Below are 57,671 nucleotides of genomic sequence, written 5' to 3'. Positions count from 1 at the left end.
GTTCATCCGGATTTTGGTCTTGAAGTTCCCATAGAGGATGGCGAAGTCGTCGTTGCATTCCGACCAGACGCACTGAGCATCAAAAGTCCCGGGCGGGATGGAGGTCCGACGGTTCATCGGTCGATCGACTTTGGTACGCACCGCATGATCGACATAGAGCTCGCCGATGCTTCGCGCATCAAAGCCATGGTTCCTCCCACCCAAAAGTGGGATAAGAACGCATTGGTTTCTTTGACGGTACAGGACTATTTTGTGTTTCGTGACAACCGGCTCGCCTATCAGAGCAATGGCACTGTGACTGCGCATTGCAATGAAAAATTGGCTCATGCCTGATGTGATAGAAAGGTCCGGCAATGTCTGAAGCCGTTACTGCTGCAGGTCTTTACATCGACCATAAGGGGCATCGGACCTGGCTGAAATGGCATAGAGGTCGTCGTACTATCACCGATATCCCATTTACCGCCGCGCGGATCGCCGAGGGAATGAGGCTTGGCGCGAGCGTAGAAATCGATCTTTTGCGTTTTGCCGGCGAAGGCTTTGTTGTTCTTCACGACGAAGATCTTAACCCTGCCACAACTGGGCGTGGTTCGGTCGCCGAAGCATCCCGCGACATTCTACAAAGCCTCTTTTTTAGGAGGAGTGACGGCACTGCCAGCAGCGATCCAGTCTTTTTGCTTGATGATCTTATCGATCTCATCAAGCAGGAGGGCGCTCACCCGGATGCCTGCCTCCAGCTCGATATGAAGTCGGACAGCTCCGAAATTCGGGAGCAGGATATCTTAGCCTTCGTCAGAGCGGTAAAACCCATGGCATCGTCTATGATCCTTTCGGCTGGCGATGCCGAAGCGGTAACAAGACTATCTGATGCCCTGCCTGATCTTCCGATCGGCTATGATCCCTGTCACTTCGGAGCGATTCCCCGTCTGATGGAAAGCCGCGACTTCGAGGGGTTTGTCGAGGGAGCCTGTCTTGCTTCGCCGAATGCCCAAATGATGTATCTGGAGCATCAGCTCGTCTTGTTTGCCGATGCGCAAGGCTTTGATCTGACCGGCGCTCTTCATGAACGCGGCTGCCGTGTCGACGCTTACACCATCAATCGCGCCGTACCCGAAGTTTTGCCGATCGTGGGTCGCCTTCTTGAGCTTGGGGTCGATCAAATAACGACCGACGACCCGATCGGATTGGAAGCCTTGATCAAACGAAGCCGTTGACGTTCCGACTTGAAGCATGGAAGTGCGGGCCGCTCTATCCGGCCCGCATCAAATTAGGCGGCTGCGGTTTTGCGGCTTGCGCGCGCCCATTCCGGCAGCCACTTGTCATGTGCCGATAGCAGATCGTCGGTCAATGACCAGATTTGATCGAGGTCGAGCTCTGCTGCCGTATGTGGATCCATCATGGCGGCATGATAGATGTGCTCGCGATTTTCTGTCATGAGCGCTCTGACCGTCAGTTCCTGAACGTTAATGTTCGTGCGGATCAACGCGGTCAGCTGCGGTGGAAGCTCGCCGATATAGGTCGGCTGAATACCCGATGCATCGACAAGGCACGGAACTTCCGTGGCGCAATCATCAGGCAGTGACGTGATGCACCCATTGTTGCGCTGGTTTCCGTAGATCACCGAAGGCTCGCCGGTCCACACCGAGTTGATGATCGAAGAGGCATATTCCTTCGATTGTTTGACTTCGATCCGATCAGCCGTGCGGTAGCTTTCAGCCTGTCCTTTCCAGCGCTCGATCTGTTCGATGCAGCGCTTCGGATATTCGTCGAGCGGAATCCCATATTTTTCGATTAGATCTTCGCGACCGCGCTTGATGAAGTAAGGCGTATATTCTGCAAAATGCTCGGAACTTTCGGTGACGAAATAGCCGAGGCGCGTCAGCATTTCGTAACGCACCTTGTTCGGGCAGCGCGGATTCCAGCCCGGCTTGGGTGCGCGTCCTTCGCGATAGCCGCGAAGAAGATCCGGATAGAGGTTCTTGTAGGAACCATCCTTTTGCCGGTGTTCGAATGTCAGATAAAATGCCATGTGGTTGATGCCGGCGGAGCGATACCGGATCTCTTCGTAAGGGATATCGAGATCATGGGCGAGTTCCATCGCCGTGCCCTGAACCGAGTGGCAAAGCCCGACCTGCCGGATCGTCGGATATTTGGCGCTGATTGCCCAGGTGTTGATGGCCATTGGGTTGACGTATTGCAGCATGATCGCTTGCGGGCAAACCTCCAGCACATCCTCACAAATCGACCAGAGATGCGGAACCGTGCGCAGGCCGCGCATGATGCCGCCGACCCCCAGGGTGTCAGCAATTGTCTGGCGTAAGCCGTATTTCTTCGGGACCTCGAAATCCGTGACGGTGCATGGCTCATAACCGCCGATCTGAAACGCAACGATGACGAAGTCGGCTTTTTCCAACGCCTTCTTCTGATTGGAAAAGGTCTCCGCTGTCGCCGATACGCCGAGCGTCGAAATCAGCTTGTTCACGACAACGGCGCTTTCTTCCAACCGTTGTGCATCGATGTCCATCAAGGCAATTCTTGCCCCTGAGAGAGCCGGACGCTGAAGAACGTCTCCAATGATATTTTTCATGAAGACGGTAGACCCGGCTCCGATAAAGGTGATCTTAGGATGGGATGCCATTCAAACCTCCGGTGTCGGCATTAAGCAATATCGAAGGCGGCCTTAACGAGCCGCGCGGTGTAATCTGTCTTGGGGTTGGTGAGAACCTCTTCGACCGGTCCGGTCTCCATGATGCGCCCGTGTTGCATGACGATCACGCGGTGACACAGCGCTCGCACGACCTTGAGATCATGCGATATGAAGAGATAGCTCAGGCCCCGCTCGTCTTGCAGCTTGCGCAAAAGATCGATGATCTGTGCCTGAACTGAAAGATCGAGCGCCGAAGTCGGCTCGTCGAGAAGAATGAATTCCGGCTCGAGCGCAATCGCTCTCGCGATCGCGATGCGCTGCCGCTGACCACCGGAAAATTCGTGCGGGAAGCGAGAAAGAATATCTCCCGGCATGCCGGCAGCAACCAGCGCGTCACGAACACGCTCGCGCCGTTCCGCCTTGCTTTCACCGATCCCGTTTACGATCAGACCTTCCTCCAGAATCTGGCCGATCGTCATGCGCGGATTGAGCGAGGAGAAAGGGTCCTGAAACACAATCTGCATTCGAGCGCGGTAGGGTCTCATCTCGCGGCGGCTGAGGCCCTGGATGGGGCTGCCATCAAAAGCGACATCGCCGCTTTCCATTGCCGCAAGCCTTAAAAGCGCCTGACCGAAGGTCGTCTTGCCTGAACCGGATTCGCCGACAAGGCCAAGGGTCTCGTGACGTCTGAGGGTCAGCCCCAGGCTGTCGACCGCCACAAGCTCACGCATCTCGGGTTTGAAAAAGCTGCCATGGCGCAGCATAAAGGAGACGCGAACGCCGCTTGCGTCGAGGAGGACGGGGGCGGTCTCCTCAAGCGGTTTCGGCCTTCCATGTGGCTCGGATCCGAGAAGACGGCGTGTATAGGGATGTTGGGGTGCAGCGAACAGCTTGGCGGTCGTATTGTGCTCGCACATCTCCCCATGCTGCATGACATAGACATAGTCGGAAAATTGCCGAACGATCGTCAGGTCATGGGTGATGAGGATCACCGCCATTTGAAGCTTTTTCTGTAGCTCCCGCAATAGGTTGAGGATTTGTGCCTGGACCGTCACATCAAGCGCTGTTGTCGGTTCATCGGCGATCAGGATGTCGGGATTATTTGCGAGCGCCATGGCTATCATCACACGCTGACGCTGCCCGCCGGAAAGCTGGTGCGGATATTGTTTGAGGCGCGCCTCGGGATCGGGAATGTGGACCTGTTGAAGAAGCTCAAGCGCGCGAGCCTGTGCTTCCTGGCGTCCAATTCGGCGATGGACCCTGATCGCTTCGACGATTTGACTGCCGATCGTGTAAATCGGATTGAGCGAACTCATCGGCTCCTGAAAGATCATCGAGATCCGATCCCCGCGCAATCGGCGCCGCATCTTTTCAGGAAAGGCGAGGATATTCTTGCCTTCATAGGTCACGCTCGATTGCGGCGAGACTTCTGCCCGCTTTGACAGAAGCCCCATGACGGTGCGGGCGGTCACGGACTTGCCCGAACCCGATTCTCCGACGATTGCAATTGTTTCACCTCGGTAAAGCTGAAACGAGATATCCTTGACGGCCTCGACGATGCCATCCTCGACCTTGAACTTCACTGCGATGCTGCGCGCGTCTAGAACGGGCTCCTCAGAATGCTGGTCGAGATCGAGGCGAAGCTTTGGTGCAAAGGATTGGCCTGAAGAAGGTGCCATGAATGGATCTCCTCAATATGGATCGACGGCATCGCGCAAGCCGTCGCCCAGCGCGTTGAAGGCAAAGACCGTCGCAAGGACGAAACCGACGGGGCTAAGGATCCACGGATAGGTACCGATGACCGAATAATTGGCGGTGTCCTGCAACATCAGCCCCCAGGAGATCAGCGGCGGTTTCACCGCGAACCCGAGGAAACCGAGGAACGATTCCAAGAGAACGACTGATGGAATGGCCAGGGTGACCGCAACGATTACGTGACTCATCACATTGGGAAAGATATGCTGGAAAATGATCCGGCGATCGCTTGCACCAATTGCCATCGCCGCGCGAACATAATCGATCCTGGCAAGGGCGAGCGTCTTGCCACGGACCTCGCGGGACATCTGTGCCCAACCCAGCGCCGCCATGACACCGATCACGAAAGTCAGGAAGACATTGGTGGGTGCCGTGACGGGAATGAGCGAGGTGAGGGCGAGATAAAGCGGTAGCTGCGGGAAGGCGAGAACCAGTTCAACAAACCGCTGCACCCACGCGTCGAGGGCTCCGCCGAAATAACCGGAGACCATTCCGACAGTCGTACCGACGAGCGTCGTGATGAACACGACTGACAGCGCTATCATCAGGGAGATACGCGATCCGTAAATCGCTCTCGACAACACGTCGCGGCCGAACTTATCCGTGCCAAGAAGATGAACGGGTGAGCCGTCAATGGTCCCGAAGAAATGGCGATCGAGAGGCACCATTCCCCATAGCTGATAGGGCGCACCTTTGACGAAAAAGCCAAGGTAACGGGGGTTGTCGTAGTCAGGTCCCGTGATCGGCTGGAAGGTGACCGGATCGAGTTCGGCACTATCGGTCAATGCGTAAACGCGCGGCCTAAAGCTGAAGCTGCCGTCTTTCTCATAAAAGCTGATCATCTGCGGAGGGGAAAAGCCGCTATCGGTCGCCTTGGGATCCATAGGCGCCCAGAAATCTGCGAAAAGCGCCATGAGGATCAGGAGGGTGACCAGTACAAGACCGATCATTCCCGTGAGGGAGCGCCTCAGCCGACGCCACACAAGCGCGCCGTAGCTTTCGTTGCCGCGTGCAGCCTTGACGCGCTCTGCCTCTTTTGCGGCCTTTGTCTGTGCGGAGTCGATGACAACCATATCAGGCTCCTGCATATTGGCGTACCCGTGGATCCAGCAATGCAAGCAGCATATCGGCGATAATGTTGCCGATAATCAGCGTAACAGACAGCACCATCATGAAGGTGGCGGTTACATAGACATCTCCGATTGCCATGGAACCGACGATTGCTGGGCCAACGGTGGGAAGTGCAAAAATAATGGCCGTTTCGATCTCGCCTGTGAGCATGTACGGCAAGACCACGCCTTGATACATGACGAGCGGATGCAGGGCGTTCGGAACCGCGTGCTTCATCACCACGGCGCCGCCGCTCAAACCCTTGGCGCGTGCCGTCTCGATATATTGCGCATTCAAAGTGTCGAGCAGGTTACCGCGCATGACACGCATATTGTAGGCAAGGCCGCCAAAGGTCGCGATCGCAACGACAGGCCAAACATGCTGCACAAGATCGACGAATTTTGCCCAGGACCAGGGAGCCCCGCCATATTGCGGCGAGAAGAAGCTGCCGATCTCGGTGACATGTAGCTGGAACACCAGAAGATAGACGATAATCAGAGCCATCAGAAAGCGCGGGATGGTGGTGCCGAGGAAAGCAATCGTCGAAAGAAGGCCGTCGACCCACGAATATTGGCGCGTTGCGGCCCAGATGCCGAAACCGATGCCAAGCATGGATGCCAGCAGGTGGCAGACCAAGGCCAGCAGCAAGGTGCGGGGCAGGCGCTCGCCGACCACTTCGCCAACAGGCTTATTATAAAACATCGAATAGCCGAAGTCGCCGCGGGTAACGATGCCGCCGATCCAGTTGAAATATTGAACGACAAGCGGCTTATCGAGCCCATGCTCGACGCGATAGGCCTGTGCCTGAGCATCGGCCTGCGCAAAGGAAGCGCCGCCCTGATTGATCATCTGGCTCCTGATGTAATCGGCGTAGTCGCCGGGAGGGGCCTGGATGATGGCAAAGGTCACGACACTCATGATGAGGATCACTGGTATCGAGGCGCCTATGCGCATCAGTAGAAATCGCAACATTGGACACTCGCTCTTCTTGCGGCCATGGGGCCCGAGGAAAGATCACATGCCGATGAACATGATGTTGGACGGACTGATCGTTTCAGACCACCCGGCCGCATCCACAGATGCGACCGGCTTTCTTGTAAGGGAGGAGGAATGGGCAAAGGCGCGCGACGATCGGCTCCCCTGCTGTTTGGCTAAAACGAGATGCGTTCGGCCAAGAGATCTAAAGCAATGCCTTTCCTTTAGTTCGGAGGCCCTTTCTCGCCAGGCTTACCGGGCAACGTGTTGGCAAACAGCTCGTATTTCTGCTGTTTGTCCGCCGCAACGAAGACCCTTTCGCGAATGATCGAGTCTTCAGCCCAGTTGAACATGAAGATCGGCGTTCCCTCGGGAATGTTGGAGAAGCGCTTGTTGATGATCAGTGCGCCCGGATACTCGGTGAGGCCCACCATGTTGATGTTTTCCGTGCTGACCTTCTGGAACTTCTTCATAAGTTCAACGCGCTCATTCTGGTCTTGCGAGGTGATGAACTTTGAAACAATGTCCGCGAGGTCTTTTTCGAAAGGCATCAGGTCAAGCTGACCGTCCTTGCCGGCGCGATGGTTCCAGCTAGTCCGTGGCCCGACAGCGGCAAGCTGTTCCGTGTTTTGCACGACCGATGCCATTTCGGTTGTGTTACGCCGTACGAGCCAGTCAAAACGGCCGGAGTAATGCGCGTCATCACGTTTTGGACCGTCAAGAGCGTTGATAATTACGCGTAGGCCGAGCTTTTCCATTTGCCCGACGACACCTTCAGCTAAGCTTTTGTCCGTGACGTAGTCGTTGTTGACCAGCAGGACAATTTCCACATCCTTGCCGCCGGCGGTCCCTGCCGGGAAATTGACGAAGCCGTCGCCATCTGTGTCCTTCAGCCCAGCCTTTTCAAGCTCAGCCTTCGCCCCCTTGAGGTCATAAGGGTAATAGACAGTTGACTTCCGATCGTAAAAGCTCGTTCCCGATGAGAGGCCGCCTGGATAAATCGCCGTGAAAGGTCCCTTCACAAGAGAATCGCCAATGGCCTTGCGGTCCAGAGCCATGGTCACTGCCTTGCGGAAATGCTCATCTCGGTTGAGATTACGAATGGCCTGGCCACGCTCGTCGGGATCCCCCCAGCCATTGGCCGAAAAGTTCATCATCAGGTTATAGCCAATCAGGCGCGGCCCGAAGGCAAGCCTTGCCGGGGCAGATGGTTCTGCCGCGCGCTTCAGCGAAGCCACGAAATTTTCAGGTTGCTCGAGGTTGGACATATCGGCTGAGCCGGCAACAGCCTGGACGTCGCGATCTGCCCAGGTCGAGAGCTTGTATTGCATCTCGTTGAGGTAAGGCAGTTGATTGCCCTTTTCGTCGACCTTCCAGTAGTACGGGTTGCGTCTCATCACGATGATGTCGTCGGGTCGATATGAAACCGGAACCCAAGCGCCCATCACCGGCATGTTCATGAATTCCGGCGGGAATGCGTTCTTGAACTGATCGTAGGTATTTTTTGAATATTTCGGATGCTGTGGCTTCAAAATGTGAGATGGGCCTGGACAAAAAGTGCCGTAGGCCATCGCGAACAGATATTGCCGTGGAAACGCTTCTTTGAAGGTCCACTCGACTGTGTAGTCGTCGATCTTCTTGAGAGTTGTTCCTGCTCCAAAGGTTTCCTGGGTTGCACCGTTAAGCGGCGAAACATTGTGGTCGAGAACCTCGTCCTCCCAATAGAACATGACATCGTCTGAATTGAAGGGCGCGCCATCCGACCACTTTGAGCCCTCGATGAGATGCATGGTCAGCTTATGACCATCCGGCGACCACTCCCAGCTTTTTGCAAGGTTCGGCAGAGGCTCGGTGTCTTTTGCCTCGACCTGAAAGAGAGGCGCAGTGCGCGTCAGGCATTCGGAAAGCGCTATATCGATACCGCCCCAGCCTTGCGTTTGGCCCGCGCCATAGTTCCAGCCTTCGGGTCGCCCGCCGATCACATGTCGCAGAACGTCTCCGTAGACACCAACGCCGTTCGGCATGTTCTCCGTCTTGTAGACCATGGGCTCCTTTGGAAGCCGGTCTTTAACGGGCGGCAGTTTGCCCGCCTTGACATATTTTTCAGTGACCCAATCCGGCTCGTGATATTCGGGAAGGGCTTTGAACTCCAGGATGGAGTCTCGGCTGACATATTTGATTTTGCCCTGGGCCGGCAGCGGTGCGGGCTCTGGCGGAGTGGTTGGTTCTGACGCGTAAGCCGCGACAGCAAAAACGGATATGCCCATGGCAAGTCCAGCAACAAGACTTGCTTTACTTGGAAACCTCATGCTCTCCTCCCTTATAATGACTTAAACAATCCCCATGTGTTTCGTCGTAGCCGAGTTGCCTCCCGACAATCTCGGCTCTCATTTTTACGCGCTTTTCTTCTCCGCTCTCAGTTCCTCAATTGATCTGACCTGCCGTCTGGCAGCGCCCGTCCAATCGCGGGTTTTTACGGTCCCCTTCGACAGCCGCTCCCTGGCTGCCGGAATGGCATGCGCATATTGTGGGAGCCAACGCGCCTGAGCGACCAGCATCTCGTCCACCATCTGCCAAACCTCTTCAGGGGTCGCGACGGCGCCCACCAGTGGATCATGCAGAACGGCAAGCTTCAGAAGATCGACGTCGCCGGATACTGCCGCATGGACTGACATGCGCTGAACATTGATCGAGGAGATGCAGGTTGCCGCGCAAGCTTCCGGCAATGCGATCCCGGCGACCATATTGATCCCGAATCGATCAATGAAGCCGGGCGATTCAATAATGGCATCCGACGGTAGATTGGTGATGATACCATTGTTCTTCACGTTGAAATGGCCGCGATAAATCCGATTGGTTTCAAGCGCTTCGAGAATATGGCTCGCATGTTCGTTTGAGCGGCGCGCCGGATCGATGGGCCGACCAGCCTGCTCAAGGAAGGTTGGAAACTCCGTCTCGAACCAATTGCGTGTTTCCGTCGAATGGCGAAGATATCCGCCGGTTTCGCCGTGTATCCAATCCGACATATCGATCCAGCGGGTGATCTCATCCGGGCGCTTGCGATACCATGGCAGGTATTCGGACAAGTGACCGTTGCTCTCCGTCGAGTAAACTCCGAAGCGCTTCAGAACGTCGATCCGCAGCTTTTCCTGCTGCGAGTACACCGGGTGGGCTTCGAAGGCGGCAATAAGCTCATCCTTGCCAATGTTCCGCCCATTGAGCTTGAGATTGATGAACCAGGTTTGATGGTTGATGCCGGAGCAAATGTAGTCAAGCTCGGAAGGTGATTTCGCACCAAGGACTTCGGCGATCTGCTCCGCGCCGTGCTGGACGCCGTGACAAAGTCCAACCGTATCGACTTTTCCATATTCGATCGCCGCCCAGGTGTTCATCGCCATGGGGTTGGCATAGTTCAAGAACTTGGCTCCCGGTGCGGCGACCTCGCGAATATCTTTGCAGAAATCGAGAATGACCGGGATGTTGCGCTGACCGTAAAGAATGCCGCCTGCGCAAATCGTATCGCCTACGCATTGGTCGATTCCGTATTTGAGCGGAATACGGATATCATCGGCATAGGCTTCCAATCCGCCGACCCTTACGCAGCTGATGATATAACGGGCACCTTCCAAGGCCCGGCGACGGTCGGTGGTTGCGGTTACTTTCGTGGGCAGGCCATTTGCCTCGACAACCTTGTCCAGCAGCGATTTGATCATCGAGAGATTGCTCTCGTTGATGTCGGTCAGCGCAACTTCGATCTCTCTGAATTCAGGAACGCAAAGGATGTCGGTGAACAGCTTCTTGGTGAAGCCTACACTGCCTGCGCCGATGATAGCAATTTTGAAACTCACGACCAATCCTTTCTGCAGACGATGGGAAGGATCAGGGCTTGCCTTCAATTCCCGTCGTGATAACACCACGGCATCTGGTGAAGATGCCGAAATGGAGCGATAATTCAGCCGACATCCGGAACTTGGCTTAGTTTGTCGCGGGGGATTATGCGCGGTTTCTTTGGCGGGCATAGAGAAGGATTATGCTTTCGAGGGTAATTTTGTGCTCAAGGATTTGATCGAGAATGGGGAGGCGATGAGAACCGTTTCGCTGCCACGTGGGCGGCAGCGGTTGCATGCTATGCCGACCTCAACAGGCTATGAGATACGTCATAACACCGATTACAACTGGGACGGACGCCATCGCGGCTTAACACCTTTCACGGTCTTACAGCACACCATTAGCGGCACGGGGCGCCTCCGCTATCAAAACCGCAACTATCATCTGCATGCCGGCGAAACCCTTCTTGTGCTGGTTCCGCACAACCACCGCTATTGGCTGGAGAAGGGAGAGCGCTGGGAATATTTTTGGATATCGATGAATGGCGAGGAAGCGCTGCGTATCCATAAGCTTGCCCTTGCCGCCACGGGACCGGTACTGCGGCTCAATCAAACGACAATCGATCATCTTGCCGATTGTAGCCTACGCTTGCTGAAGGGTGCCCGTTCACCAGGGGCCGCCTCCGCAATCGCCTATGAAGCAGCGATGGCGCTTTATGATGATGTCTTCGGCTCTGCCGAGCATGACGATGAAAAGCGCCTGATGCAGCCGGTGATCGACCACGTCATGGCCAATCTTCAGAAGCCGCTTCCCGTGGAAGAACTTGCCGCCATCATGGGCCTCAGCCGTGCACACTTCTCGCGTGTATTTGCGCAGAACGAGGGCGTCTCGCCTGCGGAATTTGTGATGCAGCAACGCTTGCAGCGAGCCGCAAAATTACTGACGCGCAACGACTTTCTCCCCGTCAAGGAAGTCGCGATCTTATGCGGATTCGACGATGCCAATTACTTCTCAAAGGTTTTCAGGCGCGTCTATGGAACAAATCCCACGGAATTTCGCACCACCGGCATGTATGCCAGTATCCTGAAAGGAAGCTGATCCAACCGATTTTTAACGTCTTCGCTTTTAGTTAGCGCGTTGGCTCCTAACGGCTATGCCAATAGGCATGAACAGGCCCGGTTGCGCCCAGCACCGGATCCGTTTCGGGTAGCGGAACAGCTTTGATGTTTTGCCTTTCCTGATCGGAGGGCGCTTGCCGGCGAAGGTCCGGGCTTTGACCGGGAGGATAGGCTCCGACCACGAGAAAGTCGTCCGTGCAGCTCAATCGATAATGACCGGTGCCAGCCGGCAAAAGAGCGATATCGCCTGCTTCGACCCTCACGGCTGTTCCGCCTTCCCCTCCGAGAATTAAATCTGCCGATCCCTTTGCGAATCCCAAAACTTCGTGTGCGTTGGAATGGTAATGATGGAACTGATAAACACCGTTTCGCCAGGCCGGCGGCCAGCCTGTCTGCGAAAACAAGCCTTCAAGCGATGCCGCGACATCGCTTTCATTTCGGTCGAAAACGCCGCGATACAAGATGACCGGTAAATCAGGGTTGTTGGGGATCATACCGTTCTCGCGAAACAGCAGTCTCTCAATTTGATGATCCTCATTCAAGCGCAGGGATTTCTCTTGGCGGCTGCTCATTTTAGTCCGGCATCCTTTGCAGGCAGCGCGCCGATAGCTGACCAGTCAAGATTTTCACCGCCCTGAGCGATCAGCCTGAGGAAGCGGTCGCGCAGAAGACTTGCAATCGGAAGCGGCACACCGAGAAGTTCACCCGCTTCCAACGTCAGCCTCACATCTTTCTGCCCGAGCGGCGCGGCAAATCCGGCCGGATCAAACTTTTGATCCGCGATGAGTCCACCGTAGGTTTTGTAGACCGGGGCATTGAACAAGGTCGACGTCAGGATCTCGAGATAGGCTTTCTTGTCGATGCCGCCTTTTTCGACAAGCGCCATTGCTTCGCCCAAACTCTCGATAACTGAAGCGATGAGGAAATTGCCGCTGAGTTTCACGAGATTGGCAGCTCTCGGCTCCTCGGAGACAATGAAGCTTTTCTGCCCAATTGCCGAAAAGACAGTCTGCGCCTTTTCAAGCGCGGCTCTAGCTCCTGCTGCAACGATGAAGAGATTGCCGGCGGCGGCGGCTTCAGGACGGCCGAAGACCGGCGCAGACACAAAATCATGCCCGGCGTCAGCATGCGCTGCCGAAAGTCTATCTGCCATTGTGACGCTGATCGTGCTGCAGGAAACGTGTAGAGTTCCTTTCGGAAGGCGCGTAATAATGCCTTCAGGTCCAAAGCAGATGCCATCGAGCGCCTTGTCGTCAGCAAGCATAGTGACCACAATCTCCGCGTGATCGACGGCCGCAGCGGGCGTAGGAGCAACGACCGCACCTTGGGCAGCGAGCGTCTCAGCCTTTTTAGGCGAGCGGTTATAGACTGTGACGCGGTGGCCGGCTTTCAGCAGGTTTTCCGCCATTGCCAGTCCCATTCTGCCAAGACCGATGAAGGTAATATCCAAAGCAGTTCCTTTCCAAAGTCCAATCGGCGGGCGCTAGCGCGCGCGGTAAGGGTTAAAGTGCAGGCATAGATGTCGGCAAAGAGGCCCGCGGCAAGAGGCAATATCTGGTCGACAACGTTTTTCCTGCGCCGTGATGTCTCTCCTATGGACCTCAAAGATGCACCTATCAATTGCGGAACGATCACGCTGCTCATCGGTTACACCCCCAGCATGCGGCGCTGGCGCGCCGTCTGGAATCGAACCCAGACATGCTCAAGACACGAGATTGGAAGTGGTCCAAGCTGCTTTTTAGCGGCCGTAGATAGCTTCGATTGAATTAAACTCTGAAACAGAGAAAGGGACGACATGCCTTCCATCAATTCAGCAAAGATCCTCATCCTTGCAACAGATGGCTACGAACGCTCCGAGCTGCGTGTACCGCTTGAGCAGCTTCGCGGTCGCGGTGCAACTGTAAAGATCGCCTCTGTCAAAGACGGCGAGATCAAGAGCTGGGACAAGACCGATTGGGGCGATACCGTTTCCGTTGATCTGCTTGCAAAGGACGTGAAGGTCGAAGACTTCGACGCGATCGTTCTGCCGGGCGGTCAGATCAATCCGGACAAGCTGCGTCTGGAGAAGGACGCGCTTCGTGTCGTCAAGGAATTCGTAAATTCAGGCAAGGTCGTTGCGGCCATCTGCCATGCGCCCTGGCTTCTGGTTGAAGTCGATGCCTTGCGCGGCCGTCAGGCAACCTCCTACTGGTCCATCAAAACCGACGTCCAGAACGCTGGAGCCGACTGGAAAGACGAAAAGGTGGTAACTGACAAGGGTATCATCACGTCGCGTTCTCCAGACGATCTTGACGCCTTTGTCGCCAAGATCGTCGAGGAAGTCGAGGAAGGCCGCCACGAGCGCCGTGCAGCCTAACCTGATTGACGATGCCTAGTCTATTTTAGACGGATGCCGTCTTGCTTGCGCACGTAAGCAGGGCGGCATTTTTTAGATCTCACATGCCATGAAATAATCGTCTAAGACACGCTGTATGGAAGCAAGCACCAATTCCTTGGGCGAGTTGCCGGATTTGCGGGACCGAACTTGCGGATAAAGCCCGTTAAGATATTGGCTGATGAGCGTTTCCGGGATTTCCTGACCTTCGAAAAATGCGAACAGTTCCTCTACCGAGTGTGTCATCTCGGGCTGAGGCCAGTAGTATCTGATGCGGTCGCTGTAGGAAAAATGACGTTGAATCAGAAGCTCTTCCCTGGAGCCCTTGTAGTATTTATTCCAGTTCTCCGGTTTCTGAATCATCACCTGCTCAGCGGTTTCCATCAATGTCTGAGCGCGTGCAGACGGGTTCAGGAAAGATGCGATTGCATCAAGGCCATATAGTGCCTCTCGCAACGCGAAGGTCAGACCAGGGCCTACCTTCAGGATTGCAAATCCATCGTCGACAAGCTGACGCAGCGCTTCCGGCGTTTGATAGTCTGTCGAGTGGGCCTCAAAAACCATGCCGGGCAATCTCGCAAGGCTCGCGCTCAATGCCTTTGCGGTCTCCGGAGCATAGGCGATGACATTGTGATTACCAAACTCGACGCCGGGCTGCACGACTGCCGCAATGACGCGCGAGAAAGCATTTTCTACGCCCGCATCTCGGAAGGCCTTTCGGTGGATCTCAACCGTCTCGACTGCCGCTTCTGGTGATGTCACTTCCAGTATGTCCAGCTCTTCCATGGCTCCGCCCGGGATCGGAACTTCAGTTCCGATGACATAAACGGGCAAGACGGCCTGCGAGCCTTCAATTGCTCTTTCAGCAACGCTGGCAAGTCTGGCTGCCCGCTGGGCAGTCATCTCATCCGAGAGTGCGACAGGCTCTCCAGCGCATCCCATGCTCGTATCCAGGTGAAGTTTCGCAAAGCCCGCTTTCGCATAGGCCTCGATCATCGCCGCAGCCCTGCCCATCGCGTCATCGGCGGGTAAGTGTTTCCATGGATTAGGACCCAAGTGGTCCCCGCCAAGTATGAGCTTTTCGAGCGGAAAGAATACCTTCTTCGCGATCTTCTCCACGAATAAACGAAAATCAGACGGCTTCATGCCGGTATAGCCACCCTCCTGGTTGACCTGGTTGCAGGTCGCTTCCACCAAAAGGAGGCTGTCCGCTTCCATCGCGCGTAACATCGAAGCTTCGATGACAAGCGGGTGCGCGGAGCAGACGGAAGGAATTCCCCGAATCCCGGATTTGCGGGTGCGCCACTGCGCAATATCGTGAAGAGGATTGATCGCCATATCACCGGCTCCGGCTGGCAAGGAAGGTTTCTATTTCGGCACGTGTAGCAGCACCTTCCATAGGTCCTGTCTTCGTGACGGCAAGTGCGCCCGCCGCATTGGCGTATCGCAGCGCGTGGCTCGGTGTCGCACCTTCAAGGAAAAGCGTCACAAATGCCGCACCGAAACAATCGCCCGCGCCGGTCGGATCGACTTCCTCAACGCTCATGCCTTCCTCTGTGACCCTGCCGTTACCGTGGAAGTACGACGCGCCTTTTTCTCCCTGTTTGAGGACAACAGCTTTAATGCCACGCTGCAGGAGTTCCTCGACGGCGTCTTCTATCGTGTCAGCTTCCGCAAACAGGAATAATTCTTCGCCACTCGGCAAAAAGATATCTGTTTCTGCCAAAACGGCACTCAAGGCATCGCGCATCCCAGGGCTATCGAGAATTTCAGCGCGTAAATTCGGATCAAACGATACGCTTCCACCTCGAGCCTTGATGGATCGCATTGCCGTCAGTGTGATATCGACCACTGAAGGAGCGATCAAAGACGAACCCATCACATGAAGATGCGCAGCTGTGTCGATGAGATGTTGGCCCTGCGGCGAGACCGCGATGGTGCCGCAAGCACTATGGCGAATGTTGAAAACGAAGGCACGGCTACCGTCAGGCCGATATCGGACAAAGGCGCTGCCGGTCGGTCGATCCATGTCGATGTGAATGCCTGTTACATCGACCCGATCGGCCCGCAAACGTGTGAGATTGACCTGCCCAAAATCGTCATTCCCGACTGCCGAGATGATGGCACATTCATGCCCCAAGCGGCCCACCTGATCGATGAAAATTGCTGGTGCGCCGGAGGGAAATGGACCGATTAAAGGAACGGGCTGTCTGAAGCCGTCACCCTTTTCGGTCGCGACGATTTCAACCAAGATTTCGCCTATTGTCAGTATCTTTGTCATCGACCCACCTCCATCTGCCTTTATCGGCGAATGGCGCCTCCGCACTTTGCCGATGATGCCGGCTCGCTCATCAAACAGGAGGATCTAGACCATAAAAATTTACGCACGTCAATTTTGCCAAGGCGCCGTGTTGGCGGCCAAGGTCCATGGCCGTTGACGAACCCTTTTTTTGCTACTTTCTGGCGCGTGAAAGAACCAGTTGTGCCTGTGAAGACGTCGTTGCTCTGTTGCCGGCTTCCTGCATCAGCCGCCCCATATCCTTGAGTTTTTGAAGCAGTTCGCTTCCATCGGTGGATGCTCTCGTGTGTTCAAGCATTGCATATTCTTCTGCTGCTTGACGCCAGTGAACGTCTCCGCGCCCTTCGGGGCGACCTTGCTCTTCCCAAATGGCGTAAGCGCGTCGGCAGATCCAGTCATTCTTGGTATTTGCCATTATCCACCCGTTCCCCTTGTCCGACTTCGGAAATCTTCCAGAATTGCATTACGGAGTCGTTACGAGAATGAATAAGTTCATCTGAAATACGCGAGCGACCTTGCGAGCGAGTCCAAAACATGGTCAGCCACTTCATGCTGCCTTCTATGGTGGCAAAAGTGAAGGAGGAAAAATGTCACATCTGGTTATTGATGAGGCTGCGAGGAGAGGCGTTCTGGTCGGTCGCGTCTGGGATCGCGAGCTGAACGGTCCTTGCGTGGTTACCGTTCGCGACGGAACGGTCTTCGATGTTACGGCGAGCGCAGCTGCAACCGTCAGCCAGCTTCTGGAAAAGGATGATCCAGCCAGCTACGTTCGTCATGCAGATGGGCGCCCGCTTGCTTCCCTCGATGAGATCGCCGAGGCGAGCTTAAGCGCGGAAAATCAGAGGTTCGGTTTGCTTGCGCCCTGCGATCTTCAAGTCATTAAAGCATGTGGCGTCACCTTCGCGCAGTCGATGATCGAGCGTGTAATCGAAGAGAAGGCCGCAGGCGATCCGCAGCGCGCGGCGGGCATTCGCGAGCGTGTCAGCGACCTGATCGGCGGCAGCTTGGCGGCTCTCAAAGCCGGTTCTCCACAGGCTCAGAAAGTTAAGGAAGCGCTCATTCAGGAGGGAATGTGGTCGCAGTATCTTGAGGTTGGCATCGGTCCGGATGCCGAGGTGTTTACCAAGGCCCCCGTCTTGTCAGCCGTCGGCTGGGGGGCGGGCGTAGGCTTGCATCCGGTATCGACCTGGAACAATCCCGAGCCCGAGATTGTGCTCGCGGTTGATAGCCGAGGAAACGTAAAGGGAGCGAGCCTCGGCAACGACGTGAATCTGCGGGATGTGGAAGGTAGATCCGCTCTTCTACTCGGCAAGGCAAAAGACAATAATGCGTCCGCTGCCATCGGTCCGTTCATACGGCTTTTCGATGAGAGTTATACGATCGAAGACGTTCGTCGCGCGGAACTGGATCTTACGGTCACGGGACCGGAAGGGTTCGTCCTTAAAGGACGAAGCTCTATGTCTGCCATCAGTCGGGATCCGCTTGATCTCGTGGCGCAGACCTGTGGCAAACACCATCAATATCCTGATGGTTTCATGCTCTTCCTCGGCACCCTGTTTGCTCCAACCCAAGATCGTGAAAATCCGGGGCAAGGTTTTACCCATAAACAAGGCGACGTGGTGGAAATCGCCTCGCCAGGATTGGGGACCCTGCGCAACACCGTCGGTCTTTCCACCGAATGCCCGCCATGGACGTTCGGGCTGTCGGCGCTGATGACAAATCTGGCGCGCCGAAACCTTCTTTAAAACATGATTGGTTGTCGTATCGCGTTCTTGCGATACGACAACATTCTATTGGCGGTTACTTGAGTGCATTTGCCCGCGGGATAGACGGCAGGAGCACGGTCAACAGGCCAAGAAGAGGCAGATAAGAGCAGATCCGGTAGACGAATTCGATACCGTAGCTGTCAGCAAACGTGCCGAGAACAGCCGCGCCGAGACCACCAGCGCCGAAAGCAAAGCCAAAGAATATCCCGGCAATCATACCGACGCGTCCGGGCACCAGTTCCTGAGCGAAGACGACGATCGCCGAAAAAGCCGATGCGAAAATCAGGCCGATCACCACGCTCAATATGCATGTCCAAAAGAAGTTTGCGTAGGGCAGGAGCAAAGCGAACGGGATGACGCCGAGAATGGAGAACCAAATCACGAAACGTGCGCCCATTTTGTCGCCGATTGGTCCCCCGAGGAAAGTGCCGACGGCAACACTGCCCAAGAACAGGAACAGCATGATCTGGGCACCTTGCACGCTGACGCCGAACTTGTGGATCGCGTAAAAGGTAAAATAGCTGGAAATACTAGCCATATAGACATTCTTCGTTGCTGTCAGAAGCACAAGAATGAGAAAGGCGATCATCACCTTTTGACGAGCAAGAGGCAGCGTTTTCGAGGGAGCTGCGCGATTGCCGCTTCTGCGATGGTGACCGCTATACCAGTTCCCCACCCAACCCAGAACTAGTATCCCCAGCATTGCGATGGCGGAAAGCCACGCCACGCTGTGCTGGCCGAGCGGCAGAACGATAAAGGCGGCGATCAATGGACCTATGGCCTGTCCTGCGTTGCCACCCACCTGAAAAAAGGACTGTGCAAAGCCATGTCTGCCGCCCGAGGCGACGCGAGCCACGCGCGAGGACTCTGGGTGAAAGATCGAGGACCCGATACCAATGAGGCTTGCCGCAAGAAGCAGAAGCGGAAAGTTGGTGGCGTTACCGAGCAGGATGAGACCGCAAAAGGTGCTCGCCATGCCGATCGGCAGTGAGAAGGGCATTGGCCAGCGATCGGTGGCTAAACCGACGACCGGCTGTAGCAAAGAAGCTGTGACCTGAAAAGTCATGGTCAGCAGGCCGATCTGGACAAAGTCGAGATTATAATTCGCCTTGAAGAGCGGATAAAGCGACGACAGCAGCGATTGCATGATGTCGTTCAGCATGTGGCAAAAGCTGACAGCGACCAGAATAGACATGGTCGCCTTTTCAAAGCGCGGCGTGTTCTCAGCAGTGATGGCCATGGTTCTTCCTCAAGGCATTATTCACCACTGCGGCGCTTTCGCGACCTGCTGAAGGGGCACCTTCCGTTTCTCAAAGCAAATCCGTCGGATAGGAGCGAGCGGAGCCCATCAAAAGCAGAATGCAGCGGCCGTAGCGACAAAGGACGCACGCAGTTGGTGAGCTATCACTAATCCAGTAGACCGGGCTGAGGTAGTGCTGTTTGAGCCTGGGCGGTACGCTTCGATCTGGTTTGGTGCTTAATTTATCAGTTGTTGCTGATTTATCATTCGACTTCAGAGGTCAGATTCCAGCGATATTGATCTGGGCGGAGCCGCTTCCGGCTATTCCTTCGATTCAACCAAGTTCGATTGACGGTGATGACCCGTTGGTGCGCGCTGCCTTAAAAAAGAAAACACCCTCCGTGTGTCCAGACCAACGGAGGGTGTTGCTTACTTTATCAAAAATCAGGCAGCGCGTTGTTCTGTGCCTTGAATTGCAGACACTTTCCACATGCCACCGTTTTCTCGAACAAATGTCCAGACTTCGACGCTTTCCTGAGGTGTGCGGTCATCACCACTAACAAGTCGGCCGGTGTTGCGGTCAACGAGCGCATCGATCGCCGAGTACCGCATAGCAATAGTCGCATATTCTTTTGCACCCTCACGCCAGGCTTCGGAAATGTCGCCTTGCAAAAGTTTGACGTCCGAAACCTTGTTACGCACGCCGTTCGTTGCGTTTTCACCAAGTTCTTCGGCAAGATAAGACATCGCTTCTGGCGTTGTGATCAATCGTAGAGCCCCATAGTCCTCGGACGCATATGCAGTCTGAAGAGCAGAAAGCGTACGCTCGAAACTATCGAGATCGCGTTGTGTCAAGCCGAGTTCATCGCCACCGGCTTTGCGAAAGCGGCTTTGTTGAGAACCAAGGCCACCGCCGATACTCGGGATTCCGGAGGACCCATTGTCGCGTGAATATGGTGATTGCATCATTGAACTTGATGGGGCTGGCCCCGGAGTCGCCTGCCGTCGCTGGGCGAACATCCGCATAAGGAACGAAATCAGGACCGCAATGAGGCCAAGCTGCAGCAAGAACCCAAGGAAGCCCATTCCGCCGCCGAAGCCGTGTCCAAGCATCAGTCCGATCAAGCCGCCAGCGACCAATCCACCAATCATCGACCGTCCGAAGCCGCCAAACAGGCCAGGCCGCTGAGTGCCGAAAGCAGGTTGATTAGCCGTCGGAGCCGGACGCGGTGTCATCGACCGGTCAATGGGAGCTGCCGGCGCCGGCGCAGTGCGCGTGACGGTCGGGGCTTCGAACGTCCGTGTTCCACGGCTTCCAAATCCCATGCCGCCCGCACGGCGTGCGTCAGCATCCGCTACGGACGCCAAAACGGACGCTCCCGCGATGACAGCGGCAAGCGCGATCTTCGAAAAACGGGATGCTGCACGGTTCATCTTTATCTCCTTGAGTGCGCTACGCGCACGGTGTCACGCAAGATATAAGAATTGAATCTTCTGTTTTGAAGGCGTGCCGCGACACAAAATCTTGAGGCATTATTGGCAGACATCGACCCAAGTTGCTTCTGTGAGCACAGCAAGACGTTCGGGAGAGATGCGAACTGCCGAATTCGGTGAGCCTGCCGCGGGCAAGACTTCCGCAAATGCTTGCAAGGAAAGATCGCAATAGATCGGCAAAGGCGTGGGTAATCCGAAGGGACATACCCCGCCAACAGGGTGGCTCGTTGCAGCCTCCACCTGATCAACGCCGAGCATACGCGGCTTAGCGCCAAAGACATCCTTGCATTTGCGGTTATCGAGCTTTGCCGTGCCGCACGTCACGACAAGAACAGTGCGCTCGCCCACCTTCAAGCAGATGGTTTTGGCAATCTGGGCCGGCTCAACCCCATGTGCTTCCGCCGCAAGCGCAACAGTGGCTGAGCTTTGTTCAGTCTCGATGACGTTGATGTCAGGTGCATGCTGCGCAAAAAAGGATCGTACAGTTTCGATACTCATGGGAACCTCGCGGGCAGGAAGGGGTATTGTGGCCAGCTCATCATTAACCATCCGGCCGCTGTTGCGACCGTATGACTATGGTGCGCTCTGCATCTCTAGAGGGCGCATTGTTTGCATCTCGACTGGCATCAGGCATCTGGCTTGCCGAAATCCACGTCCGATTTTCGGGACGTCGTTGCGTAGGCGGCGCGCTCTATGCCGTGTCTTTGGAGTTTGTCGTAAAACGTTTTGCGCGGAATGCCGAGCTTTTCCAGGGTCGTCCGAACATCGCCGTCGCTTGCCTTCAAGGCATCGCGGATGATCTGCGCCTCGTATTCGTCGAGGCGTTCTGGCAGGCTTCGGCTAGGAGGTGTCGCCGTAGGCGACGCGGTGCCTACATCCTCTGCTAAGCCGAGCACGAAGCGTTCGGCATAGTGAGCAAGTTCACGAACGTTGCCGGGCCAGTGATGGGTTTCAAGATGTCGCTGCACTTGCGGGGGGATTGACGGCGTTTCCCGCCCGAAACGTTTTGACGCCCTTTGGATGAAGTAGTTGAAGAGCAGGGCAACGTCGGCGCGTCGGTCTCGCAGAGGCGGAATGGAAATGGTGACCACGTTCAGTCGATAGTAAAGATCTTCGCGAAAGCTCCCTTCGCGTGCCGCCTCATTCAAATCCTTCTTCGCGGCAGCTACTACACGCAGGTCGACGGGTTTGACCTCGTTGCTTCCCAACGGTGAGACGACGCGGCCTTCGAGCACGCGAAGCATATGGACCTGGGTCGAAAGCTTCATGCTTTCAATCTCGTCGAGAAAAAGCGTGCCGCCCGAAGAGTATTCGATTCGTCCCACCCGCTTTTTCTGCGCACCGGTAAAAGCGCCCGTCTCGTGGCCGAAAAGCTCGCTTTCGATGACGGTTTCGGGCAGGGCCCCACAGTTCAAGGCGACGAAATGGCCTTTGGCACGTCGGCTCCAGCGGTGCAAAAGGTTGGCCACGACCTCCTTCCCGCTTCCAGTCTCGCCGGTGATCAAAACGTCGACATCCGTATCTGCAATCTGGCGAATGATCCGGCGAAGCCTTTCCATGGCCGGTGTCTGGCCAATCAGCGGTAGGTCCTCTTCCGCAAAATCGACGGCTTCACGCAACGCCTTATTTTCCAGCTGCAAACGGCGAGTCTCCAGCGCGCGCTTGACTGTCTGCGCCAGCCGCTCCGGAGAAAACGGTTTGGTGATAAAGTCATACGCGCCATTTTGTATGGCTCTCACAGCCATCGGGATATCGCCATGCCCTGTCATCAAGATCACCGGAATGTCCTGATCTCGGCTACGGACTAGGTCAAGTAACTCCAGCCCATCGATTTCAGGCATGAGAATATCGGATACAATGACACCTGGATAATCGATGTGCATTTTTGCGAGCATCGCGGCAGCCCGAGAAAACCGGCTCACCGCAAAGCCCGCAAGTTCCAGGGTTTGCGCCGTCGCCTTCAGAAGATCCGGATCATCGTCGACAAGCATGACATCGGTTAATTCGCTCATGATTCAATCCTGCAGAGGTAGACGGCAAAGGTCGCGCCGCATTCGCTCTCTTCTAGTTCTATGCGTCCGCCGTAATCGCTGACGATATCTTTGGAGATGACCAGGCCAAGCCCCAGACCCTTTTCTTTTGACGTGTTGAAAGGGGAGAACAGCGAGTCTCGGATATCGGAGTCTATGCCTGGCCCATTGTCACTGACGCGGATAATCGCCAGATCGCCACGGTCTTCAACGGTTACCTCGACACGAGCATCCGGCCTGCCTTCGAGCGCTTCGAGAGCATTCTGGAAGAGGTTTATCAGGACCTGCTCAATGCGGACACGCGTTCCTTTCACCATGAAGCCGGGCGGGGGAAGACTGATTTTCAGCGCTTCGATATGCCCTGCAAAGCGGCTTCTCAGTAGAATGACGGCGCCCTCGATCGCGCTGCGCAGGTCGACCGCGCCTGCCGGCGTCCGGCCTTTGCGCCCAAATGCTTTAAGCTCTTCCGTAATCGTACCAATGCGTTCGGTCAGTGCCGCGATCTCACCAAGATTCTCGTCGGCCGCCTTTTGTTGCTTGCGGGACAGGAAGGTTCGAGCATTATCAGCATAGGCACGAATGGTGGCCACAGGCTGGTTGATTTCGTGGGCGACACCGGCTGCGACCTGACCGAGAATTGCAAGCCGGTTGGCTTGCACCAGCTCCTGCTGCACCACTTGCAGCCTTGTCTCCGTGGCGCGATGATCGGCAATTTCGGCTTGGAGGCGGTCACGCGCCTGGCTTAGATCTTCCGTTCGGGCAGCAACCCGCCGTTCAAGTTCTTCACGCACGATCTTCTCATCAGCGATCCGCATTGCAAGAACCTGCCGCCTGCGCAGAAGAAATCCTGCCAAACCTGCAAACGGGGTGAAAAATGCGAAAGCAAGAAGCCTTGCTTCTCGCGTGGCGGATGTCACAGTCGCTTCGGTTGGGAGCAGATATTGTAGCCTCCAAGGCGTTGTCGCAATCGGCACGGAAAGTTTTAAATATTCAGCGCCGCTTTGGCCTGGAAAAACGGCGCGGACGATAGAGGCGTCCGTCGCGATGGCCTCCAAGGTTCTGATCGGCAGTCGCGTCAGGGGAGCATCGCCGTATTGCAGCGACTGCTTGATCGATGCGATCCGCTCGGGTGCAATTTTATCCACTGTCGAAAAACGCCAGGATGGCACGCTGGTGATCAGCACGACACCGTCTTGATCCGTGACGAAGGTCGGCCTGCCGCTTTCACTCCAGTCTCGCTCCAGGCGATCAAACTCCATTTTTACAACGACGACGCCGATAAAGCGGCCATCGCCTTCCACGCGCCTCGAAATGTAAAGTCCTGGTCGTTTGCTGACATTTCCGAGGGCGAAATGCTCCGCCGTTCCAGCAAGAACAGCCTGTCGGAAATAGTCTCGAAACGAGTAGTCGTTTCCAACAAAGCTCAGCGGCTCACGCCAGTTGCTGGAGGCAACCGCGACGCCATCAGGTCCGGTTAGGTAGAGCACCGAAGCGCTGCTGTTCGTGACAAGCCGCTCTAACTTGCCATCAAGGGCTTGAAGCAGGGGCTGATTGCCGGGGCTCGTCAGCGCAGCAATCAACTGCTGGTCCTCGGCAAGCAACAGCGGCAATGCGCGAGGTCTTTCCAGAACGGCCTGCAGAAGAGCGGTCTTTAGACTTGCGTCGGTATGGCCTTGGTCAATGAGACTGTCGAAGGCCGACTGTCGAGCGTAGTAACCCGATGCAATCATCAGCACAGCCAAAACAAAGCTAGCCGCCACCGCGAAGACCAGCCACGGCAACCATCCATGAAAGGGTAAGGCCCGATTGGTTGACGATTTGTGGCTTGCGATGAGCATCCATCTAATGTGCATGTATCCGCACATCATGCAAGAGTTGTGCGAAAAACCGCTCAAAGTGTGAAGACATACATCTTGTCTTATCGAGTTATATCAGGTGGTTAACAAGAACATTCTCATCTGGCACGCGTTTTGCAAATGCTGAGACAGCAGGTGAACTGCTTCATTGCAGAGTGAATGACAGGCAAGAAAACGCGCCCCCGGGGGGAAGCTGCGGCGGCGCTTTTGGAGGATTAAATGGAACTTGCACATGCGCCGGCGCAGCCAAGCGTCAAACTACCTTTTTATCGTCACCTTTATTTTCAGGTTCTCGTGGCAATCGCTGCAGGCATTCTGATCGGTCATTTCTATCCGGAAACCGGTGCGGCGCTGAAGCCGCTTGGCGATGCCTTTATCAAGCTGGTCAAGATGATCATTGCCCCGGTAATTTTCCTGACGGTGGCGACAGGTATTGCCGGCATGTCCGACCTTCAAAAAGTCGGCCGCGTTGCCGGTAAGGCGATGATTTACTTCCTCGTCTTTTCAACGCTGGCGCTCATCGTCGGTCTCATTGTTGCCAATGTGGTGCAGCCGGGCGCTGGAATGAACATTGATCCAGCCACACTCGACGCAAAGGCAGTCGCGACCTATACCCAAAAGGCGCATGATGCGACGATCACCGGCTTCTTGATGAACATCATCCCTGACACGATCGTTGGAGCTTTTGCTCAGGGCGATATCCTGCAGGTTCTGTTCTTCTCGGTCTTGTTCGGTATCGCACTTGCGATGGTCGGGGAGCGCGCCAAGCCTGTCGTAGAGTTTCTTCAGGCGCTGACGGCACCGGTCTTCAAGCTTGTTGCAATCTTGATGAAAGCAGCGCCGATCGGTGCATTTGGCGCCATGGCGTTTACGATCGGCAAGTACGGCGTCGGCTCCATTCAAAACCTCGCCTTCTTGATCGGTACGTTCTATCTCACGTCGCTGCTCTTCGTTCTTGTCGTGCTCGGCGCGGTTGCCCGTTATAACGGCTTCTCGATTATCTCGCTGATCCGGTACATCAAAGAAGAACTTCTTCTGGTTTTGGGCACATCTTCATCAGAAGCGGCGCTGCCCGGGCTGATGGCGAAGATGGAGCGTGCTGGCTGCAAACGTTCTGTCGTCGGTCTGGTAATCCCGACGGGATATTCCTTCAACCTTGACGGTACGAACATCTATATGACGCTTGCGGCTCTGTTTATCGCGCAGGCAACGGGAACGCCACTGGACCTCGAGCATCAAGTTCTCTTGCTGCTGGTCGCAATGTTGAGCTCGAAGGGCGCAGCCGGCATCACCGGTGCTGGCTTTATCACTCTGGCCGCAACGCTGTCGGTCGTCCCGGCTGTTCCGGTTGCTGGTATGGCGCTTATCCTTGGTATTGATCGCTTCATGTCCGAATGCCGTGCGCTCACGAACCTCGTCGGCAATGCTGTTGCAACCGTGGTCGTTGCACGGTGGGAAAACGAACTGGATAAGCAGATGTTTGCGGACGCTTTGGCTGGCCGCCCAACCAATCCGCAACTTGTCGGTCCAAACGCCGTCCCAGCGGAATAAACCTTATTCCGGGATCAAAGGCCAAAAAGCTGCTGGACGCCACACGCGTTCCGCAGCTTTTCTGTTTGAGACGGGCTCGGTTACGTACTGGACAAAACCGCATCCGTCATCGAGGCGGCGGATACATTAAGAACAGTGCGGTGTTCGGCCTTTGCTTTTTCGTTGACTTGTTTTGCCCGATCCGTTGAAGCAGTGTTTGAGGAGAATCTGCCAGCGCGGTGGAGTGGGGATGCGTTTACTGGTCGTTGAGGACAATTACGAATTGGCGGCATGGCTCGCCAAGGCGCTGCGGCAGGCGCAATACACCGTTGATATAGCCGCTGACGGTGATGAAGCAGAATTGATGCTGAAGGTCGCGCCCTATGCCGCCTTGATCCTCGATCTGTCTTTGCCCAAGATGGATGGCCTGACACTTCTGAAGCAACTCCGTCGTGCAGGAGATCGGACGCCCGTCATCATCCTGACGGCAAACGCCAGCCTGGAAGGCCGTGTTGCAGGTCTCGATAGCGGAGCGGACGACTATCTTGCAAAACCATTCGAAATTGCCGAGTTGGAGGCGCGCCTTCGCGCCGTTATCCGGCGAGGCCATGATCTTGCCGCGCCGCAAATCGCCGTGGGCGATCTTTCCCTTGATGGCGCAACACGCCAGTTCATCCTGTCGGGAGCGCCCTTGCAACTGACCCCGCGAGAACATGCGGTGCTTGAACATCTCATCATGAAGGCTGGCAATACGGTTCCGAAAGAAAGCCTGACGGGAAGCGTCTTCGGCTTTGACGATGCTGCAGATGCGAGTGCGATAGAAGTCTATGTCCACCGCGTTCGCAAAAAGCTCGAGGGAAGCAATGTGCAGATCGCAACGCTTCGCGGACTTGGGTATCTGCTACGTCATGTCTGATCAGGCCAATGCCGAAAAAGAACCAAAAAATGGGACCTTAGGGGTCTTTCGTAAGTTTATGGTTTTTCGGCACAGTCTCAGGGTGCAGCTTCTCGGTTTTGTTCTTCTGACACTGCTGATCACACTTTGCCTCAACCTCTACGTGAGCTTCAGGTCCGCCAGCGCTGCTGCCGATCTGGTGAGCGATCAGATGCTGACGGCATCGGCGCGTGTTATCGCTGAAGCCGTCAGGATGGATGAAGCGGGAACGTTAAACGGCGATATTCCGCCTGCCGCTCTTGAGATGTTCGATACGGGATATGGAGATCAGGTTTTTTACCGTGTGATGACGCCGTGGGGGAACCTGATTGCCGGTTATCCGGACCTGCCTATTCCTGAGGTTACGCGAAGCGGGGAAGAAATCTTCTTCCGCGGCCGTCCGATGCGTGCCGTCGTCCTCAGCCACCCCGTCGTCGGGCTGGAGGCAGACGGCGTGATATCCGTCGTCGTCGCCGTCACTTTAAATAGCCATACAGCTATCAGGCGCAATTTATGGTTCTCCGACTTCACCAATCAGCTTATTCTCGTGGTCGTTGCCGGCGCTGCTCTGGTTCTGGCGCTTCGCTGGGGTCTGGGGCCTGTCCTTAGGCTTCGGGACGAAGTTCGTGCCCGTGGCCGCGAGAACCTTGCGCCGCTATCGCCGGCTATGGTTCAGCTTGAATTGCGACCTTTGGTGCTTGCGCTCAACGATTACATGGAGCGCGTCCAAAACCAGATGGCTGCGCAACGCCGGTTTGTCGCCAATGCAGCCCACCAATTGCGCACTCCCTTGGCACTGATCGCCACGCAGGCGAGCGTTGCTGCCCGCGAGGCGCGGCCCGAGGCACGCAATGAGGCGCTTGCCGCGCTACAGAAAAGCACGCGGCAGGTCACACGCCTTGCCGGGCAGCTTCTTACCCTGTCGCGCGCCGAGCCTGGAAGCAGGCGGCCGCGGAGCGAAGCCGTCGATCTATCGGCCACGGCGCGCCGCGTGCTTGAAAACCTTGCGGAAACCGCTTTACGCCGCGACATCGACCTTGGCCTGGAGGCGGAGCGGCCGGTTTACGTCACGGGCGATGGAACCATGCTAGGCGAAATGGTCGTCAATCTCGTTGATAACGCGTTGACGTATACGCCTGCCGGAGGTGCGGTGACGGTCTGCGTCAGGCAGATTGGTTCTTCCGCAATCTTGACCGTTGAAGACAATGGGCCTGGTATACCTGACCATGAGCGACAGCAAGTTTTCGAGCGTTTTTACCGGATCATGGGAACGCAGGGAGAGGGTAGCGGCTTAGGACTGGCGATCGTCCGGGAGGTGGTGGATGCCGCCGACGGAAAAGTCATGCTCGACCGATCGCCGTCCGGCGGGCTTTTCGTGACGATTACCATTCCTGTCGCCAGCGGTAAGGGATAATCGTCTTAAGGTCACCGAGCGGTGGCTCCCATCGTGAAACGGCAGCCCCAAGACTGCGGATTGGATCAGTTTCCTCCGGGTGAGGCGGCATGTTAGCCGTTGAATACGACCGCAAGCTTGTTGCCGCTAGGATCCCGAAGATAAGCGGCATACCACTTTTCACCATACTGCGGACGAGGCCCCGGCGCGCCCTCATCCTGACCGCCAGCCTTCATCGCGGCTGCGTAAAATCTGTCTACTTCCTCGCAAGACTTGGCCATGAAGCCGACCATTGTACCGTTGCCGCTTGTTGCGGGCTCCCCGTTGAAGGGCCTGCAGACCCAGAAAACTAAGCCCTCGCCACGTCCGCCGACGGAATAGCTCTTCCAACCGTCGAAACTCTCATGGCTGGACCACCCGATCGTCGGCAAAACCGTGTCGTAGAATGCGCAGGACGTTGCGTGATCGTTTGCTCCCACGGTCATATAGGCGTTCATCATAAGATCTCCTTCGGCAGCGATGCCAAGGCTGCTCGCCTTAATAAACTCTCGTCGGCATAGGTCCTCACGGTGGACCAGCAGCCCGTTCTGATGGTGAGCACAACGAAATATCGGCCGGAAGGTTGCGCTTCCGGCCGATATGTCAGCAAGGGGGTCTTCACGGGCTACGCAAGAGAGCCCGGCGTCGCTACGTCTAGTGCGTGTCCAAATGCTGCTGAGGACGCCATTTCGCAAGGCGATTTTCGATCGCCGTCATGACGGCTTCAGCGGCGAGTGTGACGAGCATTACGAGAACGATGGCAGCAAACATACCTGCAGCATCAAATGTGCCCTTCGCAATTGAGATCAGCTGTCCGATACCGAAGCGAGCACCGACGAATTCGCCGACAATGGCGCCGATGATGGCAAAGCCGAAGGACACATGCAAGCTGGCGAAAATCCAGCTCATCGCCGAGGGAATAACCACCGTGCGTGTGACCTGCCAATTGGATGCACCGAGGATGCGGGCATTGGCAATCATGTCCCTGTCTGCTTCTCTTACACCCTGAAAGGCATTGGCAAAAACCACGAAAAATACCATGATGAAAGCAAGGGCGACCTTGGAAGCAAGGCCCAGTCCCATAATCATGATGAAGATTGGCGCCAAAACCACGCGTGGAATGGAATTGATCGCCTTGATGTAGACGGAAAAGATGTCGGAAAGCATCTGGTTGCGGCCAAGGCCGATACCTACGATCACGCCTGCAATCGAGCCCGTGAAAAAGCCGATCAATGCCTCTTCCATCGTCACGCCGAGATTGTACCAAAGAGAGCCTTCTGTCGTGCCGTTAATGGCCCAGTCGTAAAGACGCTCCGCCACGGCGCTTGGGCTTGCATAGAAGAACGGGTCGATCCAGTTGAGGTCCGAGGCAATTTCCCAAAGTGCCAGCGAGCAAACGAGGATGGCGATCTGCCAGAACAGCACCATCTGCTTGCGACGCCTGATCGTTTTCTGTGCGGCGGCCTCGATCTCAGCATCGGAGGTTCCAGCGCGAAAGACGACGGCCGGTACTGTTTCCATTGTCGTATGTGCCATGATCTTCTCCCTCAAGCGGCCTGGCTTGCGCGGCGATAGCTGGTTTCGACTTCCTGCCGAAGATCGTCCCAGATGGTTTTGCAGTAATCGATAAAGCGTTGTTCGTAACGGATCTCGGACACGACACGGGGCCGGGGAAGATCGATGTTGTAGACAGACTTCACCGTCGCAGGTCCTGCCGTCAGCACATAGACCTTGTCGGCCAAGGCAACCGCTTCTTCCAGATCGTGGGTAACGAACACAACGGAGGCTTGGCGCTCGGCCCAAAGCTTCAGCAATTCTTCGTGCATAACGGTTCGCGTCTGGACGTCGAGCGCCGAGAACGGCTCGTCCATCAGCAGGATTTCAGGTTCGTTGATAAAGGTTTGCGCGAGCGAAACACGTTTGCGCATGCCCCCGGATAGCTGGTGTGGATAGTGATGCAGGAACTTCGATAGGCCGACGCGGGCAAGCCAATCTTTTGCCAGCTTTTCAGCTTCCGCTTTTGAGCGACCCCTGAAAAGAGGACCTGCCATCACGTTGTCGATCACGTTCTTCCATGGGAAAAGAGCGTCTTTCTGAAAAGCGAAGCCAACACGCGGGTCGATCCCGTTTACAGCTCCACCCATCAGCCGAACTTCGCCCGCACTGGGACGGGCAAGTCCCGTAACGAGGTTCAGCGTCGTGGATTTGCCGCAACCGGTTGGTCCGACCACGGCAACGAATTCGCCGCGATCGACGGTCATGTTGAAGTCTTTTAGTGCCGTCAGTGATTTTCCCGTCGGTGAGACAAAACGGCGCGTGACGTTGATGAGTTCTATGGCCGGTTCACGGCTCGAGACTTGAGACATGTGACATCCTTTCGGTGGCATCGAGTGCGACCGCTGACAAATGTTCAAAGGAGGTGGGCTGTCTTCGGCAATGAATGCCGGACAGCCCGGATCGCGTCGCTACTTGACGTTCTTCACGAATTCAGTCGTGTAAGTCTTAGACAGATCGATCTTCTTGCCCTTCACGTTCTTTGAGAACTCGGAGAGCACTGCAAGAACAGTCTTGGGACCATCTTCCGGCATTACGCCGTCCGGGGTGAACATCCCTTTGCCGGCATCCAAGGCTTTAATGTATCCATCCTTATCGCCGACATAAAAATCGCGCGGCATCTTCTCGGCTATTTCTGCTCCAGAATGATCATGAATGTAGCGCAGCGTCTTCACGAAGGCATTGGCGAGTTTCTGCGCATCTTCCTTGTGCTCTTCGACCCAGGAGGTTTCCATATAAAGTGACGCTGCTGGGTAAGTGCCGCCGAGCGCCTGGCGCGTCGACTCGACGCTTCTCATGTCAACCAGAACGGCCGCTTCTCCGGTTTTCACCATGCGCGAGATGGTCGGTTCCGTCGTCATGCCCGCTTGAATGTTGTCCTGCTGCATCGCTGCGATGAAGGTGCCACCCGCACCGACCGGCACAGTGACAATTTCCCCAGGCTTGAGGCCTGCTTTTGAAGCCATATAGAGGGTGAGGAAATTCGTTGACGAACCCAGTCCTGTGACTCCAAGGCTTTTTCCCTTTAGATCTGCAAAGGACTTGATATCTGGGTGCTTGGTGGAAACCAGTTCCACTTCGCCTGGAGCCTGGCTGAACTGAACGATGGACTGAACAAACTTACCTTTGGCTTGCAGGTCGATGCAATGGTCGTAAAAGCCGACCACACCTTGGACTGCACCGGCAAGAAGCTGGTTTTCAGCGTCGACGCCCGCTGCTTCATTCAAAAGCTCGACATCAAGGCCTTCTTCTTTGAAATAGCCTAAGGACTCTGCCAGTTTCGCCGGCAGGTAGATCTGCTTTTCGTAGCCGCCGACCATGATGGAAATTTTTTCGGCTGCCTGTGCAGGCGCGACAAACATCGCGGAAGCCACCAAGGCCGTTGCGGCGGTTGCACAGAAAAGCGTGCGAATGGATCGCATGGAAATCCTCCTCTTATATGTCATCGCGCTGAAGCTAGCTGCTTCGTCTCCTCCGCGATTGATAAGAGGAGGGGTAACACCTCTAGCTTTCAGTTAGCTTTCAGTGCCCGAAAGGTTGAAGAAAACCTAACAAAATGATACTACTCGCTATTGAGCAGCGTCTGCAGTTGTTTTTGCATTTTCGCCCGGGATGACCGTGACGGTTGCCGTAAGGCCTGCAATGAGCTTGCTGTTGGGCGGGGCGTTATCGATATGGATTCTGACAGGCACGCGTTGGGCAAGACGTACCCAGGAGAAGGTAGGCGTGATATTTGCCAGGAGCGAGCCGGATGTGCGTTCTCGATCCTCTATGCCTGTTGCAATACTTTCGACGTGACCATCAAGCGCCGACTGCTGTCCCATCAAATGGATCGTGACTTTATCGCCAAGGGCGATACGCGGAAGTTTGGTTTCTTCGAAATAACCCTCGACCCGGAGCGAGTCCTCGTCAACCAAGGCAATCTTGGCAGTGCCTGCCGTCACGTAATCGCCCGGCCGCAGACTGAGATTGGTAACGCTTCCATTGACGGTTGCGCGAACTTCCGATCGGTCTAGATTGAGTTTGGCCAGGTCCCGACCCGCGAGTGCTTGCCTGTAGGCCGCTTCGGCTTGATCCTGCGTGGTAGCAGCCTGTTCTTTTTGTTGCACCGAGGCGGCATCAGCCAGACGCTGCTGCCGCTCGTTCTCCCTTCGTGCCTGATCCAGCGCGGCCGAACTACTCGCAACAGATGCTTCCGCCTGCTCCAGCGCGATTTTAAACCGGGCGCTGTCGATACGAAAAAGAACGTCTCCCTTTTTTACGACCTGATTGTCGGAGACCACAACATCGCTGACAAGCCCAGAGACATCTGGCGCTATTCCGACCACATCTGCCCGCAGTCGCGCATCTCTGGTCCACGGCTCAAGCATATAGTGATCCCACAAGCCGCGACCGACAAAAAAGGCCGCGACGACGACGGCAAGTGTAACCAGCACGCGAATGAGTGATTTCAGGTAGCTCATGTAAAAAACCATTTTGAAGCGGAGGTCAGGCCTCCGAGAAGAAGGATGTAAACGGCCAGGTCGAAAAGGCCGCGATGCCAAACCAGTTGATAGGCGCCGCTCCAAGCAAGAAGCCGGCGCAACAACAACAGGGCGATGAGAGCCAGCACCATGAGCACCAGCAGGCGGGGGACATAGACCCCGTAAATATCAAACTCGGCGGGCATGGGCTTACTCCGCGGCAATGGGTCTTGGAGCGATGGGCGCTCGATCTGGGCTTAGGTATTCTGGGGGCGAGTCCTGTGGAAACAGAGCGCGGCGCAAGCCGACCAATGCATCAACCAATGACCGGTCCCGCCCTTCGATCCTGCTGGCTACCGCCTGCAAGGCTTTGTCGATAGTCTGCCGCAGCTGTGGCGCACCTTCTATCGCCCGCCCCTGTCGGGAACGCTCTTTGTAGAGAGCAGCTACGCCCTCTGTAACTTCAGTTGCAAGCGACTGCTCGTCAGCCGGCAACTGTGCCTTGTTCTTCTGCAGCATCAGAACATTAAAACCCAGTCTGATATCGGCATAGCCGTCGACCTTTCTGAGCTCCTGGTCCTCAATCACCGCAAGCCTTGGCACTAACTGCCCAAGGCGGTCGAGGGAGCGAGCGGCAAGTCTGTCTTGATCGGCATCTTTCTTGCCAGCTGCCATTTCCGCCAAATCCGACCAGCCGGCCTTTACAAGACGACGGGCAGCGATTTCCGCTCCGAAGGGCCGCGTCAGCAGCGTCCAGACGAGCGCAAAGCCGACACCTCCAAGGGCGGCAATCGCCTCATTGGCGAAACTGGTGAAATCCGCGCTGTACCGATCTTGCAGGGCTATGAAGTTGGCACTGTTGACGGCTAGCAATAGCGCGAACATGCCGTAGCGCTGCCGCGTGATGAGCAGCCCCAGAAGCAAGAATGGCGGCGCGAAAGCGATGACCAACATTTCGAAGCTGTTCAGCAACGGCAAGATGCCAAACAGATAGACGAAGGCGACGACCAAGCTGATCGCCGTCCACTTAAACATCGCCAGGATTAGGGGCGCTGGCCTGTCCGAAGTTGCAAAGAACGAACAGGCGACCGCAGTCAGCGATACAAATCCCGCGCCATTTTGCCATCCGGTGAAGATCCAGAAAAGCGAAGCGGCCAGGGTCCCCGAGAATGCAACAGCTGCCGAAAAGGCAAGAAGCGCAAGATCATAATGACGAACGTCTTGAATGATCCTGCGGTTACGAAAGATCGGATGCCAGGCACCCAGCTTGCGGCCCTTTGCAATCTGCTCATTAAGGGAGAGGCAATCCCCCCACAGTTGAACGATTTCCTTGAGCCGCTCAAGGGCGCTGCACCGAAGAAGTTCGCTCCAACGCCAATATCCTTCGTGACGTTCCAACTTCTCTATCTCGCCAATGAAGTATTCGACTTCATTGCCCTTCTGTTCGCTCGTTCCATTACGGAGCCACTGTGCCATCTCGTGCAAAAGACATGAAAGCTCGCTGGGTACTGTGCCCAGAGTCAATTTAAGGGCATGAAGGCGATCGGCGAGAGACGAGAACATTGGCAAGAGCATCATCAGCCGCCCGCGCAACTCCTTGGCATGCTTTGCAATGTCATGTGCGTCGGCATCATGGCCAAGCTGACTGATCATCAAATCGAGACTCAAAACATCCGCCGCCAGCTTTTGCCGGTTTAGCGGCGTTGCGGGAGATGCACCTTCTCCTTCGAGAATATCAAAAGCCCAATTGCCGGCGTCACCCAGCCAAGCGGAGATCCGATCGCTCAGCGCCGTGCGCACGCTCACGGGGAAGACCACCATACTGACGAGGCTGGCGCATACGATGCCGATCGTAATCTCCTCGGTACGCGCCAGTGCAGTGTCGAACACAGTGGCTGGATTGCCCACCGTTGGCAGGGCAATCAACGGCAGCGTGTAACCAGCCAGCATAAACACATAGCTTCTTGCGGTGCGATCGAGCATGGAGATGAAGAGCAAGGTTCCAGTCCAAAGCGCAATGACAAGTGAAAGAAGCTCGGGTGCATTGACAAAAAGTGGAACGAAGAACACTGCAGCGGCAGCACCCAGCAGCGTGCCCAAGGCACGGTAGAGACCCTTTGATGTTGTTGCTCCCGCCAGGGGATTGGCAACAATGTAGACAGCTGCCATCGCCCAATACGGCTTCGGCAGGTCAAGAGAAAGCGCAACGAAAACAGCCAAAACAGCGGCAACAAAGGCTTTGGCTGAAAACACCCAATCGCGCCAGGAAAATCCCATTGCTATTTCCCTCCGGCAGCGCTGTCTGTTGCTTCCGCGCAATTGGTGGCGTTGTCGAATGCATCAAGAACACGCAGGGCAGCCTCTAGATCGCTCCGCGGAATATTCCGCAGGATATCAGATCGTAACTCATCCAGCACTTGTTCCATCTGTGCGGCCAAAGTTTTTCCCTGTTCGGTCAGCCAAAGACCTTTGGCGCGACGGTCTGCAGGGTCGTCTTTACGAATAACAAGCTCCATGGTTTCCAACTGATCGAGAAGTCTGACCAGGGAAGGCCCTTCGATCCCGATGTGACCTGCGAGCACGTTTTGCCTTACCCCTTCGCCAAGCCTGCCGATCCACAGAAGTGGAGCTGCGCATGCTTCGGAAATACCGTGATCCTGAAGCGCCTTATCGACGACACGTCGCCACTGGCGACCAGTCGACAGGAGGCCGGCCGTAAGAGTTCGCTGGAGCTGATTTAGATTTGCCATGCATTATAGATAGCATCTAAATTGTTAGCTTTCAAATTATTTATGGAACCTTAGTTCATGTCGATTTTTTTCGGTGCTTAATATTATTCGGTGGGCAAATGGTTAGATGCAGTGTAAATCAAAAGAATAAAGTATAAAAAACTTGCTTCGTGGATTTATTTATTTGATGTAAAGTGATTTGCGGATAATGTGCGCGACCGACGCGGGTATCTATATGTAATGACGGCCATAAAGGGGCAATCGATGAAAGAAGAACCACATAATGTGGATGTTCATGTCGGAAAGACAATCCGCATGAAGAGACTTATGCGTAAAGTTTCACAAACTGAGCTTGGGCAGAGGGTAGGGGTGACCTTCCAGCAAATTCAGAAATATGAAAAAGGCGCAAATCGAGTCTCTGCGAGCATGCTGGTGGAAATTGCCGCCGCGCTCGATGTTGACGTCCGCAGTTTCTTCGACGATCTGTCTGACAGTAAGACAGCAAACGATAACGCCGCCGCCAGCGAAAACTTTGTAATTTCACGCGAAGGCGTGCTTCTGAACGCAGCTTTCCTGTCTATCCGCAACGAACAACTGCGAAAGAAGATCCTGAAGCTTGTGCAGGCAATTGCTTCAATGGATCAGGACCAGCAATCGCTTGACGAGGCGGTAGGCTAAAGGTCTACCGTCCGGGATAGATGACGATATTGTCGCGCATGGCGTCCTGTGCCATGCGCATTTTGTTATCGACAATATTCTCCAGCATCCGATCTGGGATCATTTCAGGATCGATCCCGTCAAGATCAAGAACAAGTTGAATGATTGCCATGTGAGTGAGATGACCGACACTGGCAAGCTTCAGCTTCTGGGCCTCCTCGCGCGCTGCAGAAAGCAGTCTGAAGAGCTTCGAGCAATCCTGTTTCTGCGGGGCCGATGCCGCCATCGCTGTGATCCTAATTTGTCGTATTTGCTGATCTTAAACGTCTGATGTCGTCGATGCAGGCGCTTTTGCTCGTCCGTCGAATTTCGCCCAAATTTGGTGGCGACACTCAGGACCGCTCGGCTCAAAGAGCAAATCTGCCGCTCTTTTTCAGGAGGTCAAGGGCCTCAAGATATTTGGAGTTGGGTCGCAAGGAAAATCTTCAACTCGCGGAATCGTCAGTGAAAAAAATGATTCAACTTCTTCTTGTGTTCAGAAATGGAACACTGACGGAAGAAGGCGCGTCGATCCTCGATATTGAGTGCATCTCGCTTTATGCCGGATCGGCTTTTGGCGGGATCTAATTCTTAAACAGCAAGGCATGCGGGTCCATATTCCTTCCCGTCGGATGCCGATCGAGCTGAAGAAAATGCACGATTCCGTTGCTCATAAAAAACGCCGCGCGTTGAAGGCAACGCGCGGCGTTTTGGGAGGGCAAGAAGTTTAGGCGGCAGCAGAAGCTGACTTGACCGGAACTTCAGAGATCGTCTTCAGAACCTGAGAAGCGATCTGGTAGGGGTCGCCTTGAGAGTTCGGGCGGCGATCTTCAAGATAACCACGGTAGCCGTTGTTCACGAACGAATGCGGGACGCGGATGGACGCGCCGCGATCTGCAACACCGTAGCTGAACTTGTTCCACGGAGCCGTTTCATGCTTGCCGGTCAGGCGCATATGGTTGTCCGGACCGTATACGGCGATATGATCTTCGAGGTTCTTCTCGAACTGCGCCATAAGCGCTTCGAAGTATTCCTTGCCGCCAACTTCGCGCATGTATTTCGTTGAGAAGTTGCAGTGCATGCCCGAGCCGTTCCAGTCTGTGTCGCCAAGCGGCTTGCAGTGGAATTCGACGTCGATGCCATACTTCTCGCAAAGACGAAGCAGAAGGTAACGTGCCATCCAGATCTGGTCAGCGGCGCGCTTGGAGCCCTTGCCGAAAATCTGGAATTCCCACTGGCCCTTTGCCACTTCGGCGTTGATGCCTTCGTGGTTGATGCCTGCAGCGAGGCAGAGATCAAGATGCTCTTCGACGATTTCACGGGCAACCGAGCCAACGTTCTTGAAACCGACGCCTGTGTAATAAGGACCCTGCGGAGCCGGATAGCCCTGTTCCGGGAAGCCGAGAGGACGACCGTTTTCGTAGAAGAAGTACTCCTGTTCGAAGCCGAACCAGGCGTCTTCATCGTCCAGGATGGTCGCACGGCTGTTGGTTTCATGCGGCGTGACGCCATCTGGCATCATGACTTCGCACATGACCAACGCACCGTTGGTGCGTGCGGGGTCTGGATAAATAGCAACGGGTTTCAGCACGCAATCCGAGCTGCGGCCTTCAGCCTGCATCGTGGACGAGCCATCAAAGCCCCAGAGCGGCAGCTGCTCAAGTGTTGGGAATTCGGAAAATTCCTTGATTTGCGTCTTCCCACGCAGATTCGGGACCGGCTTGTAGCCGTCGAGCCAAATGTACTCGAGCTTGTATTTTGTCATGTGCGATTCTCTCAAACAAAACGGTGTGAGCAAATCCTCGAGCGGCACGAAAACGTTCCGCAAAGGGGATGGCTGTCTAAAAGCATTTCGCGTGCCAAACTCACGATGGAAGGCGGCTTTTCAAACGGAATGATCCGCCATTCCCGTTGCAACGAGTCTAGATGACATTAATAAAGTCAATAAAAGCATGGGCTTAGTCATCGGCGCCAAGTTCCCCCAAATTTGCGGCTGTCGCCGCATGAAATTTGATCAGCTTTCACGAGCTGGGACTGAATGAGCAAAAAATAAGCAAAAGGATATTTTTTAGGCATGCTGCAAACTGCGTACGGGTTAATCATTTCCAGATTGCCTATCGAATCAACACTAAATGCAATTTTTTTAGACATTTGGAACAAATTATCAGCAAATCATGTTATAAGCTTCCAATGTGTCGACGTGGGAGGAGGAACACATGACGACAGCATTTCATATTGACCAGGCAAACGTGATCGCATTCCCGCAGCATCGGGTTGGATTGCGTCGAAGGTCCGCATCACAGCAGGCCCAAGTGCCAATCATCGCCTATGATGAATGCTGGTACCATCAGGATGCAATTTTTGAAGGGGAGGAGAAGGGCCCAGCACCGTCTCGTCCGCGCAGCACGGACTAAGCTCTGATCAAAAAGTTCACGTGATTAGCGGGCTCTGCGAAAGCGGAGCCTTTTTCTATTTTAAGCCTAGGGCAGCTTCGTTAACGCTCTGTAATAAATGAACTTTTTGCAATGAAAATTTAATGAAGCTTTAATTTGTCTTTCCGGGTGGGTGCTCGCAATATTTGGTCATTCGATCGGCAGAGGCACCTAATGCTTCCCACAGCCAGAGCGAATGTGTCGACGCCGGGCTTCGGTTTCGGAAGCTGACGCCGTGACCATAAGCAACCAAGGATGAATTCGTCATGTCAAATATTATCAAAACACACCGCAAAGCCGCAATGCTGGGGGCTGCCTTCATTATTGCCGCTTCCTGTGCGCCATTCGTCTACAGCGGATCGCAGGCGCTTGCTGCCGGCAATGAACCGGGAGGCGTGCTTGCCGGATCCGGATCGTTCGCATCGGTTGTCGATATGGACAAGCCTGCAGTTGTAACTATTACCTCCACGATGAAAGAAACAGCCGGCGGCCAGCAGGCTCCCATGGATGAAGAATTTCGGCATTTCTTCGAGGAGCAAGGTATCCCCGTGCCCAAGCAGTCCCCCAAGGAAAGCGGTCATGCGATGGCACTCGGATCAGGCTTCATCATTAGCCCCGATGGCTTGATCGTCACGAACAACCACGTCATCGACAAAGCAACTGACGTGAAGGTAACACTGGATGACGGCACGGAACTGCCGGGTAAAGTCGTCGCAGCGGACCCGAAGTCCGACTTGGCCGTGGTCCGCGTCAAGGCAGACAAACCGCTGCCGACCGTTGCTTGGGGCGATTCAGACAAGCTGAAGCTCGGTGATCAGATCCTGGCGATCGGAAACCCCTTTGGGATCGGCACGACGGTGACGGCCGGTATCGTTTCGGCGCGAGGACGCGATCTTCACAGCGGCCCTTATGATGATTTCATTCAGATTGACGCACCGATAAATCATGGCAATTCGGGCGGTCCTCTTGTCGATCGCGACGGTAAGGTCGTCGGCATCAATACCGCGATCTACTCGCCAAACGGAGGAAGCGTCGGTGTCGGTTTCGCAATTCCTTCCGATCAGGCACAGAAAATCGTTGCGCGGCTTGAAACGGGCAAAGCCATCGAACACGGGTATCTCGGGGTACAGATCCAGCCAGTTACATCCGATGTTGCCAACGCGGTCGGCTATAGCAAAACCCAGGGGGCGCTCGTCGCAAACGTAAGCGATGACACGCCGGCAGCACGTGCGGGGCTGAAGTCGGGCGACATTATCATGCGCCTGGGCGATCAAGATGTGAAAACGCCGCATGATCTCTCGCGGCTGGTCGCAGACCTTGCACCAGGCGCGCACGAAAATCTTGATGTTTGGCGGGATGGAAAAAATGTCAGCCTCACCGTGACCGTTGGCGACAACGATAACGATCAGCAGGTCGCTTCGGCTCAGGAAGATCAAGGCGAAGCTCAAAAGAGCGCGAGTATCGGCATTGGGCTTGCAAATCTGACGCCTGACATTCGCGAGCAACTTCACCTGTCGGGTCGAACAGACGGAGCCGTCGTCGCCAGCGTTAACCCAGACAAGCCCGCGGCCGATGCCGGCATCCAGACTGGGGACGTTATTGTCTCCGTCAACGATAAGCATGTGCATGATGCCAGTGATGTGAAGAAACTCGTTACCGATGCCGCGAAGTCCGGCAAGAAGTCGGTTCTCCTTCTCATCGAGCGAAATGGCGCAAAGACATTTGTCGCCGTACCTTTCGAAAGGGCATAAGCGCCTGCCATGCGGTCTTGCTGTTGATTGCCGCCTTCAGCAGCATAAGAGCCCCGGTTTCCTCTGAAGCCGGGGCTTTACTCTGCGAGGATCTCTCTCAAAGCTCACCGCAAGCCGATCCACCGCAGTAGCTCTCTCTTTTCCTCCAGCCTCACAGATTGCAAAAAGGTTTGTCGTTTCTGTGCGGAGCGGGGTAAGGGCATTCACTTTCGCATCGGCGCTAAACACCTGGATCCAGTATTTGGCAGGCCGGAGTGTAAGCACCACATGCAATAAAGTGCCGATTGGAGAGAAGGCCGATGAGAATGCCAAGAGCAAAGGTGGCGATCATTGGAGGCGGACCTGCAGGCTTGATGGCCGCAGAAAGTCTCGCGAAAACCGCGGACGTGACTGTTTTCGAAGCGATGCCGACGGTTGCGCGCAAATTCCTTCTCGCCGGCAAATCCGGGTTGAACATCACGCATTCCGAAGACTATGCGAGCTTCATCACAAGGTTCGGTCGCGCGACGCCACGTCTTCTTCCCGCTTTGGAGCTCTTTCCGCCAAAAGCGATTCAGGACTGGGCTGAGGGATTGGGATCGGAAACCTTTATAGGCAGTTCGGGCCGTGTCTTCCCAAAAGCGATGAAGGCATCCCCCTTGTTAAGAGCCTGGTTGCAGCGATTGAGTGATCTCGGCGTGCAGGTTCTCACCCGTCATCGATGGCTTGATTTTGCTGAAGATGCCCTGCTTTTTGATACTCCGGAGGGCGCTCAGCAGCGGCGTTTCGATGCCGTTCTTTTCGCACTTGGAGGCGCAAGCTGGCCGCGTCTCGGCTCAGATGCCGCCTGGGTAAAGCCATTCGCAGAAAAGGGCATCAAAGTAGAGCCATTCAAACCGGCAAATTGCGGATTTGATGTCGCCTGGAGCAGTGTCATGCGCGAGCGCTTCGCAGGCGCCGCTGTCAAATCCGTGACAGCTTCTTCTACCGCAGGAAGTTCATCGGGGGAATTCGTTATCACCGAGACCAGCATTGAGGGCGGTCTTGTCTACACTCATGCAGCAGGCCTGCGTGATGCGCTTGATAAAGGCGAAGCTGCTTTCTTTGAAATTGATCTGAAGCCGGACTGGGAGGAGGAACGGCTAGCGACTGCGCTCGCTCGGCAGCAAGGCAAGTCCAGTTTGGCAAATCGCCTTCGTAAGGCTGCCGGCATCGATGGCGTTAAGGCTGCTCTTTTGAGGGAGTTCGCAAATACGCAGGATATGGCATCATCCAAAGGTCTGGCAAGGCTTATAAAGAAGCTTGCAATTCCCCTACAGGCGCCAAGACCGATTGCAGAAGCCATTTCCTCGGCAGGTGGCGTCGTGTGGGACGAGATCGATAGCCGCTTCATGATTTGCCGCATGCCCGGCGTCTTTGTTGCAGGTGAGATGTTGGATTGGGAGGCCCCGACAGGGGGCTATCTTCTTACGGCTTGCTTCGCCTCTGGCCGTGCAGCCGCCGCGGGCATTTTGGACTGGCTTTCCCAAAAAACGTGATTTTAAATCCACACCCGTTTGATCTTTGCGTTAATAATGAATAAAACCTTTCGCGGTAAGGGTCTGGGGTGACCGGAAACCACGTAGGAGGCTAAAGCCGTTGAGGGCGAGAGGCACACTGGGAAACCCTTTATGGGGAATCGTACTAGTGGGACTGGCGGCTACAGGCTGCACCACCACACAAAAAACCGCTGGGACGACAACAAAGTCGATACGAGCGTCCAAGGTTACTTATAATTACACAGCGAAGGATCGCGAGTGCTTGAAGCGCGCGATGTATTTCGAATCGGATCGTTCAGATCCTGACGGCTATATGGCCGTTGGCACTGTCGTGATGAACCGGCTGACATCGGGAGCCTATCCCGAAACGATTTGCGGCGTGGTTTCGCAGGAGAAGCAATTTGCTCCCGGCGTTATGACGCGCGAAATAAAGCCGGAAGCCGAGCCTGCTCTCAACAGCGCAGCCGATGCAATCCTTCACGGCAAGCGCCATCCCGGCATCAAGAACGCCATGTTCTTCCATACCAAAGGTTTGTCGTTTCCCTATGACAACATGCATTATGTTGCCGTTGCGGGGGGAAATGCATTTTACGAAAAGCGTGATCCGGCCAATGGACTTTTGGAAACGCCGCCTCCGCTGCCGGCCTTTGAAGTTGCTATGAACTACGTTCCGAACGGGGGCGTCCAACCTGTGTCGTTCGACGCATCGCGTTTTGGCCAGCAGGTGGCCTATTCTCCTGCTCCGCAGGCCAGTGCAGCAATCGCTCAGAACCTGGATGCAGTGCCGGGCGTCGCGCCGGCGGCACCGACGTCGTCTGCGGCCTTTGCAAACGTGCCGGCGTCTTCCGCAGCTTTTGCAAATGCACAGACATCGACAAGTGCTCCTCGAGCCGCCGATTTCGACGTCGCTCAACCCGCTTCCGTGCCCCTTCCGACACCTATGCCGGGAGAAGTACGCGATTCGGCGCCGTCGGCTGCTAGTGCGCCAAACTACACCGTGCCGACGGCAATTGTCCGTCCGACGCCAAGACCCAGTCTTGATAGCGCAGCGCTCCGCGGTCGCGGCACGCAAATGGGCGGCTAACGACTTGCAGAGGTCAATAGCCCCGCAGCTCCAGTTCAGGGCAGCGGGGTTTTTTTATTGTTTAGTCAAAAAGACGCCATAGCCGGTAAACGTTTCAAAAAATGAATATTCCGCGCCTCTGAAGGCATGTGTAACAGAAAGCTTCGCCTTCATCGGCATAGGCCCTCTGAAAATCTGTCTTATCGTTGAGACGCTGAGACCATAGGCGCGCGCATCTCGCTCGCCGGTCGAGATGGACCACTTAGACGTGTCGCGCCGCCGCTTATAACGGCAACTCATAAAAAATTAAGCTTCATTTTAACGACTTTCGCACATTTCAGACGTCGTCAATTTAATATTAGCATCTGCGATGAATGGTGTGGGTGGCAGCGCGGTCACGGTCGGGTTGTATGCCGAGCGTTGTGCCGGGAAAAGCGTCGTTCATCCAATTGAGTATGGTTCCTTTATGAGTATCGCAGTCGCCGAAACACCAAGCGTTAACGAACGCCTTAGTCAGCGGAACTTTCAAAAGCTTGCGAATTTCATCTATGACTACTGCGGTATCAAGATGCCTCCTAGCAAGTTGACAATGCTGGAAGGCCGGCTGCGGCGGAGGCTTCGCGTCACACAGCATTCAAGCTTCGATGAATATTGCGATTATCTCTTCAATCACGATGGCTTGGAAGAAGAGGCCGTCTATCTGATCGATGTCGTGACGACCAACAAGACTGATTTTTTCCGCGAGCCCAAGCATTTCGAATATATGCAGCAGACAGCGTTGCCGACGCTTCTTGCCAGTGGTGTAACCAGCTTGCGTGTCTGGAGTTCAGCCTGCTCGACGGGTGCCGAACCCTATACGATTGCTATGCTACTGGCAGACTTTGCCGCCGCACGCAGCAACTTTGCCTGGCGCGTTCTTGCAACGGACATCAGCACTGAAGTTCTTGAAACAGCGCATCGTGGCATCTACCATTCAGATTTGGTGCTGCCAGTGCCAAGCGATATGAAGAAAAAATACGTCATGGTTTCGCGCAAGCACGACCGCAACGAGGTTCGGATATCGCCACGGCTCCGTAGCAATGTCGGCTTCGCCCGCATGAACTTGATGGACAGCGCGTACTCGATCGGTGATCCCGTACACATCATTTTCTGCCGCAACGTGCTCATCTATTTCGATAAGGAGACCCAGCAGAAGGTCCTATCGCGGCTGTGTGATTGCCTGCACAAAGACGGCTATATGTTCATTGGTCATTCCGAAACTGTCGGAGGCTTCGATCTTCCGCTGAAGCAGGTTGCCAATACCGTCTTCAGGAAAATCTGAAGACCGGCCCTCGCGCTGACAGGCTGATACAGTGGGAAACCTGTGCGTTAAATGGAAAACGCCTTTTGTTGTACCCCTGCAGTTCAGCGGTTTAGGGGGAAGCTAAGCTTTTGAAGCTGCATTCCGCTTTCGCGTAGACCACAAGCAATACGAAGCGTGCTATCCACAAGAGGCTCATTTTGCACAGCTATGCATCGTTTGTAACCAGAAGGCTTGCAAAAGCCCTGCAGTAAACGTGATCGCGCTGTCATCGAACTGTCGTCTCCTCTACATGTCGGTGTCGTAAATCGCCAGTATTACCCCCGCCAGTTCCAACGGCTTTTAGGGGGCCTTTATGAAACGCAGCTGGCTGCTTTCCTCGATTTTGACGGCAGGCGCTTTGGCGCTTAGCGTAACGAACAGCTTTGCCGAGCCTGTAAAGTTCGAATTCTGGTACGGCTTGAGCGGCGATCTGAGCGAGCGCGTGCAGGAAGCGTGCAAGAAGTTCAACGAGTCTCAAAAGGACTACCAGATCGTTTGCACCTCGCAGAATGCCTACGACACGACGCTGCAAAACACCATTGCCGCCTACCGTGCGAAGAAACAGCCGACCATTGCCCAGATTTATGATGCTGGCACGCTCGACATGATGCTGTCGCACGCTTTCGTTCCTGCCAAAAAGCTCATGGCTGACAACGGCTATAAGATCGATTGGGACAACTATTTCCCGGGTATCGCCAATTATTATGCGACAGCCTCTGGAGAGCTCAACTCGTTCCCGTTCAACTCCTCCACGGCCATGTTCTATTACAATGTGGATGCTTTCCAAAAGGCCGGGATCGATTTCAAGCCGGATACTTGGGAGCAGGTCGAAGAGGCGGGCAAGAAACTGAAGGCTGCGGGCTATGAGTGCCCATTCGGTTTCAATTTCGATCCGTGGATGACCATGGAGCAGTTCTCTGCCATTCACGATCAGCCGATTGCCACGCAGGCCAATGGTTATAAGGGCCTCAACGCCGAGTTGGTCATCAACAAGACCAGGTTCGTCGATATGGTCAAGTTCCTGAAGAAAATGCAAGACGAGAAGGTTGCTGTCGTTAAGACGAAGCAGCTTGGTATGGATATCGTTCCTGCATTCGGTTCGCAGACCTGCCAGATGATCATGACCTCGATCGCTGACCATGGCACGATCGGCAAGACCCTGCCGGAAGGCGTGAAGTGGGATGTCGTTCCGCTCCCGGTGTTTAAGGGAACCGAACGCCACAAGTCCTTCGTCGGTGGCGCATCTCTTTGGGTTCTCGCTGGTCGCCCCGAAGGCGAATATAAGGGTGCGGCAGCGTTCCTTAACTTCATCGCTCAACCCGACATGGTCCAGTGGTGGTCAACGGTGACGGGGTACATTCCTGTCACGAAGACGGGCTTCGAGACGATGAAGGCCAATGGCTTTTACGATAAGGCGCCTTACAAGGGACGCGAGCGTGCGATTGAAAGCCTGACTGTGACGCAGCCGACTGAAAATACCCGCGGCATCCGCTTGGGCAGCTACACTCAGGTCCGCAAGGAAGTTTCGACGGCCCTTGAAGCAATCTTCATGCAAAATGCCGATGTCCAGGCATCCCTCGACCAGGCTGTAGAACGCTCGAACGCCATCCTGCGCCGTTTTGAGAAGACCTATTCAGGCGAAAAGCTGAACTAACAATTTGAGAAACAAGAGGCCTGTCCTGACATCAGGACAGGCCTTTTTTGCCGTCAACGGCTTGTCATGCTTCGAGCCTATAATCGTTAAACCGCCGGTCGATCGAGATGGATCGATATCGCTCCGGCCCTTAAAAACAGGAGTACGGACTTTTCATGGAAAAGCGTTCCGTCTTCAAGAGCGCGTGGCTTCCTGTTCTTTTTGCTGCGCCTCAGCTCCTCTTGATCTTTGTGTTTTTCTACTGGCCTGTAGTTGCCGTCATCAACTGGGCGTTCACGCTGGAGCCACCTTTTGGCGGGGCAGCCGAATTTGTCGGTTTTGAGAATTTTCGAGAAGTCTTTTCCGATCCGCTCTACTGGAATTCAGTCGTCGTCAGCGTCATTTTTGCCGTCGTAGGTGCCTCTTGCGCTATCCTGATCGGGCTCGTTCTTGCGCTCGCGGTCGATAGGGCGCTCCCCGGTTCCGGGTTCTTCCGCTTTCTCTATATTTTGCCGTTTGCTGTCGCCGGACCAGCTGGAGGCCTGGCGTTTCGGTTTATTCTGTCGCCGGAAAGAGGGTTGGCCGCATCGCTGAACCAGATCTATCCGGATATTTGGAACCCTGCAAAGTTCGGGACGCATGCTCTCATTCTGGTCATCGTGATCTTTGTCTGGAAGTGGGCAGGCTACACCTTCATCTTCCTGCTCGCTGGTCTGCAGTCTGTGCCCAAGACGCTTGTCGAAGCCGCTGCAATGGATGGCTCGGGACCAATCCGCCGTGCCCTCGATATTCAGGTTCCGTTGCTTGCGCCGACACTTTTCTTCCTCGTCGTCACGATGATGACCGAGGGCTTTGTTGGCTCGGACACATTCGGCATCGTGCATCACACCACTGCCGGTGGGCCGAACCATGCGACGGAAGTGATGGTGTTTCGCATTGTCGATGAAGCTTTTCAGGGCCTGAATTATTCCGGCGCCTCGGCGCAGAGCATCATTTTGATCGGTCTTATTATGATTTTCACCTTCATCCAATTCCGCTTCATCGAGCGGCGCGTGCATTACAAGTGAGCATTCATGATTGAACGTACGCCATTTGCAAACGCCTTGACCTATGCCGTCATGATCATCGGGTTCGTTCTTTTGATCGGACCGTTTATCGTCGTCATTTCGGGCGCCAGTCAGGATCTACGGCAGATAAACTCGGTGCCTTTCAGTTTCATGCCGAACGATCAGCTCTTCACCAATGCTGCGCAAGCATGGTCTCGCGCCAATCTTGGCACGGCAATGCTGAACAGCCTTATCATGGCCTGCCTCATTACGTTCGGCAAAGTTGCCTTATCCGCCCTAACGGCCTTTGCGATCGTCTTTTTCCGCTCACCTCTGAAGCACCTCTTCTTCTGGACGGTGTTCATCACGCTGATGCTTCCATTGGAGGTGCGCGTCGTGCCGACATACGCCGTCGCTGCCGATATGTTCAAACCTGTCGGCATGCTGATTGAGTTCTTTTCCGGAATTCATGTCGGGATAGAGTGGAATCTTTTGAACTCCTACATGGGTCTCACCTTGCCGCTTATTGCGACGGCGACAGGTACCTTTCTCTACCGACAATTTTTCATGACGCTGCCAGATGAATTGGCTGAAGCAGCGCGCATGGACGGATCAGGACCCGTACGCTTCTTCGTCGAGATCTTGCTGCCTTTATCAAAGACGAACATCCTCGCCCTCACCACGATCATGTTCGTCTATGGTTGGAACCAATATCTCTGGCCGCTCCTGATGGTCACGGATCCCTCCTACAAGACCGTCATGATGTCTCTTGTTGCGCTTTTGCCGAGCGAAAACGGCACGCCCGACTGGAACGTAACACTGGCCGGCTCGCTCATCATCATGGCCCCACCGGTCCTTGTCGTTGCTATCTTGCAGCGATGGTTCGTCCGCGGCCTTGTCGCCTCAGAAAAGTGACCGAAATAAAGAAAGAAGGCTCTTATCAATGGCACAAATCGATATATCTGCTGTCCGCAAATCCTACGGCAAAAACCCGACCATTCACGGGGTGGATCTCAGCTTTCCATCAGGAGAATTTGTTGTCATCCTTGGTCCCTCCGGCTGCGGAAAATCAACGCTCCTGCGTATGATCGCCGGTCTTGAAGAAATAACTTCAGGAGAAATTTCGATTGGCGGACGTGTCGTCAATCGGCTCGAACCACGAGAGCGAGGCTGCGCGATGGTCTTCCAGAACTACGCGCTTTATCCGCACATGACGGTGGCATCCAATATCGGTTACGCGCTCAAGGTTGCCGGCGTCCCGAAAGCCGAGAGACAACGTCGTATCGAGGAAACGGCGAAGATCGTTGGCCTTTCCGAATATCTTGAACGCAAGCCTGCGGCGCTTTCTGGTGGTCAGCGTCAGCGCGTCGCCATGGGACGCGCTATCATTCGCGAGCCGAAGGTCTTCCTGTTCGATGAGCCCTTGTCCAATCTTGACGCAAAACTGCGCGTCAGCATGAGGGCAGAGATCCGTAAGCTGCACCAGCGGCTTTCTGCTACATCCATCTTCGTGACTCATGATCAGGTCGAGGCGATGACTTTGGCCGACCGGTTGGTGATCATGAACAAGGGACATGTAGAGCAAGTGGGGCGTCCGTTGGACATCTATCATCGTCCGGCAAGCACATTCGTGGCCTCCTTCATCGGGTCACCTGCGATGAACCTGTTTGAGACGCGCATCGAGGTGGAATCGCCAAGCATCCGCATCGGTGGTAAAATCGTTCCCATCGACCCGCGAATGGCTTCGCTCCTGCGCGGCAAGGATGTTGTTGTTGGCATCCGGCCCGAGCACGTGAAGCTTTCCGATCGAGATGGCGTGCATGGCGTTGTCGACTTCGTCGAGGAACTCGGTTCAGGTCGGGTGGTCCATACAGTTGTCGACGGACAAGCGTTTGCGGCGGCGCTGGGCGAAGAGGTCGTGACACACGCCGGCGACACCATCAATTTCCACTTGCCGGCAGAGCATCTGCACTTCTTTGATCGCGTAAGCGGTCAGCGAATCGATGCCAATTTCTTCGAGGAAACGGCGGCAAGACAGCCCGTGGCCAATCTTGCGGCACATTAGGCATTTTCGTCCGCATGCCCGAATGCTAGCGAGAAACCCAATTTGAAATCGAGATCTGGAGCGGATTGCCTCGCATACAGAACGAGCCGCTCAGGATGCATCTTGGATCATCGACAACGGAGATAGACTCATGAGTAATATTTCAGCCATCGGCTTTTGCAATCGCACCGGGCGTGGTGATCTCAGCGTGCTGGATGCTTCGATCCGAGAAATTGCCGATACCGGCGCCGATGCTTGCGAAATCGGCATCTATGGCGAGGAGATCGTGTCAGGTGGCCGTATCATCGAAGAGCGTCTCCAGCGTGTTGTGGAGATCGTGAAGCGCTATCCGTTCAAAAAGCTGTCCCTGCACGGCCAGATCTCGTCCAACTTTATGGACCGCGATCACCTTCATCTTCAAAAGAAGGTCGTTCGTGCGATGCTCGAACTGTGCAATCGACTGGGCGCTGGTATCCTCGTCCATCATTCAGGCTCCGCAATACTCGCTTCAGAAGAAAACAGTGCCGATCTCGACGAGATGGAGCGGGATGCCTTGCTAGAGATGGCCGACATTGCCAAGGGGTACGGCGTGCGGATTGCCTTGGAGAACATTTTCACGACGGAAAAGGGTCAATACCGCCAGACGCCGTCACAGGTGGCCGAGACCGTCAAGGCAATTGGCCATGACAATGTCGTTGCTCTTATCGACTTTTCTCACGCCTATATCGAGTCGACCTTCCGGAAGCTGGATTTCCGGGACCAGCTTCGCGCCATGGCGCCGGTCGCAGGGCATCTGCACGTGCATGACAGCTTCGGTCTGCCGTACACGATGGAAAAGTTTTATCATCCGGCCGAGGCAACGGCGCTTGGGATCGGCGATCTGCATCTGCCGATCGGTTGGGGCGATATTGACTGGGAAAGCATCTTCTCAGAGCTTAACTTCCTGCCAGATACGACGCTGATCATGGAAATTGGTGCTGAACGTTTCGCTGCCGAGCAACCTGCTTGTCTCAATCACGCGCGCCGCCTTGTCGCTATGGGTGAAAGAGCGGCGGCAGCCGAGTAATCTGTAGGACGCGCAGGCCGTCGAAACTGGCCTGCGCGTCTTTTATGACTTTTGTTTTGACGAGGGTTCCAAGACTGTGGCTCAGGGTTTGGCCGCCTTGACGAAAAAGGCAATGCATTCGCGCATATATTCTTGCCTGGCTTGCCGAGACGGCCAGTCAAGCGCGTCTTTTTGTGGTGGGCCAAAAGCACCAAAGATCATGTCCATCAACATGCGTGCACCATGGTGCGGGTTTACCAGCGAGAGTTTTCCTCTCTCTCGCTGCTGGCTCAGCCAAGCCGCCAGATCGCACCGCATTTCCTGGGCACTTTCATGAAGCATTTCGAAAACCTCGGGATATTGAACGCTTTCTGAAAAGAAAACGTGGATGATGGCTTTTCTTTCGCGCTCGGCCTCTTCGTCGATTTCGATCAGGAAAATCTTCTCAAGCGCTTGCTCTGGCGTCAGATCCTCATTCTCCGGTCTTGGAAGATCGAGTGCAGTCTGGCGAATGGTGGCAATGACCGCGCACAGGAGTTCGCGCTTGGATGGAAAAAGCCGGTAAAGAGTGTTCTTGGAGATCTTGCATTCGGCTGCAACGCGATCTGTGGTTGTGCCCGCATAACCAAGTTCAACGAAACTTTGCCGAGCCGTCTCGACGATTTGTTTTCGCTTGTCTTCGTCTGTCGATGTCCGCGGCCTGCCGCGCGGCTTTTTTGCAGCGTCAATCACATGATCTTTAACCGCTTTCACTTGCAAACCCCGTTCTCCGCCTAGATTGCCAATTGACATCGATCCGCCACCCAAACTAATGGTACTGCATCGTACTGTAAATGTGCAGAGAGGGTTTTCCTTTGCGTTCTAAGCTCGAAGCGTCCGCCAACGTCAGCGGCCTCCAGATCGGTGCAGTCAAGTTTGACAGCCGCGCGCGGCGAACGCTCCGTGCATTCGCGTGCATTGCGGCTGTTCTTGCCTTGGCCTCCTGTAACCAGAAGAACGATACGTCGAAACAGCAAGCTGCTGCCGGTGCTGCAAAGCCGGAGGTCAGCGCGATCACGCTTCATCCGCAGTCGGTCGCCATTACCGCAGAGCTTCCTGGCCGCACATCGGCCTACCTGATCGCGGAAGTGCGCCCGCAGGTCGGTGGCATCATCACGAAACGGAATTTTAAGGAAGGCAGCGAGGTCAAGCAGGGCGAGATCCTGTATGAAATCGACCCAGCCACCTATCAAGCTTCCTATGACAGCGCCGCTGCGGACTTGCAAAAAGCAAAGGGTGCGGTGCCAAGTGCCCAGGCAAAGCTTGATCGCTACAAGGGCCTCAGCGCACAGGCTGCTGTCAGCCAGCAGGATTTCGATGATGCGCAGTCTACGCTTGTTCAAGCCCAGGCCTCGGTCGCTGCGGCGCAGGCAGCGCTCGACACCGCGCGAATCAATCTCGAATACACGAAAATCCGCGCTCCCATTGATGGACGCGTCGATGCGTCCGCCGTCACGGTCGGCGCTTTGGTGACGGCCAATCAGACAACTGCTTTGACGACGATCCGCAAGCTTGACCCGATGAACGTCGATGTCACGCAATCGAGCACCAATCTATTGAAGTTTCGCAAGGCTGTTGCCGAAGGCCGTTTGAAGATGAGCGGCGAAAATGTGTCGGTGCACCTGACGCTCGAGGATGGGTCGACGTACAATCAGACTGGCAAGCTCGAATTCCTCAGCGCCGCAGTGGCCGAAACTGTCGGCACCGTTACCGTCCGCGCCGTGTTCCCCAATCCTGACCGTGTGCTGTTGCCGGGTATGTATGTGCGCGCCACGATCGAAGAAGGCGTCGCAGAAAACAGTTTCCTCGTTCCGCAGCGGGCCGTGACACGCAACACGAAGGGAGAGCCGACAGCCATGTTCGTCCAGCCCGACGGCAAAGTCCAGTTGCGCGTCCTGTCGGTGCAGCGCAGCGTTGGCAACAGCTGGTTGGTCGGCGAGGGCGTCAAAGACGGAGATCGCGTGATCGTTGAAGGTAGTCAGCGCGTTCGCGACGGCCAGGATGTGACAGTTTCTTCCGTGACGATTGACGATGCCACGGGTGAGCTTAAGCAGGCGGCAGCAGATGCACCTAAGGAACAGCAGAAGCAGAGCATGAACGACACGCCCGACAAGGCCATCACCACCGCGTCTGCCAAGTGAGGATTTGACCGATGTCGCGTTTCTTTATCGACAGGCCGATCTTTGCCTGGGTCATTGCGATCGTAATCATGCTGGCGGGCTTGCTGTCGATCACCACGCTATCGATCTCGCAATATCCTCAGATCGCTCCAACGACGGTTCGTATTACCGCTACCTATAACGGTGCCGATGCTCAAACCGTTGAAAACTCGGTAACGAAGGTTATCGAACAGGGCATGACGGGGATCGATAATCTCGATTACATCGCCTCGACGTCGACTTCCACAGGGCAGGCTTCGATATCGCTCACCTTTACGAACAAGGCCAACCCTGATGTCGCGCAGATGCAGGTCCAGAACAAGCTGCAGCTTGTAACCGCGCAGCTTCCGCAAGCGGTGCAGAACACAGGCATTGTTGTTTCCAAATCGACCTCCAGCTTCCTCATGGTTATCGGCTTCGTGTCGACCGACGGCAAGTTGAGTGCCAATGACCTTGCCGACTATGTGAACAGCACGCTGAACGATACGCTTAAGCGCGTTCCTGGCGTCGGTGACACGCAGCTTTTCGGTGCCGGCTACGCAATGCGAATCTGGGTAAACCCGGATAAGCTCTATCAATATCAGCTTACCACGGATGATGTTGTCTCTGCTATTCAGGCACAAAATACGCAGGTTTCAGCAGGTCAGGTCGGTGCATTGCCGCAGGTCAAAGGCCAGCAGCTCAATGCGACCGTGACGGCAAAAAGCCGTTTGCAAACGCCGCAGCAATTCGAAAACATCATCCTAAAGAGCCAGTCAGATGGCTCCCTGGTACGTCTGAATGATGTTGCACGTGTTGAACTCGGCGCTGACAGCTACACGAGTACGAGTACCTACAACGGAAAGCCATCGGCTGGTTTGGGTATCAACCTGGCGTCGGGCGCGAATGCGATCGATACGGCTGAAGCCGTCGAGAACATGATCAACAGCGTCAAGCAGACGATGCCTCCCAATGTCGATGTCGTTTACCCCTACGACACGACGCCATTCGTCAAGCTTTCGATTGAAGAAGTGGTGAAAACCCTCGTCGAGGCAATCGCACTCGTCTTCATCGTCATGTTCGTCTTCCTGCAGAGCATCCGCGCAACGATCATTCCGACACTTGCTGTGCCTGTTGTGTTGCTCGGAACCTTCGGCATTCTCTCCGTCTTCGGTTATTCGATCAATACGCTGACGATGTTCGGTATGGTTCTGGCGATCGGCCTCCTCGTCGACGACGCGATCGTCGTCGTCGAGAATGTTGAACGTGTGATGGAAGAAGAGGGGCTTTCGCCGCGCGAAGCGACCATCAAATCCATGAGTGAAATCACCGGAGCGCTGATAGGTATCGCGACGGTTCTGTCTGCCGTGTTCATTCCCATGGCCTTTTTCTCTGGTTCTGTCGGTGTGATTTACCGGCAGTTCTCGGTTACTATTGTGTCTGCAATGATCCTTTCGGTCATCGTTGCGCTTGTTCTCACTCCCGCTCTTTGCGCGACGATCCTGAAGAAGCCGAAGCATGGTGCAAAAAAGAAGGGCGTGTTCGGTTGGTTCAACCGCAATTTCGATCGCGGCACGCATGGATATCAGCGAGGCGTCGGTGGCATTATCCGTGTTGCGCCGATCTTCCTGATTATTTTCGTCCTCATCGGAGCTGCCGTCGTCTATCTGTTCAACCGGCTTCCGAGCTCGTTCCTGCCGGATGAAGATCAAGGTATTTTGATCACGACTGTGCAACTGCCGCCTGGTGCAACGGATTACCGAACCAAACAGGTCTTGGAGAGCGTTCGTAATCATTATCTTCAAGATGAAAAGGCGAACGTTGAAGGCGTGTTTGCCGTTGCGGGCTTCGGTTTCAGCGGGCAGGGGCAGAACGTCGGCCTTGTGTTCGTGAAGCTTAAGGACTTCGCTCTGCGAACGGATCCCCAGGCGAGCGCGCAAGCCATTGCTGGACGGGCGATCAGGACCTTTGCGTCACTGAAAGATGCCAGTGTCTTTGCACTTGCGCCGCCTGCGATCCCGGGTTTCGGCACCTCTGCCGGCTTCGACTTCTTCATCAAGGATATTAACAACCAGGGCCATCAGCAATTGATTGCGGCACGCAACCAGTTGCTAGGGCTGGCATCGAAGAACCAGAAGCTCGTCGGTACGCGTCCAAACGGCCAGGAAGACACGCCGCAATACTCAGTCGAAATCGATCAGGAAAAAGCCCGTTCGATGAACATCGATCTCACGGCAATCGACGCGACGTTGTCGACGGCCTGGGGTGGAACCTATGTCAACGATTTTATCGACCGCGGGCGCGTGAAAAAGGTCTATGTGCAGGCAGATGCGCGCTTCCGCATGCAGCCGGAGGATCTTGACCGCTGGTATGTGCGCAACTCGGATGGCGATATGGTTCCATTCTCTGCGTTTGCTTCGGGTAAATGGACCTATGGTTCGCCACGACTTGAGCGTTACAACGGCTCTCCCGCCGTCGAAATCCAGGGAGCTGCTGCTCCTGGCGTATCCTCGGGCGATGCGATGAATGAGATCGACAGTCTCATGAATCAGTTGCCGCCCGGCTTCTCGCATGAGTGGACCAGTCTGTCCGCGCAGGAGAAGCTGTCTGGCAACCAGGCAACGCAGCTTTACGCGATCTCGATATTGGTGGTGTTCCTGGCGCTTGCGGCGCTCTATGAAAGCTGGTCGATCCCGTTTGCCGTTCTGCTGTCGGTTCCGATCGGGATTTTCGGGGCATTGCTTGCTGCAACTCTGTTCGGCCAGTCGAACGACGTCTACTTCAAGGTCGGCCTTCTTACGACGATAGGCCTTGCCGCGAAGAATGCGATCTTGATCGTGGAATTTGCCATCGAACAGCAACAGCGCGGGAAGGGGCTCATCGATGCAACCTTGGAAGCATCGCGTCAGCGCTTGCGCCCGATTTTGATGACGTCCTTTGCCTTCATCCTTGGCGTGTTGCCCTTGGCGATTTCCAAAGGCGCTGGTTCAGGGAGCCAGAACTCAATCGGTATCGGCGTGATGGGCGGTATGATTTCTGCGACGGTTCTCGGCATCTTCTTTATCCCGCTCCTGTTTGTGACGGTGCGCCGTATCTTCAAAGGCGGCCATAATGTCTCAGGGTCGGGAGAGGAAAAGGCCACTCAAGTCTGAGAAAAGCTGTCTGATCAAGAAAGTCTCACTCAGCGCGCCGTGCATCGGAAAGGATGCGCGGCGCGCTTTCTTTGAGCTTCAGCATCCAAGCGTTCTATGCCGAAATGTCTCGAGGTTGTCAGCGCGAGCGGTCGCAATCTTTCGCAAGAGGAGCTTCTAACGCGAGACCGCAATCGCGATGACAACAGGATGTTGCGTCCGTTGCTATTTCCTTCTCAATCTTCCTCTTGCAACGATGATCAAATCCTTCCACAAGCGCGTTGTATCGGTCTATTTTTGGAGATCAGCATGAACGAGCGACGGTATTATTCCCAACCTGGCGGGCTGCCTGGACAGACTGAGCTTTTGTCGAGCAAGGCAGTTTTCACCACCGCCTATGCCGTCATCCCGCGTACGGTTATGACCGATATCGTTACCAGCGTGCTGCCATTCTGGACACAGACAAGAGCCTGGATGCTTTCAAGGCCGCTGACAGGTTTCTCCGAGACTTTCTCGCAATATTTGATGGAAGTCGGTCCTGGCGGCGGTAGTGATCGCCCTGAGCTCGATCCGCGCGCCGAAGCTGCCATGTTCTTCGTTGAGGGAGAGGCTGTGATTACGCTTTCTGGACAAGAGCATAGTTTGCGCGCAGGCAGCTTTGCATTCATTCCTGCCGGTTCGACCTGGACGCTGAAGAACAACGGTAGCTCGGCAGTCAAATTCCACTGGGTAAGAAAAGCGTTCCAAGCCGTGGACGGCCTAGAGCCGCCCCCGGTACTTTTCGCGCATGAGGATGAACGTGCCCTTTCGCCCATGCCCGACACGGATGGAAAGTGGGCAACGACCCGCTTTATTGACCCGGATGACGTTCGCTACGATATGCACCTCAATATCGTGACGTTTGAACCAGGCGCGACGATCCCATTCATGGAGACCCATGTGATGGAGCACGGGCTTTATGTGCTTGAGGGCAAGGCGGTTTATCGTCTCAACAGCGACTGGGTCGAAGTCGAGGCGGGCGATTTCATGTGGTTGCGCGCATTTTGTCCGCAGGCTTGCTATGCGGGCGGCCCCGGCCGATTCCGATATCTCCTCTACAAGGATGTCAATCGGCACGCCAATCTGTGGTGAGGGGGCGGGGGCGCCGCTCCAGACAAATCAGCGCCGTGAGACCGGAGACGCCCCCGACAGCACCAATGAGTGCTGTCGAAGCGTAGCCGGCAAGGCTCGTACCCACGGCAAACATTAGTGCGCTCAACGCGGCGCTTACAAAGATATTCACTGAGATCAGAGCGCTTCCCAGACCGGGCCGATCGGCAAGGAGATCTTGAAGATAGGTAATCGGTATGCTGATCAGAGCTGCGGCACCGATCCCGCTGATCAGCGACAGTGCATAGAGATGCCAGGGCTGATGGGCAAAGGACAGAAGGCAGAGATATGTTGCATAGATGCTGCCGCCGGCCATCAATCCAACCATCGGGCCTTTTCGCCTGACAACTTGTGCCCAGATCATCATGAAAACGATTTCGATCAAGGCGACAATGCCGATGACGATGCCGACATCCGTCATGGCGCCCTGCGCCTGGCCGGTCGCAATCAACGATAGCAATGCATCATTCAGATGCAGCATCGCCGTAACAAAGGCTAGCGCGGCGATCCGCATAGCGACAAAGGGCGAGGCGACTGTCGTCAAAGCAGCAAGATGAGACAGATGATTGGCCGCCGCATCTTCGGTCTTCGGCTGATTTGGAAGGTAAACGCTGATCAAGACGAGACAGGAAAGGCAGGCCAGCGCTGCAAAAAGATAGGCCGCCAAGCGACTTTGCGAATGCGTGAGAACAAGACCCGTCAGGCCGGGCACGAGAACCCAGGCAAGCGAGATCATCGAGCGGACGCCTGTGTTAACGCGCGATACTTCATGCCGTGGCATCGTATTGGTGACAACGCGCACATTGGCAAATAGCAGGGCATTGAGCGTATTGAAAACCGGCACCAGTAGGAGCATGCCGATGACAAAAGTCGCTATGGAAGGAAGGAAATAGATCGAGCCGTATCCTGCGATCCCAAACAGGCAGACGGTCATCATGATCCTGCGATATCCGCCAACCCGATCCGCCAGGTTACCAAGCAGAATGCTGACGGTAACATTGACCGCAGCCGCGC

The 57,671-nt window shown here is 55.2% G+C and carries 51 protein-coding genes (2 of these 51 running past the window's edge); 23 read left to right on the top strand and 28 right to left on the bottom strand.

The features are described 5' to 3' along the window. Together VQ830_RS06505 and VQ830_RS06500 are read left to right on the top strand one after the other, a co-directional pair. Positions 1-333 carry the end of an ABC transporter ATP-binding protein gene (locus tag VQ830_RS06505; RefSeq protein ID WP_337267269.1) on the top strand. It extends 747 nt beyond the left edge of the window, so 333 of the gene's 1,080 nt are visible here — the last part of the coding sequence; its start codon lies beyond the left edge, outside the window; the stop codon is at positions 331-333. A gap of 20 nt (positions 334-353) precedes the next feature. After that, the gene (locus VQ830_RS06500) at positions 354-1,211 is read left to right on the top strand and encodes a glycerophosphodiester phosphodiesterase (RefSeq protein ID WP_337267268.1); all 858 of its coding nucleotides are present in this window, start codon (positions 354-356) and stop codon (positions 1,209-1,211) included. A 53-nt stretch (positions 1,212-1,264) separates the two neighbouring features. Here VQ830_RS06500 and VQ830_RS06495 read toward each other — a convergent pair whose 3' ends face one another. From VQ830_RS06495 to VQ830_RS06470, 6 genes are all read right to left on the bottom strand, one after another. After that, complete coding sequence (locus VQ830_RS06495; RefSeq protein WP_337267267.1) at positions 1,265-2,635, bottom strand: alpha-glucosidase/alpha-galactosidase; 1,371 nt, start codon at positions 2,633-2,635, stop codon at positions 1,265-1,267. A 20-nt stretch (positions 2,636-2,655) separates the two neighbouring features. Then, positions 2,656-4,323, bottom strand: a complete 1,668-nt coding sequence (locus VQ830_RS06490; RefSeq protein WP_337267266.1) for an ABC transporter ATP-binding protein — start codon at positions 4,321-4,323, stop codon at positions 2,656-2,658. Between the two features lie 12 nt (positions 4,324-4,335). Then, positions 4,336-5,472 carry an ABC transporter permease gene (locus VQ830_RS06485; protein ID WP_337267265.1) on the bottom strand — a complete coding sequence of 379 codons (1,137 nt, stop codon included), beginning with the start codon at positions 5,470-5,472 and terminating at the stop codon, positions 4,336-4,338. Position 5,473: 1 nt separating this feature from the next. Further along, a complete protein-coding gene (locus VQ830_RS06480) occupies positions 5,474-6,481 on the bottom strand; it encodes an ABC transporter permease (protein WP_337267264.1) in 1,008 nt (335 codons plus the stop codon). A 227-nt stretch (positions 6,482-6,708) separates the two neighbouring features. Continuing rightward, the gene (locus VQ830_RS06475) at positions 6,709-8,793 is read right to left on the bottom strand and encodes an ABC transporter substrate-binding protein (protein ID WP_337267263.1); all 2,085 of its coding nucleotides are present in this window, start codon (positions 8,791-8,793) and stop codon (positions 6,709-6,711) included. Positions 8,794-8,877: 84 nt separating this feature from the next. Continuing rightward, a complete protein-coding gene (locus VQ830_RS06470) occupies positions 8,878-10,332 on the bottom strand; it encodes an alpha-glucosidase/alpha-galactosidase (RefSeq protein ID WP_337267262.1) in 1,455 nt (484 codons plus the stop codon). A 235-nt stretch (positions 10,333-10,567) separates the two neighbouring features. On the opposite strand from VQ830_RS06470, the gene VQ830_RS06465 reads away from it, so the two are divergent. Beyond that, positions 10,568-11,410, top strand: a complete 843-nt coding sequence (locus VQ830_RS06465; protein ID WP_337267405.1) for an AraC family transcriptional regulator — start codon at positions 10,568-10,570, stop codon at positions 11,408-11,410. A 46-nt stretch (positions 11,411-11,456) separates the two neighbouring features. Here the strand turns inward: VQ830_RS06465 and VQ830_RS06460 are convergent, their stop codons facing one another. Further along, positions 11,457-12,002, bottom strand: coding sequence for a cupin (locus VQ830_RS06460; RefSeq protein WP_337267261.1), 546 nt, complete (start codon positions 12,000-12,002; stop codon positions 11,457-11,459). Further along, positions 11,999-12,880 (bottom strand): NAD(P)-dependent oxidoreductase, encoded by an 882-nt coding sequence (locus tag VQ830_RS06455; protein ID WP_337267260.1) that lies wholly within the window; start codon positions 12,878-12,880, stop codon positions 11,999-12,001. The genes VQ830_RS06460 and VQ830_RS06455 overlap by 4 nt, the downstream gene beginning before the upstream one ends. A gap of 345 nt (positions 12,881-13,225) precedes the next feature. Between VQ830_RS06455 and VQ830_RS06450 the strand changes: the two genes are divergently transcribed. After that, positions 13,226-13,786 (top strand): DJ-1/PfpI/YhbO family deglycase/protease, encoded by a 561-nt coding sequence (locus tag VQ830_RS06450; RefSeq protein WP_337267259.1) that lies wholly within the window; start codon positions 13,226-13,228, stop codon positions 13,784-13,786. 72 nt (positions 13,787-13,858) lie between these two features. Here the strand turns inward: VQ830_RS06450 and VQ830_RS06445 are convergent, their stop codons facing one another. From VQ830_RS06445 to VQ830_RS06435, 3 genes are all read right to left on the bottom strand, one after another. Continuing rightward, on the bottom strand, positions 13,859-15,142 hold the full coding sequence (locus VQ830_RS06445; protein ID WP_337267258.1) for a D-tagatose-bisphosphate aldolase, class II, non-catalytic subunit: 1,284 nt from the start codon (positions 15,140-15,142) through the stop codon (positions 13,859-13,861). A gap of 1 nt (position 15,143) precedes the next feature. Continuing rightward, a complete protein-coding gene (locus tag VQ830_RS06440) occupies positions 15,144-16,085 on the bottom strand; it encodes a tagatose kinase (protein ID WP_337267257.1) in 942 nt (313 codons plus the stop codon). A 172-nt stretch (positions 16,086-16,257) separates the two neighbouring features. Continuing rightward, on the bottom strand, positions 16,258-16,518 hold the full coding sequence (locus VQ830_RS06435; protein ID WP_337267256.1) for a DUF2934 domain-containing protein: 261 nt from the start codon (positions 16,516-16,518) through the stop codon (positions 16,258-16,260). Between the two features lie 172 nt (positions 16,519-16,690). On the opposite strand from VQ830_RS06435, the gene VQ830_RS06430 reads away from it, so the two are divergent. Further along, positions 16,691-17,848 (top strand): fumarylacetoacetate hydrolase family protein, encoded by a 1,158-nt coding sequence (locus tag VQ830_RS06430; RefSeq protein WP_337267255.1) that lies wholly within the window; start codon positions 16,691-16,693, stop codon positions 17,846-17,848. A gap of 55 nt (positions 17,849-17,903) precedes the next feature. Here VQ830_RS06430 and VQ830_RS06425 read toward each other — a convergent pair whose 3' ends face one another. The 5 genes from VQ830_RS06425 to VQ830_RS06405 form a co-directional block, all read right to left on the bottom strand. Continuing rightward, a complete protein-coding gene (locus VQ830_RS06425) occupies positions 17,904-19,109 on the bottom strand; it encodes an MFS transporter (protein WP_337267254.1) in 1,206 nt (401 codons plus the stop codon). A gap of 444 nt (positions 19,110-19,553) precedes the next feature. Next, positions 19,554-20,543: a TIM44-like domain-containing protein gene (locus tag VQ830_RS06420; RefSeq protein ID WP_337267253.1), complete on the bottom strand. Its 990-nt coding sequence runs from the start codon at positions 20,541-20,543 to the stop codon at positions 19,554-19,556. Between the two features lie 99 nt (positions 20,544-20,642). Then, positions 20,643-21,101 (bottom strand): YbaK/EbsC family protein, encoded by a 459-nt coding sequence (locus tag VQ830_RS06415; RefSeq protein WP_337267252.1) that lies wholly within the window; start codon positions 21,099-21,101, stop codon positions 20,643-20,645. Between the two features lie 128 nt (positions 21,102-21,229). After that, positions 21,230-22,615, bottom strand: a complete 1,386-nt coding sequence (locus VQ830_RS06410; RefSeq protein WP_337267251.1) for a sigma-54-dependent transcriptional regulator — start codon at positions 22,613-22,615, stop codon at positions 21,230-21,232. Then, positions 22,612-24,486: a sensor histidine kinase gene (locus VQ830_RS06405; protein WP_438617369.1), complete on the bottom strand. Its 1,875-nt coding sequence runs from the start codon at positions 24,484-24,486 to the stop codon at positions 22,612-22,614. Before VQ830_RS06405 ends, VQ830_RS06410 begins: the two co-directional genes overlap by 4 nt. A gap of 222 nt (positions 24,487-24,708) precedes the next feature. Between VQ830_RS06405 and VQ830_RS06400 the strand changes: the two genes are divergently transcribed. From VQ830_RS06400 to VQ830_RS06390, 3 genes are all read left to right on the top strand, one after another. Next, positions 24,709-26,040, top strand: coding sequence for a dicarboxylate/amino acid:cation symporter (locus VQ830_RS06400; RefSeq protein WP_337267250.1), 1,332 nt, complete (start codon positions 24,709-24,711; stop codon positions 26,038-26,040). 229 nt (positions 26,041-26,269) lie between these two features. Further along, positions 26,270-26,935 carry a response regulator gene (locus VQ830_RS06395; RefSeq protein WP_337267249.1) on the top strand — a complete coding sequence of 222 codons (666 nt, stop codon included), beginning with the start codon at positions 26,270-26,272 and terminating at the stop codon, positions 26,933-26,935. A 58-nt stretch (positions 26,936-26,993) separates the two neighbouring features. Beyond that, positions 26,994-28,367, top strand: a complete 1,374-nt coding sequence (locus VQ830_RS06390) for a sensor histidine kinase (RefSeq protein ID WP_337267403.1) — start codon at positions 26,994-26,996, stop codon at positions 28,365-28,367. Positions 28,368-28,459: 92 nt separating this feature from the next. Here the strand turns inward: VQ830_RS06390 and VQ830_RS06385 are convergent, their stop codons facing one another. The 8 genes from VQ830_RS06385 to VQ830_RS06350 all read right to left on the bottom strand — a co-directional run bounded on the left by VQ830_RS06385 (position 28,460) and on the right by VQ830_RS06350 (position 35,652). After that, a complete protein-coding gene (locus VQ830_RS06385; RefSeq protein ID WP_337267248.1) occupies positions 28,460-28,843 on the bottom strand; it encodes a VOC family protein in 384 nt (127 codons plus the stop codon). A gap of 196 nt (positions 28,844-29,039) precedes the next feature. Further along, a complete protein-coding gene (locus VQ830_RS06380; RefSeq protein ID WP_337267247.1) occupies positions 29,040-29,921 on the bottom strand; it encodes an ABC transporter permease in 882 nt (293 codons plus the stop codon). A gap of 11 nt (positions 29,922-29,932) precedes the next feature. After that, positions 29,933-30,751 (bottom strand): ABC transporter ATP-binding protein, encoded by an 819-nt coding sequence (locus VQ830_RS06375; protein ID WP_337267246.1) that lies wholly within the window; start codon positions 30,749-30,751, stop codon positions 29,933-29,935. Positions 30,752-30,850: 99 nt separating this feature from the next. Beyond that, positions 30,851-31,861: an ABC transporter substrate-binding protein gene (locus VQ830_RS06370; protein WP_337267245.1), complete on the bottom strand. Its 1,011-nt coding sequence runs from the start codon at positions 31,859-31,861 to the stop codon at positions 30,851-30,853. A 147-nt stretch (positions 31,862-32,008) separates the two neighbouring features. Then, a complete protein-coding gene (locus VQ830_RS06365) occupies positions 32,009-32,902 on the bottom strand; it encodes an efflux RND transporter periplasmic adaptor subunit (protein ID WP_337267244.1) in 894 nt (297 codons plus the stop codon). Continuing rightward, positions 32,899-33,108: a DUF1656 domain-containing protein gene (locus tag VQ830_RS06360; RefSeq protein WP_337267243.1), complete on the bottom strand. Its 210-nt coding sequence runs from the start codon at positions 33,106-33,108 to the stop codon at positions 32,899-32,901. The genes VQ830_RS06365 and VQ830_RS06360 overlap by 4 nt, the downstream gene beginning before the upstream one ends. Positions 33,109-33,112: 4 nt before the next feature. Then, positions 33,113-35,179: an FUSC family protein gene (locus VQ830_RS06355; protein WP_337267242.1), complete on the bottom strand. Its 2,067-nt coding sequence runs from the start codon at positions 35,177-35,179 to the stop codon at positions 33,113-33,115. Between the two features lie 2 nt (positions 35,180-35,181). Further along, the gene (locus VQ830_RS06350; RefSeq protein ID WP_337267241.1) at positions 35,182-35,652 is read right to left on the bottom strand and encodes a MarR family winged helix-turn-helix transcriptional regulator; all 471 of its coding nucleotides are present in this window, start codon (positions 35,650-35,652) and stop codon (positions 35,182-35,184) included. Between the two features lie 243 nt (positions 35,653-35,895). On the opposite strand from VQ830_RS06350, the gene VQ830_RS06345 reads away from it, so the two are divergent. Next, positions 35,896-36,309 carry a helix-turn-helix domain-containing protein gene (locus tag VQ830_RS06345; protein WP_337267240.1) on the top strand — a complete coding sequence of 138 codons (414 nt, stop codon included), beginning with the start codon at positions 35,896-35,898 and terminating at the stop codon, positions 36,307-36,309. Between the two features lie 4 nt (positions 36,310-36,313). Here VQ830_RS06345 and VQ830_RS06340 read toward each other — a convergent pair whose 3' ends face one another. Further along, complete coding sequence (locus tag VQ830_RS06340) at positions 36,314-36,574, bottom strand: hypothetical protein (protein ID WP_337267239.1); 261 nt, start codon at positions 36,572-36,574, stop codon at positions 36,314-36,316. Positions 36,575-36,792: 218 nt separating this feature from the next. On the opposite strand from VQ830_RS06340, the gene VQ830_RS06335 reads away from it, so the two are divergent. Then, positions 36,793-36,915, top strand: coding sequence for a hypothetical protein (locus VQ830_RS06335; RefSeq protein WP_337267238.1), 123 nt, complete (start codon positions 36,793-36,795; stop codon positions 36,913-36,915). Positions 36,916-37,054: 139 nt separating this feature from the next. Here the strand turns inward: VQ830_RS06335 and VQ830_RS06330 are convergent, their stop codons facing one another. Beyond that, positions 37,055-38,092 (bottom strand): glutamine synthetase beta-grasp domain-containing protein, encoded by a 1,038-nt coding sequence (locus VQ830_RS06330; protein ID WP_337267237.1) that lies wholly within the window; start codon positions 38,090-38,092, stop codon positions 37,055-37,057. A 451-nt stretch (positions 38,093-38,543) separates the two neighbouring features. Here VQ830_RS06330 and VQ830_RS06325 point away from each other — a divergent pair, with 451 nt between their 5' ends. The 10 genes from VQ830_RS06325 (at position 38,544) to VQ830_RS06280 (ending at position 50,221) form a co-directional block, all read left to right on the top strand. Then, entirely contained in the window at positions 38,544-38,741 is a 198-nt protein-coding gene (locus VQ830_RS06325; RefSeq protein WP_337267236.1) for a hypothetical protein, read from the top strand. A gap of 284 nt (positions 38,742-39,025) precedes the next feature. Further along, positions 39,026-40,510: a DegQ family serine endoprotease gene (locus VQ830_RS06320; RefSeq protein WP_337267235.1), complete on the top strand. Its 1,485-nt coding sequence runs from the start codon at positions 39,026-39,028 to the stop codon at positions 40,508-40,510. Positions 40,511-40,815: 305 nt separating this feature from the next. Continuing rightward, the gene (locus VQ830_RS06315; protein ID WP_337267402.1) at positions 40,816-42,027 is read left to right on the top strand and encodes a TIGR03862 family flavoprotein; all 1,212 of its coding nucleotides are present in this window, start codon (positions 40,816-40,818) and stop codon (positions 42,025-42,027) included. A 100-nt stretch (positions 42,028-42,127) separates the two neighbouring features. After that, positions 42,128-43,111 carry a cell wall hydrolase gene (locus VQ830_RS06310; RefSeq protein ID WP_337267234.1) on the top strand — a complete coding sequence of 328 codons (984 nt, stop codon included), beginning with the start codon at positions 42,128-42,130 and terminating at the stop codon, positions 43,109-43,111. A 445-nt stretch (positions 43,112-43,556) separates the two neighbouring features. Then, positions 43,557-44,411: a CheR family methyltransferase gene (locus VQ830_RS06305; protein WP_337267233.1), complete on the top strand. Its 855-nt coding sequence runs from the start codon at positions 43,557-43,559 to the stop codon at positions 44,409-44,411. Positions 44,412-44,745: 334 nt separating this feature from the next. Then, positions 44,746-46,086, top strand: coding sequence for an extracellular solute-binding protein (locus VQ830_RS06300; protein ID WP_337267232.1), 1,341 nt, complete (start codon positions 44,746-44,748; stop codon positions 46,084-46,086). Positions 46,087-46,241: 155 nt separating this feature from the next. Further along, complete coding sequence (locus VQ830_RS06295) at positions 46,242-47,132, top strand: carbohydrate ABC transporter permease (protein ID WP_337267231.1); 891 nt, start codon at positions 46,242-46,244, stop codon at positions 47,130-47,132. A gap of 6 nt (positions 47,133-47,138) precedes the next feature. Continuing rightward, positions 47,139-48,026, top strand: coding sequence for an ABC transporter permease subunit (locus VQ830_RS06290; protein ID WP_337267230.1), 888 nt, complete (start codon positions 47,139-47,141; stop codon positions 48,024-48,026). A 28-nt stretch (positions 48,027-48,054) separates the two neighbouring features. Then, complete coding sequence (locus VQ830_RS06285; protein WP_337267229.1) at positions 48,055-49,176, top strand: sn-glycerol-3-phosphate import ATP-binding protein UgpC; 1,122 nt, start codon at positions 48,055-48,057, stop codon at positions 49,174-49,176. A 130-nt stretch (positions 49,177-49,306) separates the two neighbouring features. After that, positions 49,307-50,221 carry a sugar phosphate isomerase/epimerase family protein gene (locus VQ830_RS06280; RefSeq protein WP_337267228.1) on the top strand — a complete coding sequence of 305 codons (915 nt, stop codon included), beginning with the start codon at positions 49,307-49,309 and terminating at the stop codon, positions 50,219-50,221. 81 nt (positions 50,222-50,302) lie between these two features. Here the strand turns inward: VQ830_RS06280 and VQ830_RS06275 are convergent, their stop codons facing one another. Continuing rightward, the gene (locus VQ830_RS06275) at positions 50,303-50,953 is read right to left on the bottom strand and encodes a TetR/AcrR family transcriptional regulator (RefSeq protein ID WP_337267227.1); all 651 of its coding nucleotides are present in this window, start codon (positions 50,951-50,953) and stop codon (positions 50,303-50,305) included. Between the two features lie 203 nt (positions 50,954-51,156). Between VQ830_RS06275 and VQ830_RS06270 the strand changes: the two genes are divergently transcribed. From VQ830_RS06270 to VQ830_RS06260, 3 genes are all read left to right on the top strand, one after another. After that, a complete protein-coding gene (locus VQ830_RS06270) occupies positions 51,157-52,380 on the top strand; it encodes an efflux RND transporter periplasmic adaptor subunit (protein WP_337267401.1) in 1,224 nt (407 codons plus the stop codon). A gap of 11 nt (positions 52,381-52,391) precedes the next feature. Continuing rightward, on the top strand, positions 52,392-55,529 hold the full coding sequence (locus VQ830_RS06265) for an efflux RND transporter permease subunit (protein WP_337267226.1): 3,138 nt from the start codon (positions 52,392-52,394) through the stop codon (positions 55,527-55,529). Between the two features lie 288 nt (positions 55,530-55,817). Continuing rightward, on the top strand, positions 55,818-56,639 hold the full coding sequence (locus tag VQ830_RS06260; RefSeq protein WP_337267225.1) for a bifunctional allantoicase/(S)-ureidoglycine aminohydrolase: 822 nt from the start codon (positions 55,818-55,820) through the stop codon (positions 56,637-56,639). Here VQ830_RS06260 and VQ830_RS06255 read toward each other — a convergent pair. Continuing rightward, positions 56,614-57,671 carry the 3' portion of an MFS transporter gene (locus tag VQ830_RS06255; protein WP_337267224.1) on the bottom strand. The gene runs 166 nt beyond the window's last position, so the window shows 1,058 of its 1,224 coding nt (coding positions 167-1,224); its start codon lies off the right edge, out of view; its stop codon occupies positions 56,614-56,616. The two genes, VQ830_RS06260 and VQ830_RS06255, sit on opposite strands and share 26 nt — an antisense overlap.

Origin of the sequence: Oryzifoliimicrobium ureilyticum (genome assembly GCF_037199735.1) — a bacterium.
GTDB lineage: Bacteria > Pseudomonadota > Alphaproteobacteria > Rhizobiales > Rhizobiaceae > Rhizobium > Rhizobium ureilyticus.
The sequence above is the reverse complement of the archived record's forward strand: the minus strand, read 5'-3'. Positions and strand labels throughout refer to the sequence as shown.

Bases quoted from the DNA above. Each gene is read 5' to 3' on its own strand.
- VQ830_RS06420 (WP_337267253.1), bottom strand. From the start codon at position 20,543: ATGAACCGTGCAGCATCCCGTTTTTCGAAGATCGCGCTTGCCGCTGTC.
- VQ830_RS06490 (WP_337267266.1), bottom strand. From the start codon at position 4,323: ATGGCACCTTCTTCAGGCCAATCCTTTGCACCAAAGCTTCGCCTCGAT.
- VQ830_RS06305 (WP_337267233.1), top strand. From the start codon at position 43,557: ATGAGTATCGCAGTCGCCGAAACACCAAGCGTTAACGAACGCCTTAGT.
- VQ830_RS06290 (WP_337267230.1), top strand. From the start codon at position 47,139: ATGATTGAACGTACGCCATTTGCAAACGCCTTGACCTATGCCGTCATG.
- VQ830_RS06465 (WP_337267405.1), top strand. From the start codon at position 10,568: ATGAGAACCGTTTCGCTGCCACGTGGGCGGCAGCGGTTGCATGCTATG.
- VQ830_RS06375 (WP_337267246.1), bottom strand. From the start codon at position 30,751: ATGTCTCAAGTCTCGAGCCGTGAACCGGCCATAGAACTCATCAACGTC.
- VQ830_RS06380 (WP_337267247.1), bottom strand. From the start codon at position 29,921: ATGGCACATACGACAATGGAAACAGTACCGGCCGTCGTCTTTCGCGCT.
- VQ830_RS06440 (WP_337267257.1), bottom strand. From the start codon at position 16,085: ATGACAAAGATACTGACAATAGGCGAAATCTTGGTTGAAATCGTCGCG.
- VQ830_RS06315 (WP_337267402.1), top strand. From the start codon at position 40,816: ATGCCAAGAGCAAAGGTGGCGATCATTGGAGGCGGACCTGCAGGCTTG.
- VQ830_RS06495 (WP_337267267.1), bottom strand. From the start codon at position 2,635: ATGGCATCCCATCCTAAGATCACCTTTATCGGAGCCGGGTCTACCGTC.
- VQ830_RS06425 (WP_337267254.1), bottom strand. From the start codon at position 19,109: ATGGCCATCACTGCTGAGAACACGCCGCGCTTTGAAAAGGCGACCATG.
- VQ830_RS06435 (WP_337267256.1), bottom strand. From the start codon at position 16,518: ATGGCAAATACCAAGAATGACTGGATCTGCCGACGCGCTTACGCCATT.
- VQ830_RS06355 (WP_337267242.1), bottom strand. From the start codon at position 35,179: ATGGGATTTTCCTGGCGCGATTGGGTGTTTTCAGCCAAAGCCTTTGTT.
- VQ830_RS06370 (WP_337267245.1), bottom strand. From the start codon at position 31,861: ATGCGATCCATTCGCACGCTTTTCTGTGCAACCGCCGCAACGGCCTTG.
- VQ830_RS06475 (WP_337267263.1), bottom strand. From the start codon at position 8,793: ATGAGGTTTCCAAGTAAAGCAAGTCTTGTTGCTGGACTTGCCATGGGC.
- VQ830_RS06285 (WP_337267229.1), top strand. From the start codon at position 48,055: ATGGCACAAATCGATATATCTGCTGTCCGCAAATCCTACGGCAAAAAC.
- VQ830_RS06480 (WP_337267264.1), bottom strand. From the start codon at position 6,481: ATGTTGCGATTTCTACTGATGCGCATAGGCGCCTCGATACCAGTGATC.
- VQ830_RS06415 (WP_337267252.1), bottom strand. From the start codon at position 21,101: ATGAGTATCGAAACTGTACGATCCTTTTTTGCGCAGCATGCACCTGAC.
- VQ830_RS06265 (WP_337267226.1), top strand. From the start codon at position 52,392: ATGTCGCGTTTCTTTATCGACAGGCCGATCTTTGCCTGGGTCATTGCG.
- VQ830_RS06280 (WP_337267228.1), top strand. From the start codon at position 49,307: ATGAGTAATATTTCAGCCATCGGCTTTTGCAATCGCACCGGGCGTGGT.
- VQ830_RS06340 (WP_337267239.1), bottom strand. From the start codon at position 36,574: ATGGCGGCATCGGCCCCGCAGAAACAGGATTGCTCGAAGCTCTTCAGA.
- VQ830_RS06320 (WP_337267235.1), top strand. From the start codon at position 39,026: ATGTCAAATATTATCAAAACACACCGCAAAGCCGCAATGCTGGGGGCT.
- VQ830_RS06330 (WP_337267237.1), bottom strand. From the start codon at position 38,092: ATGACAAAATACAAGCTCGAGTACATTTGGCTCGACGGCTACAAGCCG.
- VQ830_RS06385 (WP_337267248.1), bottom strand. From the start codon at position 28,843: ATGAACGCCTATATGACCGTGGGAGCAAACGATCACGCAACGTCCTGC.
- VQ830_RS06295 (WP_337267231.1), top strand. From the start codon at position 46,242: ATGGAAAAGCGTTCCGTCTTCAAGAGCGCGTGGCTTCCTGTTCTTTTT.
- VQ830_RS06410 (WP_337267251.1), bottom strand. From the start codon at position 22,615: ATGAGCGAATTAACCGATGTCATGCTTGTCGACGATGATCCGGATCTT.
- VQ830_RS06485 (WP_337267265.1), bottom strand. From the start codon at position 5,472: ATGGTTGTCATCGACTCCGCACAGACAAAGGCCGCAAAAGAGGCAGAG.
- VQ830_RS06445 (WP_337267258.1), bottom strand. From the start codon at position 15,142: ATGGCGATCAATCCTCTTCACGATATTGCGCAGTGGCGCACCCGCAAA.
- VQ830_RS06500 (WP_337267268.1), top strand. From the start codon at position 354: ATGTCTGAAGCCGTTACTGCTGCAGGTCTTTACATCGACCATAAGGGG.
- VQ830_RS06450 (WP_337267259.1), top strand. From the start codon at position 13,226: ATGCCTTCCATCAATTCAGCAAAGATCCTCATCCTTGCAACAGATGGC.
- VQ830_RS06365 (WP_337267244.1), bottom strand. From the start codon at position 32,902: ATGAGCTACCTGAAATCACTCATTCGCGTGCTGGTTACACTTGCCGTC.
- VQ830_RS06260 (WP_337267225.1), top strand. From the start codon at position 55,818: ATGAACGAGCGACGGTATTATTCCCAACCTGGCGGGCTGCCTGGACAG.
- VQ830_RS06360 (WP_337267243.1), bottom strand. From the start codon at position 33,108: ATGCCCGCCGAGTTTGATATTTACGGGGTCTATGTCCCCCGCCTGCTG.
- VQ830_RS06350 (WP_337267241.1), bottom strand. From the start codon at position 35,652: ATGGCAAATCTAAATCAGCTCCAGCGAACTCTTACGGCCGGCCTCCTG.
- VQ830_RS06300 (WP_337267232.1), top strand. From the start codon at position 44,746: ATGAAACGCAGCTGGCTGCTTTCCTCGATTTTGACGGCAGGCGCTTTG.
- VQ830_RS06430 (WP_337267255.1), top strand. From the start codon at position 16,691: ATGTCACATCTGGTTATTGATGAGGCTGCGAGGAGAGGCGTTCTGGTC.
- VQ830_RS06400 (WP_337267250.1), top strand. From the start codon at position 24,709: ATGGAACTTGCACATGCGCCGGCGCAGCCAAGCGTCAAACTACCTTTT.
- VQ830_RS06390 (WP_337267403.1), top strand. From the start codon at position 26,994: ATGGTTTTTCGGCACAGTCTCAGGGTGCAGCTTCTCGGTTTTGTTCTT.
- VQ830_RS06395 (WP_337267249.1), top strand. From the start codon at position 26,270: ATGCGTTTACTGGTCGTTGAGGACAATTACGAATTGGCGGCATGGCTC.
- VQ830_RS06325 (WP_337267236.1), top strand. From the start codon at position 38,544: ATGACGACAGCATTTCATATTGACCAGGCAAACGTGATCGCATTCCCG.
- VQ830_RS06345 (WP_337267240.1), top strand. From the start codon at position 35,896: ATGAAAGAAGAACCACATAATGTGGATGTTCATGTCGGAAAGACAATC.
- VQ830_RS06405 (WP_438617369.1), bottom strand. From the start codon at position 24,486: ATGCACATTAGATGGATGCTCATCGCAAGCCACAAATCGTCAACCAAT.
- VQ830_RS06460 (WP_337267261.1), bottom strand. From the start codon at position 12,002: ATGAGCAGCCGCCAAGAGAAATCCCTGCGCTTGAATGAGGATCATCAA.